Origin of the sequence: Streptomyces sp. NPDC048057, from assembly GCF_040653095.1 — a bacterium.
In the GTDB taxonomy this organism is placed as follows: Bacteria; Actinomycetota; Actinomycetes; order Streptomycetales; family Streptomycetaceae; genus Streptomyces.
In genome coordinates this window covers 1-55552 of the sequence record NZ_JBEZNF010000025.1, presented here as the reverse complement: position 1 = coordinate 55552, position 55552 = coordinate 1, and the positions used below count along the sequence as shown (strand labels likewise).

At 72.9% G+C, this 55552-nt stretch carries 55 protein-coding genes, 1 pseudogene and 1 riboswitch (1 of these 57 cut by a window edge); of the genes and pseudogenes, 25 read left to right on the top strand and 31 right to left on the bottom strand.

Features of this window, described 5'->3' with window-relative positions; translation table 11 throughout:
- Positions 1-440, top strand: the 3' portion of a protein-coding gene (locus tag AB0E05_RS27140; RefSeq protein WP_361968038.1) for a dihydrofolate reductase family protein. 151 nt of this gene lie to the left of the window's left edge; the window shows 440 of its 591 coding nt (coding positions 152-591); the start codon falls outside the window, past its left edge; it ends in the stop codon at positions 438-440.
- A 192-nt stretch (positions 441-632) separates the two neighbouring features.
- Here AB0E05_RS27140 and AB0E05_RS27135 read toward each other — a convergent pair.
- From AB0E05_RS27135 to AB0E05_RS27120, 4 genes and pseudogenes are all read right to left on the bottom strand, one after another.
- Positions 633-1073, bottom strand: a pseudogene (locus AB0E05_RS27135) (transposase); the annotation flags it as partial.
- An 88-nt stretch (positions 1074-1161) separates the two neighbouring features.
- Positions 1162-1578 (bottom strand): STAS domain-containing protein, encoded by a 417-nt coding sequence (locus AB0E05_RS27130; protein WP_361968036.1) that lies wholly within the window; start codon positions 1576-1578, stop codon positions 1162-1164.
- Between the two features lie 90 nt (positions 1579-1668).
- Positions 1669-2085, bottom strand: a complete 417-nt coding sequence (locus AB0E05_RS27125; protein WP_361968114.1) for an ATP-binding protein — start codon at positions 2083-2085, stop codon at positions 1669-1671.
- Between the two features lie 10 nt (positions 2086-2095).
- Complete coding sequence (locus AB0E05_RS27120; protein ID WP_361968034.1) at positions 2096-3823, bottom strand: SulP family inorganic anion transporter; 1728 nt, start codon at positions 3821-3823, stop codon at positions 2096-2098.
- A 411-nt stretch (positions 3824-4234) separates the two neighbouring features.
- On the opposite strand from AB0E05_RS27120, the gene AB0E05_RS27115 reads away from it, so the two are divergent.
- Positions 4235-4585, top strand: coding sequence for a metalloregulator ArsR/SmtB family transcription factor (locus AB0E05_RS27115; protein ID WP_361546779.1), 351 nt, complete (start codon positions 4235-4237; stop codon positions 4583-4585).
- Complete coding sequence (locus AB0E05_RS27110) at positions 4582-4731, top strand: DUF6126 family protein (protein ID WP_361968031.1); 150 nt, start codon at positions 4582-4584, stop codon at positions 4729-4731. The genes AB0E05_RS27115 and AB0E05_RS27110 overlap by 4 nt, the downstream gene beginning before the upstream one ends.
- Positions 4732-4761: 30 nt before the next feature.
- Here the strand turns inward: AB0E05_RS27110 and AB0E05_RS27105 are convergent, their stop codons facing one another.
- Positions 4762-6255 carry a hypothetical protein gene (locus AB0E05_RS27105; RefSeq protein WP_361968029.1) on the bottom strand — a complete coding sequence of 498 codons (1494 nt, stop codon included), beginning with the start codon at positions 6253-6255 and terminating at the stop codon, positions 4762-4764.
- A 67-nt stretch (positions 6256-6322) separates the two neighbouring features.
- Positions 6323-6958 carry a MerR family transcriptional regulator gene (locus AB0E05_RS27100; RefSeq protein ID WP_361968027.1) on the bottom strand — a complete coding sequence of 212 codons (636 nt, stop codon included), beginning with the start codon at positions 6956-6958 and terminating at the stop codon, positions 6323-6325.
- 160 nt (positions 6959-7118) lie between these two features.
- Between AB0E05_RS27100 and AB0E05_RS27095 the strand changes: the two genes are divergently transcribed.
- From AB0E05_RS27095 to AB0E05_RS27075, 5 genes are read left to right on the top strand one after another with little or no spacing between them, the layout of a single operon-like run.
- Entirely contained in the window at positions 7119-8921 is a 1803-nt protein-coding gene (locus tag AB0E05_RS27095; protein WP_361968025.1) for an ABC transporter ATP-binding protein, read from the top strand.
- A complete protein-coding gene (locus tag AB0E05_RS27090) occupies positions 8918-10663 on the top strand; it encodes an ABC transporter ATP-binding protein (protein WP_361968023.1) in 1746 nt (581 codons plus the stop codon). The genes AB0E05_RS27095 and AB0E05_RS27090 overlap by 4 nt, the downstream gene beginning before the upstream one ends.
- Positions 10664-10701: 38 nt before the next feature.
- Positions 10702-11673 carry an ABC transporter substrate-binding protein gene (locus AB0E05_RS27085; protein WP_361968021.1) on the top strand — a complete coding sequence of 324 codons (972 nt, stop codon included), beginning with the start codon at positions 10702-10704 and terminating at the stop codon, positions 11671-11673.
- Positions 11670-12701 (top strand): iron chelate uptake ABC transporter family permease subunit, encoded by a 1032-nt coding sequence (locus AB0E05_RS27080; protein ID WP_361968019.1) that lies wholly within the window; start codon positions 11670-11672, stop codon positions 12699-12701. Before AB0E05_RS27085 ends, AB0E05_RS27080 begins: the two co-directional genes overlap by 4 nt.
- Positions 12698-13783 carry an iron chelate uptake ABC transporter family permease subunit gene (locus AB0E05_RS27075; protein WP_361968017.1) on the top strand — a complete coding sequence of 362 codons (1086 nt, stop codon included), beginning with the start codon at positions 12698-12700 and terminating at the stop codon, positions 13781-13783. The genes AB0E05_RS27080 and AB0E05_RS27075 overlap by 4 nt, the downstream gene beginning before the upstream one ends.
- 288 nt (positions 13784-14071) lie before the next feature.
- On the opposite strand, the gene AB0E05_RS27070 is transcribed toward AB0E05_RS27075, so the two are convergent.
- Positions 14072-15154: a pyridoxal 5'-phosphate synthase gene (locus AB0E05_RS27070; protein ID WP_361968015.1), complete on the bottom strand. Its 1083-nt coding sequence runs from the start codon at positions 15152-15154 to the stop codon at positions 14072-14074.
- Positions 15155-15182: 28 nt separating this feature from the next.
- Positions 15183-16061 carry a winged helix-turn-helix transcriptional regulator gene (locus AB0E05_RS27065; protein ID WP_361968013.1) on the bottom strand — a complete coding sequence of 293 codons (879 nt, stop codon included), beginning with the start codon at positions 16059-16061 and terminating at the stop codon, positions 15183-15185.
- 98 nt (positions 16062-16159) lie between these two features.
- On the opposite strand from AB0E05_RS27065, the gene eno reads away from it, so the two are divergent.
- From eno to map, 4 genes are all read left to right on the top strand, one after another.
- Positions 16160-17476, top strand: coding sequence for a phosphopyruvate hydratase (gene eno / locus AB0E05_RS27060; protein ID WP_361968011.1), 1317 nt, complete (start codon positions 16160-16162; stop codon positions 17474-17476).
- Positions 17477-17628: 152 nt separating this feature from the next.
- Positions 17629-18201, top strand: a complete 573-nt coding sequence (locus AB0E05_RS27055; protein ID WP_361968009.1) for a sigma-70 family RNA polymerase sigma factor — start codon at positions 17629-17631, stop codon at positions 18199-18201.
- Positions 18194-18499, top strand: coding sequence for a hypothetical protein (locus AB0E05_RS27050; RefSeq protein ID WP_361968007.1), 306 nt, complete (start codon positions 18194-18196; stop codon positions 18497-18499). Before AB0E05_RS27055 ends, AB0E05_RS27050 begins: the two co-directional genes overlap by 8 nt.
- 136 nt (positions 18500-18635) lie before the next feature.
- Positions 18636-19403, top strand: a complete 768-nt coding sequence (gene map, locus AB0E05_RS27045) for a type I methionyl aminopeptidase (protein ID WP_361968005.1) — start codon at positions 18636-18638, stop codon at positions 19401-19403.
- A 40-nt stretch (positions 19404-19443) separates the two neighbouring features.
- Here map and AB0E05_RS27040 read toward each other — a convergent pair whose 3' ends face one another.
- Complete coding sequence (locus tag AB0E05_RS27040) at positions 19444-19875, bottom strand: SgcJ/EcaC family oxidoreductase (RefSeq protein WP_361968003.1); 432 nt, start codon at positions 19873-19875, stop codon at positions 19444-19446.
- 213 nt (positions 19876-20088) lie between these two features.
- On the opposite strand from AB0E05_RS27040, the gene AB0E05_RS27035 reads away from it, so the two are divergent.
- Positions 20089-20706: a TOPRIM nucleotidyl transferase/hydrolase domain-containing protein gene (locus AB0E05_RS27035; RefSeq protein WP_361968001.1), complete on the top strand. Its 618-nt coding sequence runs from the start codon at positions 20089-20091 to the stop codon at positions 20704-20706.
- Here AB0E05_RS27035 and AB0E05_RS27030 read toward each other — a convergent pair.
- Positions 20693-21904 (bottom strand): MFS transporter, encoded by a 1212-nt coding sequence (locus tag AB0E05_RS27030; RefSeq protein WP_361967999.1) that lies wholly within the window; start codon positions 21902-21904, stop codon positions 20693-20695. The two genes, AB0E05_RS27035 and AB0E05_RS27030, sit on opposite strands and share 14 nt — an antisense overlap.
- A 194-nt stretch (positions 21905-22098) precedes the next feature.
- Complete coding sequence (locus tag AB0E05_RS27025; protein WP_361967997.1) at positions 22099-22866, bottom strand: MerR family transcriptional regulator; 768 nt, start codon at positions 22864-22866, stop codon at positions 22099-22101.
- A gap of 47 nt (positions 22867-22913) precedes the next feature.
- On the opposite strand from AB0E05_RS27025, the gene AB0E05_RS27020 reads away from it, so the two are divergent.
- Complete coding sequence (locus AB0E05_RS27020; RefSeq protein ID WP_361968112.1) at positions 22914-23381, top strand: DUF6194 family protein; 468 nt, start codon at positions 22914-22916, stop codon at positions 23379-23381.
- A 93-nt stretch (positions 23382-23474) separates the two neighbouring features.
- Here AB0E05_RS27020 and AB0E05_RS27015 read toward each other — a convergent pair whose 3' ends face one another.
- Positions 23475-24377 (bottom strand): MBL fold metallo-hydrolase, encoded by a 903-nt coding sequence (locus AB0E05_RS27015; protein WP_361967995.1) that lies wholly within the window; start codon positions 24375-24377, stop codon positions 23475-23477.
- Between the two features lie 234 nt (positions 24378-24611).
- Here AB0E05_RS27015 and AB0E05_RS27010 point away from each other — a divergent pair, with 234 nt between their 5' ends.
- Both AB0E05_RS27010 and AB0E05_RS27005 read left to right on the top strand, forming a co-directional pair.
- Positions 24612-26750 (top strand): prolyl oligopeptidase family serine peptidase, encoded by a 2139-nt coding sequence (locus AB0E05_RS27010; protein WP_361968110.1) that lies wholly within the window; start codon positions 24612-24614, stop codon positions 26748-26750.
- Positions 26751-26849: 99 nt separating this feature from the next.
- A complete protein-coding gene (locus AB0E05_RS27005; protein WP_361967993.1) occupies positions 26850-27347 on the top strand; it encodes a Rieske (2Fe-2S) protein in 498 nt (165 codons plus the stop codon).
- Here AB0E05_RS27005 and AB0E05_RS27000 read toward each other — a convergent pair.
- Positions 27334-28008, bottom strand: coding sequence for a cysteine hydrolase (locus AB0E05_RS27000; protein ID WP_361967991.1), 675 nt, complete (start codon positions 28006-28008; stop codon positions 27334-27336). The two genes, AB0E05_RS27005 and AB0E05_RS27000, sit on opposite strands and share 14 nt — an antisense overlap.
- Positions 28009-28135: 127 nt before the next feature.
- Here AB0E05_RS27000 and AB0E05_RS26995 point away from each other — a divergent pair, with 127 nt between their 5' ends.
- Positions 28136-28612 carry a pyridoxamine 5'-phosphate oxidase family protein gene (locus AB0E05_RS26995; protein ID WP_361967989.1) on the top strand — a complete coding sequence of 159 codons (477 nt, stop codon included), beginning with the start codon at positions 28136-28138 and terminating at the stop codon, positions 28610-28612.
- 24 nt (positions 28613-28636) lie between these two features.
- On the opposite strand, the gene AB0E05_RS26990 is transcribed toward AB0E05_RS26995, so the two are convergent.
- Entirely contained in the window at positions 28637-29545 is a 909-nt protein-coding gene (locus AB0E05_RS26990) for a LysR family transcriptional regulator (RefSeq protein WP_361967987.1), read from the bottom strand.
- A gap of 74 nt (positions 29546-29619) precedes the next feature.
- On the opposite strand from AB0E05_RS26990, the gene AB0E05_RS26985 reads away from it, so the two are divergent.
- A complete protein-coding gene (locus AB0E05_RS26985; RefSeq protein ID WP_361967985.1) occupies positions 29620-30696 on the top strand; it encodes a DMT family transporter in 1077 nt (358 codons plus the stop codon).
- Here the strand turns inward: AB0E05_RS26985 and AB0E05_RS26980 are convergent.
- Positions 30687-32048: an aminotransferase class I/II-fold pyridoxal phosphate-dependent enzyme gene (locus tag AB0E05_RS26980; RefSeq protein WP_361967983.1), complete on the bottom strand. Its 1362-nt coding sequence runs from the start codon at positions 32046-32048 to the stop codon at positions 30687-30689. The genes AB0E05_RS26985 and AB0E05_RS26980 overlap by 10 nt on opposite strands.
- A gap of 35 nt (positions 32049-32083) precedes the next feature.
- On the opposite strand from AB0E05_RS26980, the gene AB0E05_RS26975 reads away from it, so the two are divergent.
- Positions 32084-32761, top strand: coding sequence for a pyridoxamine 5'-phosphate oxidase family protein (locus AB0E05_RS26975; protein WP_361967981.1), 678 nt, complete (start codon positions 32084-32086; stop codon positions 32759-32761).
- A gap of 378 nt (positions 32762-33139) precedes the next feature.
- Here the strand turns inward: AB0E05_RS26975 and AB0E05_RS26970 are convergent, their stop codons facing one another.
- Complete coding sequence (locus AB0E05_RS26970) at positions 33140-34144, bottom strand: EamA family transporter (RefSeq protein WP_361967979.1); 1005 nt, start codon at positions 34142-34144, stop codon at positions 33140-33142.
- 87 nt (positions 34145-34231) lie between these two features.
- Positions 34232-34801: a Clp protease N-terminal domain-containing protein gene (locus AB0E05_RS26965; protein ID WP_361967977.1), complete on the bottom strand. Its 570-nt coding sequence runs from the start codon at positions 34799-34801 to the stop codon at positions 34232-34234.
- Between the two features lie 234 nt (positions 34802-35035).
- Here AB0E05_RS26965 and AB0E05_RS26960 point away from each other — a divergent pair, with 234 nt between their 5' ends.
- Both AB0E05_RS26960 and AB0E05_RS26955 read left to right on the top strand, forming a co-directional pair.
- Complete coding sequence (locus tag AB0E05_RS26960; protein ID WP_361967975.1) at positions 35036-35230, top strand: hypothetical protein; 195 nt, start codon at positions 35036-35038, stop codon at positions 35228-35230.
- Between the two features lie 79 nt (positions 35231-35309).
- Positions 35310-35738, top strand: a complete 429-nt coding sequence (locus tag AB0E05_RS26955) for an SRPBCC family protein (protein ID WP_361967973.1) — start codon at positions 35310-35312, stop codon at positions 35736-35738.
- Between the two features lie 73 nt (positions 35739-35811).
- On the opposite strand, the gene AB0E05_RS26950 is transcribed toward AB0E05_RS26955, so the two are convergent.
- Positions 35812-36438 carry a PadR family transcriptional regulator gene (locus AB0E05_RS26950; protein ID WP_361967971.1) on the bottom strand — a complete coding sequence of 209 codons (627 nt, stop codon included), beginning with the start codon at positions 36436-36438 and terminating at the stop codon, positions 35812-35814.
- Between the two features lie 131 nt (positions 36439-36569).
- Here AB0E05_RS26950 and AB0E05_RS26945 point away from each other — a divergent pair, with 131 nt between their 5' ends.
- Entirely contained in the window at positions 36570-37397 is an 828-nt protein-coding gene (locus tag AB0E05_RS26945) for a PhzF family phenazine biosynthesis protein (RefSeq protein WP_361967969.1), read from the top strand.
- Positions 37398-37476: 79 nt separating this feature from the next.
- Here the strand turns inward: AB0E05_RS26945 and AB0E05_RS26940 are convergent, their stop codons facing one another.
- Together AB0E05_RS26940 and AB0E05_RS26935 are read right to left on the bottom strand one after the other, a co-directional pair.
- A complete protein-coding gene (locus AB0E05_RS26940) occupies positions 37477-38247 on the bottom strand; it encodes a CPBP family intramembrane glutamic endopeptidase (RefSeq protein WP_361968108.1) in 771 nt (256 codons plus the stop codon).
- Between the two features lie 150 nt (positions 38248-38397).
- Entirely contained in the window at positions 38398-39912 is a 1515-nt protein-coding gene (locus AB0E05_RS26935) for a glutamate--cysteine ligase (protein ID WP_361967967.1), read from the bottom strand.
- Positions 39913-40425: 513 nt separating this feature from the next.
- Here AB0E05_RS26935 and AB0E05_RS26930 point away from each other — a divergent pair.
- Both AB0E05_RS26930 and AB0E05_RS26925 read left to right on the top strand, forming a co-directional pair.
- Positions 40426-41019, top strand: coding sequence for a hypothetical protein (locus tag AB0E05_RS26930; RefSeq protein ID WP_361967965.1), 594 nt, complete (start codon positions 40426-40428; stop codon positions 41017-41019).
- 317 nt (positions 41020-41336) lie between these two features.
- Complete coding sequence (locus tag AB0E05_RS26925) at positions 41337-41534, top strand: DUF5999 family protein (protein WP_361967963.1); 198 nt, start codon at positions 41337-41339, stop codon at positions 41532-41534.
- A gap of 124 nt (positions 41535-41658) precedes the next feature.
- Here the strand turns inward: AB0E05_RS26925 and gcvP are convergent, their stop codons facing one another.
- Complete coding sequence (gcvP, locus tag AB0E05_RS26920) at positions 41659-44541, bottom strand: aminomethyl-transferring glycine dehydrogenase (protein WP_361967961.1); 2883 nt, start codon at positions 44539-44541, stop codon at positions 41659-41661.
- Between the two features lie 182 nt (positions 44542-44723).
- Positions 44724-44820: riboswitch (glycine riboswitch) on the bottom strand.
- A gap of 74 nt (positions 44821-44894) precedes the next feature.
- Here gcvP and AB0E05_RS26915 point away from each other — a divergent pair.
- Positions 44895-45326 (top strand): PRC-barrel domain-containing protein, encoded by a 432-nt coding sequence (locus AB0E05_RS26915; RefSeq protein ID WP_361967959.1) that lies wholly within the window; start codon positions 44895-44897, stop codon positions 45324-45326.
- Here the strand turns inward: AB0E05_RS26915 and AB0E05_RS26910 are convergent.
- The 10 genes from AB0E05_RS26910 to AB0E05_RS26865 form a co-directional block, all read right to left on the bottom strand.
- Positions 45239-46729 (bottom strand): DNA polymerase IV, encoded by a 1491-nt coding sequence (locus tag AB0E05_RS26910; RefSeq protein ID WP_361967957.1) that lies wholly within the window; start codon positions 46727-46729, stop codon positions 45239-45241. The two genes, AB0E05_RS26915 and AB0E05_RS26910, sit on opposite strands and share 88 nt — an antisense overlap.
- Before the next feature lie 74 nt (positions 46730-46803).
- A complete protein-coding gene (locus AB0E05_RS26905; RefSeq protein WP_361967955.1) occupies positions 46804-47349 on the bottom strand; it encodes a MerR family transcriptional regulator in 546 nt (181 codons plus the stop codon).
- A gap of 215 nt (positions 47350-47564) precedes the next feature.
- The gene (locus AB0E05_RS26900) at positions 47565-48038 is read right to left on the bottom strand and encodes a bifunctional nuclease family protein (protein WP_361548248.1); all 474 of its coding nucleotides are present in this window, start codon (positions 48036-48038) and stop codon (positions 47565-47567) included.
- 53 nt (positions 48039-48091) lie between these two features.
- Positions 48092-48835 (bottom strand): MerR family transcriptional regulator, encoded by a 744-nt coding sequence (locus tag AB0E05_RS26895; protein ID WP_361967953.1) that lies wholly within the window; start codon positions 48833-48835, stop codon positions 48092-48094.
- Positions 48836-48872: 37 nt separating this feature from the next.
- On the bottom strand, positions 48873-49853 hold the full coding sequence (locus AB0E05_RS26890; RefSeq protein ID WP_361968106.1) for an FHA domain-containing protein: 981 nt from the start codon (positions 49851-49853) through the stop codon (positions 48873-48875).
- A 61-nt stretch (positions 49854-49914) separates the two neighbouring features.
- The gene (locus AB0E05_RS26885) at positions 49915-50781 is read right to left on the bottom strand and encodes a DUF881 domain-containing protein (protein WP_361968104.1); all 867 of its coding nucleotides are present in this window, start codon (positions 50779-50781) and stop codon (positions 49915-49917) included.
- 5 nt (positions 50782-50786) lie between these two features.
- Positions 50787-51119 carry a small basic family protein gene (locus AB0E05_RS26880; protein WP_003970459.1) on the bottom strand — a complete coding sequence of 111 codons (333 nt, stop codon included), beginning with the start codon at positions 51117-51119 and terminating at the stop codon, positions 50787-50789.
- Positions 51116-52045 carry a DUF881 domain-containing protein gene (locus AB0E05_RS26875; protein ID WP_361967951.1) on the bottom strand — a complete coding sequence of 310 codons (930 nt, stop codon included), beginning with the start codon at positions 52043-52045 and terminating at the stop codon, positions 51116-51118. The genes AB0E05_RS26880 and AB0E05_RS26875 overlap by 4 nt, the downstream gene beginning before the upstream one ends.
- Positions 52046-52153: 108 nt before the next feature.
- Positions 52154-54649, bottom strand: a complete 2496-nt coding sequence (locus tag AB0E05_RS26870) for a mannose-1-phosphate guanyltransferase (protein WP_361967949.1) — start codon at positions 54647-54649, stop codon at positions 52154-52156.
- A gap of 111 nt (positions 54650-54760) precedes the next feature.
- Positions 54761-55369, bottom strand: a complete 609-nt coding sequence (locus AB0E05_RS26865; protein WP_361967947.1) for a CDP-alcohol phosphatidyltransferase family protein — start codon at positions 55367-55369, stop codon at positions 54761-54763.
- Positions 55370-55552 lie beyond the last annotated feature (183 nt).

The following is a 55552-nucleotide window of genomic DNA, read 5'->3' as shown; positions in this document are numbered from 1 at the left end:
CCACCGCCGGCGCCGGTGCGCTGCTCCTGGGCCGGCGGACGTACGAGATCTTCGCCGGCACCTGGCCGTACGCCGACATGGCCGACCCGGCGGTGGCGGCGATGAACGCGATGCCCAAGTACGTCGCCTCCCGCACCCTCAAGGACCTCTCGTGGGCGAACTCCGCCCTCCTCGGCGCCGACCTGGTGGCGGAGGTCGGCCGGATCACGGCGGCGACGGAGTCGGAGACCGTGGTGCTGGGCAGCGGCGACCTGCTGCGGACGCTGATCGAGCACGACCTCGTCGACGAGTACCGCCTGCTGGTCTTCCCGCTCCTCCTGGGCGACGGCAAGAAGCTCTTCGCCGACGGCCGGCCCGCGCGCCGGCTGACCCTGACGGCCACGCGGTCGACTCCGTCGGGCGTCCTGATCAACACCTACCGCCGCGGCTTGGGCGCGTAGGCCCGTCCGCGAGGTCCCGTCGGCTGCGCTGCGCCTCTGGCGGAGCCGCCGTGGCTCTGCGGGAGTGTTGGCCTCCACCGGGCCGCGGGCCATCACCGCACAACCCTCACGGCGGCACCGCGCGCCCAGGGGCCCCGCAGGCAGTAGGCGTCGACGGGCACGGGGGGTGCCTCTGTGTCTTTCAGCAATGGGTTGGCGGGCGAGTCCGAGGAGGGCCTGGGTGTGGGCTTTGCCGCGGGCTCGCTGCCGGTCGTCGTAGGTGCGTGGGGCGAGGTCGGCGTTCATGCAGGCGAAGGCAGAGAGGAACATGGCGCGTTTGAGCTGCCGATTTCCGCCTCGTGGTGCGTTTTCACCGTGGATCGGGGTCAGGACCGGGTGAAGAGGGCGAGCCTCCAACAGGCTGCTGATCTGGGCCTCCAGGGCCCTGCACACGTCGTTGGAGGTGCGGGTGCCCTGGGCCGCGAGGTCCTGGTCGAAGCCGGTCAGGACGGTGAGTTCGGCGGTGATCTCGTCGGTCAGTGCGATGGAGCGCAAGGCGCGGGCCATGGTGCGGGCGGCGTCCGCGATGACCGCTGCGCCCTTCGCGTCGGTCATCGCCTCGCCCGAATGGAGGTCGGCGATCCGCCGCTTCGCGGACGACGGCCACCGGAGGCCAGCAGCCCCGTTGCAGGACCGCGAAAGAGACAACGGGGGCGGGGACGGCGGGTGCCCCGGTGGGGCGTCAGGCTCTGGACGGTCTCGCGTCGGGCCAGTGGTTGGTGCGCCAGGCGCGTTCGCGCTCGGTGGTGGTGGTGAGGGGCTCGGTGGGGTGGACGGCGAGCGCGGTGGGCAGGTCGCCGTGGACGGGAATGCGGGGGCCGCCTTCGTTGGGGACGAGGGAGCCGTCCGCAGGGATGGCGGCGAGGTGCAGGGGGCGCTCGTGGCTGGCGAGCAGCCGGGCGGCGCGGATGATGGCGAGCTGGCCGTCCGAGGACCAGCCGCGCAGATGGGTCAGGTCGAGGATGACCGGGCCGGTGCCGCGTGCTGCGACCCAGTCGATGGCGCCGTGGAAGCGCTTGACGGCGTCCGGGCCGAGGTGGCCGGACAGGGACAGGACGCCCAGACCGGGCCGGGTGGTGTAGCGCCACTCGATCGTCACGGCTCTCCTACCTTCTCGTCTCAGGGCGGTGCTCACAGCGGTGGGGGCGGTGTTCACTGCTCGGGTGCTGCCGGGTGCTGCGGGCGGTGCTCACAGTGGGAGGGTGATCCAGATGGTCTTGCCGTGGCCGTCGCCGTCGGCGCGGACCACCGCGGTGCCGCCGAGGTCCGTGGTGAGTTCGGTGACGGTGGCGAGGCCGCTGCCGGGCGCGGCGGCGTGCAGGGGCGGCTGGTAGGGGTGGCGGTCGTGGACGGCGAAGGCGAAGGTGTCCCGGCCCGCGGCGAACAGCACGGTGAGGTTGTCGCAGGTGACGGCGGCGTGCCGGACGGTGTTGGTGACCAGTTCGGAGACGATCAGGAGGGCCGGGCCCACCGACGGGTGGCCCGGGGAGATTCCCCATTGCGTCACGATCTGCTCGGCCGTCTCCCGGGCCAGGCGCACGGACTTCCCCGTGGCGGGGAGGGCGACGACGAGCCGTCGCGGTAGGTCTTCCAGACCGGAGAACATCATCGGGGCCTCACCGGGTTGCCTTCGGGGTGGATCGCGGGCCGGGCAGCGTGCTGGCGGGGAGGAGTCCGGTCCGTTGCAGGTGTGCGCGGGCGGCGGCGACCGCGTCGGGGGTGGTGGCGTGCACCCGGCCGTCGTGACGCAGCAGGTCGAGCGCGCCGACGGCGTCCAAGGCCCGGTGTTGGGCGGGGCGGACGCCGGAGGCCATGACGACGATGCCGCGGCGGTCGAGTTCGTCGACGGCGTCCTTGAGCGCGAGGGCCCCGGTGGCGTCCACGGTGGTGACGCGGGACATCCGCAGCACCATCACGCGGACGTCGGCCACCTCGGACAGCTCCAGGAGGAAGCGGTGGGCCGCGGCGAAGAAGAGGGGTCCGTCGATGCGGTAGGCGACGATGTGCTCGCTGAGCAGGGCGTGTTCCTCGTCGCTGTGGCCGTCGGGCAGGTCGGGGCGGATGTCGATGCGGTCCAGACGGGCGTGGCGGGCGACGGCCCGCAGGGCGAGCGCCCCGGCCACCGCCAGGCCGATGACGACCGCCCACACCAGGTCGAGGACGAGGGTCGCGACCGCGGTGAGGACCAGGACGAGGGCGTCGGCGCGGGTGACGCGGGCCATCGCCCGCAGGGACCCGAACTCCACCATGCGCACGGCGGTGGCGATGAGGACCCCGGCCAGCGCGGCCAGCGGGATCCGGGAGACGAGCGGGGCGGCGGCCAGGACGATGCCGGCGAGGACGGCGGCGTGCACCAGCGCGGCGAGCCGGGAGGCGGCACCGCTGCGCACGTTGACCGCGGTCCGGGCGATGGCGCCGGTCGCGGGCACCCCGCCGAAGAGGGGCGCGGCGATGTTCGCCACGCCCTGGCCGAACAGCTCCCGGTCGGGGTCGTGCCGCTGGCCGGTCGTCATGCCGTCGGCGACCTGCGCGGACAGCAGCGTCTCCAGCGCGGCGAGGGCCGCGACCGCGAGGGCCGGGGCGAGCAGCGGGCCGAGCTGGCCGAGGTCGAGGAAGCCGAGGGAGGGGGCGGGCAGGCCGGCCGGCAGGGCGCCGATCACGGCCGCCCGGTCGAGGTCGAGGAGCTGGGCGCCCGCGGTGGCGGCGATGACGGCGACGATGGAGAACGGGACGCCGGGTCGCCAGCGCGCCCCGAGCAGCATCACCGCGGCGACGCCGGCGGCGAGGGCGAGGGCGGTCCAGTTCGGCGCGGCGACGAACTCCCCGACGGCGTGCCCGGCGACCGCGAGGACCTTCTCGCCCTCCGCTTCGACGCCGAGGGCGTTGGGGAGTTGTTGCAGGCCGATGACGAGGGCGATGCCCAGGGTGAAGCCCTCCACCACGGAGGCGGGGACGTACGCCATGTACCGGCCGGCCCTCAGGACGGCCAGCGCCAGCAGCATCAGCCCGGCGAGCAGGCCCACGGTGAGGACGCCCGCGGGTCCGTGCTGGGCGACGATGGGCACCAGGACCACGGTCATCGCCCCGGTCGGGCCGGACACCTGGAGGTTCGAGCCGCCGAAGACCGCGGCGAGCGCACCGGCGACCACGGCGGTCGCCAGGCCGGCCTCGGCACCGAGTCCGGAGGAGACGCCGAACCCCAGCGCCAGCGGCAGCGCGACGATCGCCACCGTCAGCCCGGCCAGCAGGTCCCGCTTCGGGTCGCGGACCATCGCCGCCAGGTCCGTGCGGGAAGGCAGGAGTGAACGCGCCCGGGCGATGCCACGGGCCCCCATCGTGCTCAACGGATCGTTTCCTCAGCTTCCCGCGACGGCGCCGACGGCGTCCGCCGCCCGGCTCGCACCGGACCGTTCACTCCCCCGCGGGCGGGCGCGGCAGGACCCGGCCCTCGCTCCGGACAGCGGTATCCGCATCGCCCACGCTCCTCCTCGCCGCCGACCCCGCTCCGGCGCTCGACCGGGGCCGTCAGCCGCCGCTCGCCGCGGACTCCCCCACGGAAGCCCCGGGCCATGATGTAGGGAATTGAAAAACTTTGCAATTCGCCAAGAGTAGCGGCACCGGCCCTGGTCACGACCCCGGACGACGGCACCCGCAGCCACGCGGGGGCGGGGGCCCGTGAAGGGGATTCGCACCGTCGACCGCCCCGGAGGTAAGCTTGAAGAGTTCTTCAATTCCTCAGGCGAGGTGCACTCCCCATGAAGCCCGCGGTTCCGCTGTACCAGGCGAAGGCGGAGTTCTTCCGCATGCTCGGCCACCCCGTCCGCATCCGGGTCCTCGAACTGCTCCAGGACGGCCCGATGCCGGTGCGTGACCTGCTCGCCGACATCGGGATCGAGCCCTCCAGCCTCTCCCAGCAGCTCGCGGTGCTCCGGCGCTCGGGCATCGTGACGGCCACCCGCGAGGGCACCACCGTCGTGTACGCACTGGCTGGCGGCGACGTGGCCGAACTGATGCGGGCGGCCCGCCGGATCCTCACCGAAATGCTCACCGGCCAGAGCGAGTTGCTCGCCGAACTGACCACTGCGGACCAGCGAGGCACCTCATGAGCGAACGTCCCGCCAAGGGCGAGAAGGACCGGGAAGCGTGGCTGGAGAAGGGGGTCGCGCTCCGCGTCTTCTTCTACATCTTCGGCACGCACCTCTTCGCCGGGTTCATCTGGATCCTCTTCTACGTCGGCGAACGCGCCAAGTAGCGGCGGACCGAGCCGAGGAGCGACGGGCTCTCACGTCCGGCGCAGCAGCTCCGCCGCGACGGCCGCCGGCAGGGCCGGATTGGCGGCTGCGGCTTCTGCCACCTGCCAGTCCACGTCGTCCAGCAACTCCACGAGGGCCGACGGCTCAAGCTCCCTGCGGCCGGCCGCGATCGGCCCGGCCCGCTCGTCCGCGAGGCACGCGAGCAAGGCCGCCGCGGTGGCCCCGGGGTGCCGGGCGACTTCGCGCAACGCCTTCCGCACCGGTGGCTCGTGTCGGGCCACCTCCTCCAACAGCGCCGCGGGGGCGTCCGGGTTCGCCGCCACGCGGGCCAGGACGCGGACGCCGTGTCGGTCGACCAACGCACGCAGCTGACGCTCCGACAGGCCCGGATGCGCCGCGATGGACTTGGCCACCTTCGCGTCGGCGTCGCCGACCAGCTGGTCGCGCACCACGGGCGGCAGGTCACCTCGTTGGGCCACCAACATCCGTACGACCGGGTCCGACGCCCCGGCCAACTCGTCGACTTCGGCCGCAGTGGCGGTGGCGATCCGCGGCAGGAGGGTGCTGCCGATGCGGGAGGTACGGGCCAGGTCCATGAGGACGTCGAGCGGCACCCGGGGGTGGTGCGCGAGCCTGCGGCGTACCTCGGGGTCGGGGTCGCGGGCCAGCGTCCGGATGACGGCGTCGTCGATCGCGGGGTTCTCCGCCAGATCGCCCCGCACACCGGGAACGGGGTCGGAGGCGAGTCGCCCGTACGCCTGCGCGGGCAGGTCCGGCCGCTCGGCGAGCGCGCGGCGCAGCGCGGTCGAAGGGTGCTCGCCGCGGGAGGCGAAGGCGACGACCGCTTCGGTGGGGGTGGCGGCGTTGCACAGCGCCGCCACCCGCACACCGTCGACGGCGGACTCGTGGGAGTCGACGCAGTCGAGGAGCGAGAGCTGCGGACGGTGCGGCTCCTGACGGTCGCAGGCCCGACAGCGGCGCGGTGCGCGAAGCCCGTCGCCGGTCAGGAGCGCCGCCAGGACGGCTGGGGGCGTTTGCTCGTTGGTCGCCACCGCGCGGCGGACCTCCACGTGCGGATGATCCGCGAGGGCGACGGCCGTGTCCGGGCCCGCCCACGAGGCGAGTTCGGCGACGACGCGCACGTCCCGGTCCGTCGCGAGCGTCGCCACGACGTCGGCCGGCAGCCCGGGGCATGCCGCCAGCTTCTCCCGACGCTCCGGGTCCGGATCCGCCGCGAAGAGGCGCGCCCAGCCTTCCGGGCCGAGGCCGTGGTCGAGCAGGGCGAGGGCGGCGGCCGGCTGTGCGCGGGGGTCGATGTCGGCGGCGGTGAGCCGGCCTTCGTACGCGAGCCGCACCGCGCCGCTCCCCACGCGTGCCGCCAAGGCGGCGGCCTGGGTGCGGCTCAGGTCGGCCCGGCCGGCGAGGGCCGCGGCGATGTCGTCGTCCGCGACGCCGATCAGCCGGTCGACTGCCTCGGGCGTCAGGGCGGGGTTGGCGGCGAGCCCGCACAGGAGGTGGTGCATCCCCGCATCCTGCCCGCCAACCGATCGGCGAGCGCGGGGTTTTCCGCTGCCCGGCCGGCGGGCGTCCCTACTGGCGCTTCACGTTCCGTCGGTACTGGCGCTGTTGGCACGCGCGCGAGCAGTACGTACGGCGGCGGCCCCGGACTTCGCGGGTGAAGGGGGCCGCGCAGACCGCGCAGCGCCCCTCGGAGGCCGGCTTTTCCTCACGCAGCGGCTTCTTTTCGTCACGCTGTCGCGGGGCCGGGGTACGGCCGGGGATCGAGCGGGCCGCGGCCACCAGACCGTCGGTGGGGACGAGTCCGCGGGGGGTGCGGTTCATCAGTTCCGCGTCGAGTTCGGGGCACTCGTTGACGATGTCGTCGTCCGGGCACTGGAGCAGGTGCAGCAGATAGGCGCGGGCGCTCTGCAACTGCTCGATCTTCTCCTCGACCACCCGGGCGTGCTGCCGCACCGTCCGCTGCCAATCTCCGTTCCTGCTGCCCGAGGTCACCACGGACGCCTCGTCGAGGGGCATGGCCCCGGTGACGCAGCACAGATAGGCGAGGCCGATGCGGCGGAGTTCGGTCTCGGTGTAGACCCGACGGCCCCGCACCCGCGGCGGGGCGGGCAGCACCTGTTGGGACTCCCACCACCGCAGGGCCGACGGGGCGAGGTCGAACAGGGCCGCAGCCTGGCCGATCGAGACGCCTCGGAGATCGCTCATGCGCTCATTTGACATCAAGTCGCCTTGAAGACTCAAGATCTTGGTGAGGTTAGGCATACCTTGCCACACCCGGCCGGGGTTGCGAAGGCGGCTCCGGAGCGTCAGGGGACAGGGGACGAGCCCCGTGGCGGGGACGACGATTCCCGGGAGGAACACACCCATGAGCACGACAGCAGACGCACGTGCGGACGCGGCGGCGCAGCCGCCCGCGGATGCGGATCCGCCGCCCGGACTCGCGAAGGCCGGAGCGCTGGCGCGCCTGCTCGCGCCGGTCCGGGGCCACCTCGTCGTCTGCGCGGTCCTGTCGTCACTGGGCGCGGCGGCGGGCATCGTCCCGTACGTCGCCGTCGCCGAGATCGCGCGGGCCCTGCTCGACGACCCGTCGGGCGCCCGCGCGACCGTGTGGACCTGGGTCGGCATCGGCTCCGCGGGCGCCGGCCTGTGGCTGCTGCTGCTCGTGCAGACCTCGCGCGTCGGGCACTACGCGGACGCGGAGGTCCTGCACGCGTTGCGCGTACGGATCGTGCGGCACCTCGGCGCGCTGCCGCTGGGCTGGTTCCGGGCCTCCGGCTCGGGCGCGGTCAAGCGGGCGATGACGGGCGACCTGGAGGAGATGCACGAGGTCATCGCACACGCCCTGGGCCAACTGACCGGCGCGGTCACGGTGATGGTCGTCGGCACCGGCTATCTGCTCTTCGTGGACGTCCGCATGGCGCTGGTCGCGCTGGGCGTGCTGGCCCTGATGGCGGTCTGCTACCGCGTCTCGATGCGGTCCATGACGACCCACATGAACCGGCTGATCGCCGCCGACGCCAGGATCAGCGCCGCCAGCGTCGAGTACGCCGACGGGATCCAGGTCGTGAAGACCTTCGGCACCGGGGGCCGGGTCCTCGCCCGCTTCGACGACGCCGTCGACGAGCACACCCGGGCCTTCGCCGCGTGGGTGGCCGAGGTGCGCCACAGCTCCGCGGCGTCCCGGCTGTTCGGCTCCGAGATGGCCGTCCTCGCCGCGGTGACGGCCGTCGGGCTGGTCCTCGTCGACCGCGGGTCTTTGGCCGTCGCGGACCTCATGGCGTTCCTCGTCGTCGCGGTCGGGCTGCCGAACTCGATCCTGCCGGCCGTGAGCGCCGCGCAAGGGGTGCGCAAGGGCCGGATGGGGGCGGCCAACATCGAGCGGCTGCTGGCCCGTCCGCCGCTGCCCGAGCCCCTGCGCCCCCGGGTGGCGCACGGCCACGGCGTCGAGTTCCTCGACGTCTCCTTCTCCTACGACGGGGTGACCAACGCGGTCGAGGGCGTCAGCGCCGTCTGCCCGCCGGGGAGGGTGACCGCGGTCGTGGGCCCCTCGGGCGCCGGCAAGACGACGCTCGTGAGCCTGCTGCCGCGCTTCTACGACGTGACCGGCGGGGCGGTCCGGATCGGCGGGGCCGACGTCCGCTCGCTCCCCTCGGCCGAGTTGCTGGCGTCGATGTCGCTGGTGTTCCAGGACGTGACGCTGCTGCGCGACAGCGTGGCGGAGAACATCCGCATCGGCCGGCCCGGGGCGAGCGACGAGGAGGTCCGCCGGGCCGCTGCCGCCGCGTACGTCCACGACGTGATCGAGCTGCTGCCCGACGGGTACGACACCCTGCTCGACGCGGGCGGCGGCAGCCTCTCCGGCGGCGAGCGCCAGCGGTTGACGATCGCCCGGGCCATCCTGTCCGGCGCGCCGATCGTCGTCCTCGACGAGGCGACGGCCGCGCTCGACCCCGACAGCGAAGCCGCGGTCCAGGGCGCGCTGGCCGCCCTGGCGGTCGGCAAGACCGTGATCGTGATCGCCCACCGGCTGCACACCGTCGCCGGCGCCGACCAGATCCTCGTGCTCGACGGCGGACGGCTGGTCGAGCGCGGCAACCATGACGAACTGCTCGCGCACGACGGGCTGTACGCCCGGATGTGGGCCGCGCAGGAAGGGGTCCCCGCATGATCCGCCGCCTGTACCGACTGTGGCCCGAGCCGCAGGTGCTGGCCCGGCTGTGGCTGCTCACCGCGGCCCAGGCCATCCTGCAAGGTCTGCTGCTCGGCCTGCTCGTACCGGTCCTGGACGCCGTCGTACGGCCCGAGCCCGACGTGGCAGCGGCCACCCCGTGGCTGGTCCTCGGCGCCGTCGGCGTCGTCGCGTACGCGGGATTGAGCGTCGTCGCCACCCCGGTCGGCTTCAAGGCGGCGGGCGCCCTCGCGGCGCAGTTGCGCAGACGGTTGATGCGCCATGTCAGCACGCTGCCGCTGGGGTGGTTCTCCGCCGAGCACAAGGCGCGGCTCGCGCGCGGGGTCACCGCGGACGTGGGCGACGCCGCCCATCTGGCGGTCACGGTCGCCGGGCCCGCGATCACCTCCACGCTGTTGCCGGCGACCGTCGTCGCCGTCACCTTCGCCGTCGACTGGCGGATGGCGGCGCTGTTGTGCGCGATCGCGCTGGTCGCCTTCTGGGCGCTGCGGCGCGCCGGGCGGATCTCCGCGACCGCCGAGGTCGAACTGGAGCGGGCGACGGCCGGGGTCGCCAGCCGGGCCATCGAACTCGGCCAGGCGCAGCCGGTGTTGCGGGCCGCCGGCCACGGCCGCGACGGCACGCCCCGGATGCGCGCCGCGCTGGCGGACCACCGCGACACCTACCGGGAGGGCATGCGCCGCGCCCGGCGGCCGTTCTTCGTCTACACCGGTGTGATCACGGGCGGCTTCGTCACGGTGCTCGCGCTCGCCGCCCACTTGGTGCTCAGCGGGCGCGTCGCGGTCGTCGAGGCGATCGCGCTGCTGGTGCTCGCCGCCCGCTTCCTGGAGCCGCTCGGCAACCTCATCGACCTGATCGGGGCGCTGCGTGCGATCACGAACAAGATCACGCGCATCGAGGAGCTGCTGGCCACCGACGCGCTGCCGGTCTCCGCCGACCCGGTGCGCGGCGTCGACGCGCCGAGCGTCGAGCTGACGGACGTCACCTTCGCGTACCCGGGTGCCGACGCGCCCGCGCTGCGCGACGTGTCGCTGTGCTGCCGGCCGGGCACCACCACGGCGCTGGTCGGCCCGTCGGGCTCCGGGAAGACGACGGTGACCCGGCTCGTCGCCCGGTTCTTCGACGTCGACGCGGGCACGGTGCGCATCGGCGGCGTCGACGTGCGCGACCTCGACCCGGGCGTGCTGCTCGACGAGATCGCCATCGTCTTCCAGGACGTGTACCTCTTCGACGACACGATCGAGAACAACCTGCGCCTCGCGCACCCGGACGCGACGTGGGACGAGTTGGGGAAGGCGGCGAGCGCGGCGCGCCTGGACGAGGTGATCGAGCGGCTGCCCGACGGGTGGCAGACCCGGGTGGGCGAGGCCGGCGCGCAGTTGTCGGGCGGGGAGCGCCAGCGCGTCGCCATCGCCCGGGCGATGGTGAAGCGGGCGCGCATCGTCCTCGTCGACGAGGCGAGTTCCGCGCTCGACCCGGAGAACGAGGCGGCGATCACGCAGGCCATCGCCAATCTGGGCGAGGACCCGGACCGCACGGTGATCGTGATCGCGCACCGGCCCGCCACGTTGGCCGCGGCGGACCACGTCGTCGCACTGGACGACGGCCGCGTGGTGGAGTCCGGTACGGCCGCGGAACTGCTGCGCGCGGGTGGCGCGTTCGCCCGTCTGACCCGGAGTTACGAGCAGGCCCGGCACTGGCGCATCGGTCGGCGCGGATGACGGCCGCCGGGACGCCCGTCCGCAGGAAGAGGCGCCTGGTGCCGGCCCTCCTCGCGATGGCCGTGCTGCTCGCCGGCTGCGGCACCGGCGCGCCGTCCGGCGTGCGGCCGTCGGGGCCGACCGTGACCGTCCGCTCCGCCGGCGGGGACGTCACCGTGCCGGTCACCGACAGCGGAATCTGGGCGCTGGACTACCAGACGGCACTCAACCTGCTGGCGCTGGGCGTGGTCCCCGAGCACGCCGGGAAGTACGCGTACACCACTGATCCGTTCGTGTCCGCCGCGTACGCGATCCTGGAGGACGCCGGGGTCGAACTCGTCGAGCCGGGCCGGGCCGAACGCGTCGCCGCCGCCGCGCCGGAGCTGATCGTCGGCATGCCGCGCACCGGCAGCGACGAGATCGTGCCCCAACTCCGGGAGCTGGCACCCGTCGTGCTCCTGCCCGACCTGCCCGTACTGGCGGACGACCTCGCCACCCTCGGCGCCGTCACCGGACACCGGGACGAGGCCGCGGCGGTCGCCGAGCGCGTCGACGCGGCGGTGGGCGACCTGGCGCGGCGCGTGAAGGGCTCCGAGCACGCGGGTTCGGCGGTCTCGGTGCTGTCCGCGTACGGCGAGGACTCCTACTGCATCTACGGCAACGCACGCGGCTTCGGCCCGCTCCTCGCCGAACTGGGCCTGACGCGTCCCCCGGCGCAGGCGGTTGCGGGCAACGAGTGGGGGTACGCCACGGTGTCGCCGGAGAAGCTCGACGAGCAGGGCGCCGACGTCGTCGTCGCGTTCGTCGGCTCGGTCGCCCTGGGGGCGCCGTCCCCGCTGACGGACGAACGGCTCGACACCTCGGGGTCGGTGACCGGGGAGGTCGACTACTCGGCCTGGTTCGGAGTCGGCCCGCTGAACGCCTTCTGGGTGCTGGGCGACCTCCGGGCGATCCTCTTCGACGAGGGCCGCATCGCCGGCGCGTCGGACGGCCCCGCGCTGTGGGACCGCGTCACCGGCGGTACGGCGTGAGCCCGTCGGCCGCGCGCACGGGACCGGCGGGCTCCTGGCCGGCGCGCACGCTGTGGCTGGTCGTGGCGGTCCTCGTGCTGGCGGCCGTGGTGGCGGCGAGCCTCGCCGTGGGCGCCAAGTCGATCGCGGTGTCCACCGTCGTCGAAGCGCTCACCGGCTTCGACGGGTCGGGCGAGCACCTCGTCGTGCGCGACCTGCGGGTGCCCCGGACGCTCGCCGGGCTGCTCGTCGGGGTCGGCCTCGGGGCGTCCGGCGCCCTGATCCAGGCGCTCACCCGCAATCCACTGGCCGATCCGGGGCTCCTCGGGGTCAATGCCGGGGCCGCACTCGCCGTTGCGCTCGGCATCGGCGTGTTCGGGGTCGGCTCGGTCGGCGGCCACCTGTGGTTCGCCTTCGCCGGTGCGCTCGTGGCGACGCTCGTGGTCCACCTCGTCGCAACGGCCGGCAGGGGCGCCGTCGACCCGGTACGGCTCACGCTCGCGGGCGTCGCGACGGGCGCCGTGCTGGTGGGCGTCACCTCGGCGCTGATGCTGCTCCAGCCCCGTACGTTCGACCACATGCGGGGCTGGAACGCGGGCACGCTCGTGGGCCGCGGGACGGACGTGGTGCTGACGCCGCTGCCGTTCGTCGCCGTGGGGCTGGTGCTGGCGCTGGTGGCCGCGCGCTCGTTGAACGGGATCGCCCTCGGCGAGGACGTGGCCGCGTCCCTCGGCGTACGGGTGCACCGCACGCGCGCCGTCGCGGTCCTCGCGGTGACGCTGCTGGCCGGCGCGGCGACGGCGATCGCGGGCCCCGTGGCGTTCGTCGGGTTGATGGTCCCGCACGTCGCACGCCGCGTCGTCGGGCCCGACCAGCGGTGGATCCTCCTGTACGCGATCGTCCTCGCGCCGGTCGTCCTCCTGCTGGCGGACGTCGTCGGCCGGGTCGCGACCTCCCCCGGGGAGGTGCCCGTCGGCATCGTCACCGCGTTCGTGGGCGCGCCTGTACTCATCGCCCTGATGCGTCGGAAGAAGGTGAGCGGGCAGTGACCACGCTGACGTCCGGTGCGCCGAAGCCGCAGGGCAGCCGGAGCGATCCCGGCTGGTCGGTCGCCGTGCTCCGCTGCGGACCTTTCGCCGTGCGCTGGCACCGCAGGTCCGCGGGCGTCGCCCTGGCGCTCCTGCTGCTGTGCTGCGGGGTGCTGCTGTGGTCCCTGACGACGGGTGACCTCGCCCTCGGCGTCCACGAGGTGGTCGCCGCGCTGACCGGGCGCGCGGACGGCGTCACCCGTACCGTCGTCGTCACCTGGCGGCTGCCGCGCGCCGTCGCCGCGCTCGTCTTCGGGGCGGGGTTCGCCGTGGCGGGGGCGGTCTTCCAGTCCCTCACCAGGAATCCGCTGGCGAGCCCGGACGTCATCGGGTTCTCCAGCGGCGCGTACACCGGTGCGCTCGTGGTGCTCACCGGGGTCGGCGGCACGTACCTCGACGTGGCGGCCGGGGCCCTCGTCGGCGGCTCGGCCACGGCGGTGGCGGTCTATCTGCTGGCCTACCGCGGGGGCGTGCAGGGGTTCCGGCTGATCGTCGTCGGGATCGCGGTGTCCGCGATGCTCACGGCGGCCAACACCTGGATGGTGCTGCGCGCCCAGTTGGACGTGGCGATCGCGGCGGCGGTGTGGGGCGCCGGGTCGCTCAACGGCGTCGGCTGGGACCGGGTCGCCCCGGCGTGCACCGTCGTCCTCGTTCTGCTGGTCGTCCTCGCCGGCTGCCAACCGACGCTGCGGGTGATGGAGTTGGGGGACGACGGCGCCCGTGCACTCGGGGTGCGCGTGGAGCGCAGCCGGCTCCTCCTGCTGCTGATCGGGGTGGTGCTGACGGCCGCGGTCACCGCGGCGGCCGGGCCGATCGCCTTCGTCGCGCTGGCCGCCCCGCACATCGCCCGGCGCCTCACGCGCAGCCCCGGTGTCCCCCTGACCGCGTCGGCGCTGACCGGTGCGCTCCTGCTGGCCGTCGCCGACCACGCAGCGCACCACCTGCTGCCGCGGGCCCTCCCGGTCGGCGTCCTCACGGTCGTCGTGGGAGGCGCGTACCTGGTGTGGCTGCTCGCCCGAGAACAGCGCGTCAGGCGACGCTAGGTCGTGTCCGGAAAGTCCCGCGCGCTTACTTGTGCCTCTGAACGGAGCCGCCGTAGCCCTGCGGGAGCATTGGTCTCCACCGGCCGGTGGTGAGCTGTCCGCACAGTTCCCCGCTTCCGCCTCCCACCCGCAGACAAGTGACGGGGGCAGCGAGACAGGGGCGCGGGGAACTGCGCGAACAGCCCCCACCGGGCCGAGGTCGCCACGATCGCTCAGCCAGCCACGGCGAGGCCGCGCCTGCCAACGCAAGGGCACGCGGGATGTTGGCGGACACGCGCAGGGCAGCTTCTAGGGCCACAACACGTGGCGTTCCCAGGCCGCTTCGCGGGCCGGGCGTTCGTAGCGCAGGCGGTCGTGGACGCGGTCCTTGGCCGCCTGCCAGAACTCGATCCGGGTCGGGACGAGGGTGTGGAGCGTCCACGCCGGGTCGACCAGGGCGGGTTCCGCCTCGATCCGGGCGAGGGCCGTACGAAGGGCGCGATCGCGCTCCCCGGGGTCGGTGAGGTGGTCGCTCTGGCGGCCCAGCAGCACTTCGGCGCGGGCGGCGGGCGCCCGCGCCAACAGGTCGGCGGCGCTCTCCTGCGGGGCGGCGCGTTCGACGTCGCCGCGGAGGCGGACCTGGCGCCCGAGGAGCGGCCAGTAGAAAGTGAGGGCCGCGTGCGGCCGGGCGGCGAGTTGGCGGCCCTTGGGGCTGCCGGCGTGCAGGGCGAACTGCCAGCCGGCGCCATCAACGTTCTTCAAGATGAGCACCCGGGCGTCCGGGGCACCGTCCTCCCCGACCGTGGACAGCGTCATGGCGTGCGGGTCGGGCGCGCCCGACCCGACGGCCGCCCGCAGCCAGTCGAGGAAGAGCGCGACGGGGTCGGCCGGGGCGGCGGCCGGGTCGAACTCCGCGAGCGGGCCGGCGAACACCTCAAGGCTCCGCAGCCACTGCCGTACGCCCACCGGCTCGTCACCGCCGCCACCGCCATCACCGCCATCACCGCCGTCACCGCCGTCACCGCCGTCTGCGGGCGCACTGCCCGTACGGTCCAGGTACACCCAGGCGCGGGTGCCCGAGCGCAGGGTGACCTCGACGCGGGCGTAGTCGTCGACCTCGTAGGCGTCGGCCGCGGCGAGCTCGGCGTCGGTGATCGTGAACACCCGTCCTTCGACGGCGTCCCGGGTATCGGGGGAGGCGACGACCATGGGGTGGCGGTCGGTGCCGCTGGCCCGGATGACGTCGGGGTCGGTGATCAGGACGGTGGTCGCGCGGTGGCCGGGCAGCGCGTCCGGCGCGCCGTCGAGGAGCCGGCCGAACTGGGAGAGCTGGACTGCGGGCAGTTGGAGCGTGCCGTACGAGAAGAGGCGGTGGACGGGGCGTTCGACCATCGGGGGTGGCTCCTTCGCGGGTGCGTGGTCAGGGGGTGCGCGTGCACGCGGCGGCCAGGCGCAGGCTCTCGTCGACCGCGTGCGGGATGTCGACGACGGGGAACAGGGCGTGGCGCACGGTCCGTTCGGCGTCGGCGATCAGGACCAGCCGTTTGTGCCGCAGCCGGCCGGCGCCGCGGAAGGTCGGCAGCCGCAGTGCCGCGGCCAGCCGGTGGGCGGCGTCGGAGAGCAGGGCGTACGGCACCTCCTCGGCGCGGGCGAACTCGGCCTGCTCGTGGGCGAACTGGGTGCTGACCCCGCGTACGTCCACGCCGGCCCGCTGGAAGTCGGGCCAGGCGTCCCGGAAGAGCCGGTTCTCCAGGGTGCAGCCGGGGGCGCCGGGGATCGGCGGGTCGCCCCAGTCGACCCCGGTGCCGGGGTAGGTGAACAGCACCGTGGCGCGGGCTTCGGCGGAGACCAGGGGCAGTGCGGCGGACCGGGCGCCCTGGGCGCCGGGCAGTGCGATGCCGTCGGGCAGCCGGGTGCCGACCAGGGCGTGCACGCGGGCGTGCTCCGCGCCGTCCGCCGTGCTCGTCGCGGTCAGGCCGCCGTCACCGAGCACCCAGCGGTCGCCCCAGTCCTGCATGGCGACGAGCAGCGGCAGCAGCGCGCCCCCGGCGTCGGTGAGCAGGTACTCGTAGCGCACCGGGCGCCGCTGGTAGAGGCTGCGGCGCAGCACGCCGCGGGCGACGAGCCGGCCGAGGCGCTCGGTGAGCACGTTCCGCGACAGGCCGATCTCTGCGGCGAGCGCGTCGAAGCGGACGTGGCCGCGGGCGATCTCGCGCAGGACGAGCACGTTCCACCAGTCACCCAGGACGACGGCTGCCTGGGCGATGCCGCAGGTCTCGTCGGCGTTGTGCATCCTCATGGGACCATAGTAGGTTCATTTTCAGGACCCACTTTGTTTCACGTAAAAACTAATCCCGTCGTGAACTGCACGGCGGATCGAACGTGAGGAGTCGCGGCGTGCCCGTCGTCATCAGCCGGATCGTCGGACGCGAGATCATCGACAGCCGGGGCAACCCGACGGTGGAGGTCGACGTCGTCCTGTCGGACGGATCGCTCGGCCGGGCGGCCGTGCCCTCCGGTGCGTCCACCGGGGCGCGCGAGGCGGTGGAGCTGCGCGACGGCGACCCGGCCCGCTTCCACGGCAAGGGCGTGCGGCGCGCGGTCGACGCCGTGAACGACGCGATCTCCGACGCGGTGGTCGGCCTCGGCGCCGACGACCAGGCGACGGTCGACGCGACGCTGATCGACCTGGACGGCACCGCCGACAAGGGCCGACTGGGCGCGAACGCGATCCTCGGCGTCTCCCTGGCGGTCGCCAAGGCAGCCGCGGTCTCCCACCGACTGCCGCTGTACCGCTACGTCGGCGGGGTCGACGCCCGGCTGCTGCCGGTGCCGATGATGAACATCGTCAACGGCGGCGCCCACGCGGACAATCCGCTCGACTTCCAGGAGTTCATGATCGCCCCGATCGGGGCGGCCACCTTCGCCGAGGCGGTCCGGATGGGCTCGGAGGTCTTCCACACCCTGCGGAACAACCTGCTCGCCGCCGGCCACAGCGTGAACGTCGGCGACGAGGGCGGCTTCGCGCCCGATCTGCGCACCGCCGACGAGGCCCTGGACTTCGTCGTGCGCGCCGTCGAGCAGTCCGGGTACGAGCCGGGCACCGACATCGCGCTCACCATGGACCCGGCCGCCTCCGAGTTCTTCCGCGACGGCGCGTACCGGTACGCCGGCGAGGGCGTGCGCCGCTCCCCCGACGAGCACGCCGCGTACCTGGCCTCGCTGGTCGACCGCTACCCCGTCGCCTCCATCGAGGACCCGATGGCCGAGGACGACCACGACGGGTGGCGCACGCTCACCGCCCGGCTCGGCGACCGCTGCCAGCTCACCGGGGACGACGTCTTCTGCACCAACGAGGCGCTGCTCGCGGCCGGCATCCGGGACGGGATCGCCAACTCGATCCTGGTGAAGGTCAACCAGATCGGCACCGTCACCGAGACCCTGGCCACCGTCGCGACCGCGCACCGCGCCGGCTACACCGTCGTGATGTCGCACCGCTCCGGCGAGACCGAGGACACCACGATCGCCGATCTCGCGGTCGCCACCGGCTGCGGCCAGATCAAGACCGGCTCCCTCTCGCGCGCCGACCGCACCGCGAAGTACAACCAACTCGTCCGCATCGAGGAGGAGCTGGGCGCGCAGGCGCGGTACGCGGGGCGGGCGGCGCTGGGCCGCGCAGCCGGGCCCCGAGCCCACGCCGGAGCGGCGTCCTGAATCCTTCCGCCGCCGGGGCGCCTCTCATGGGGGTACGGACGAACGGGCCGTACCCGAACCGGAGGTAGTCATGATCACGGGTGCCGTCATCGGCGGAGCCGTCCTTCTGTGCGCCTGCACCCTCGTCTTCCTGCGTCGCCGCGGGGGTCGTCGTGGGTGACCGCGCCTGGCCCGGGGACCAGTTGATCGCCGCCGCCCGGGACGGCGACGGGGAGGCCGTGGCCGCCCTGGTGTCCGGCTCCCATCCGCACGTACGGCGGTTCGCGCACTCGCTGTGCGCCACCCCGCAGGACGCCGAGGACGCCGCGCAGGAGGCTCTGATCATCCTGTACCGGAAGATCGGGATGCTCCGGGCCTCGGGCGCGCTGGCCTCCTGGATGTTCCGGATCGTCCGCAACGAGTGCCTGCGCCGCGCCAGGCTGATGCTCCGCGGCTCCGAGCCGCTGCCGGAGGCGACCGCCCCCTCGCCGGAGGAGGACGTCCTGCTGCGCCTGGAGGCCGAGTTGGTGGCCCGGGCCATCGACGCCCTCCCCGCCGACCAGCGACGGGTGCTGATCATGCGGGACGTGCAGGGCTACAGCGGCCGGATGACGGCCGACGCCCTCGGCCTGAGCACGGCCGCGATGAAGTCGCGGCTGCACCGGGCCCGGGCCGCGGTCCGCGCGGCGCTGCACCCCGGCCCCGACGCGGACGCACCGCCCCGGGGCGGTGGTGCGGATGCGTGAGCCGGGCGACTTCGCCAGCGCGTCCGTCCCCCGCCACCTGGCGCGCGGCGCCGCCGGGTTCGGCTCGCTGGCCGCCGCGGCCCTCCTGGTCCCGGCCGTCGGGCCGGTGAGCCTGTTGCTCGCCCCGGTGGGGCTGCTGGCGCTGCGCGGCTGCCCCCTGTGCTGGACCGTCGGCCTGGCGCAGACCCTGTCGCGGGGCAGGCTCCGGCGCAGCTGTGAGAACGGCCGCTGCGAGCTGACCGCCGTACGGGGTCCGACGCAGGAGGAGGTACGGGACCGGGAGGCGGGCCGGACCTGAGGCAGCCGGCCGCCCGGCGCGCGCTCCTGCCGCGCCGGGCGGCCCACCTCCCCGACCAGGTGCACTCCACCCCCAAGACCGTGATACTAATACCGGTATAAGTATTGGCCCCCTGGGGAACGAGGAGTACCTGCACATGGTGGAGATCAAGACGGACGCCGCGATGGACGCGATGCGGGAAGCAGGGCGCGTGGTGGCCCGCGCCCTGGCCGCGGTCCGGGAAGCCGCCGACGTGGGGGTGTCCCTCAAGGAACTGGACGAGGCGGCCCGCACGGTCCTGGCCGAGGCCGGCGCCACCTCGCCCTTCCTCGGGTACCAGCCGTCCTTCGCGCCGACGCCCTTCCCCGCGGTGATCTGCACCTCCGTCAACGACGCCGTGAGCCACGGCATCCCGACCGGCTACCGGCTGCGCGACGGCGACCTGGTGAGCGTCGACTGCGGCGCCCTGCTCGACGGCTGGGCCGGTGACGCGGCCGTCAGCTTCACCGTCGGAACGCCGCACCCCGGGGACCTCGACCTGATCGACGCCACCCGGCGCGCCGTCGACGCCGGCATCGCCGCCGCCCGGGTCGGCGGGCGCATCGGCGACATCTCCCACGCGATCGACGCCGTCGCCCGCAAGGCCCGCTGCGGGATGCCCGCCGACTTCGGCGGCCACGGCATCGGCCGCAGCATGCACGAGGACCCCCACGTCCCCAACCGCGGACGCCCCGGTCGCGGCTTCCCCCTCCGACACGGCCTGGTCCTCGCCATCGAGCCCATGCTGATGGCCGGCGGACGGGACAAGTACCGCACCGACGTCGACGGCTGGACCCTGCGCACCACCGACGGCAGCCGGGCCGCCCACTTGGAGCACACCGTCGCCATCACCGAGCAGGGCCCGCGCATCCTCACCCTGCCCTGACGACGGACGCGACGGCACGGCGGGCGGCGGGCCGCCCCCGTCAGGCGGCCTTGGCCGGCACGGCGGTGTTCTGCCCCGCCACGATCTTCCAGCCGTCCGGGCGCTCGGCGACGACGTAGAGCGTTGACCCCCACGGCCCTTCAACGGGTCCGCCACTGGCGTCGGTCGGCGTCTGGACCACGTTCACGGCGATCACCCCCGGGGCGACCTCCAACAGCTTGGTGATGTCGTAACGGGCGAAGGAGTCCCGGAGGAACCACTTCAGCGCGGGCCCGCTGAACTCGGCGATCGCCGCGCGCCCGTCGAGACGCGTGCCCATCGCGTTGGACCAGGACGCGTCGACGGCGAACTGCTCGCCGAGCGCGATCCCGTCCTTGGCGTTGAACGCCTCCTCCAACGCCTTCACCACCCCCGACACCGCCTCCCGGGTCTGCGGCGAGACCGTTCCCACCACGAGGACCTCGTTGCTCATGACCGTTCCTTTCGAACTGGGCTCTCCGGATCGCTTCCGGGGCGACCGCGTCGGCCGCCGCACACCATCCGACAACCTCAACCAAGATCGAGGTCAAGTGCGATCTCGAACACCCCGTTTCCGCCCGCCCAGGGGCCACCGCCTCGCCCGACTGCCCGGACGCCCGGCGGAAATTGGCTACCTCGGCGGCCGGAAAGGGCGCAGACTCGCCCCATGACGGACATGGGGGCGTTCCGGGACGCCGTGACCGCATGGGCCGCCGGTGGGCCCGACGGGGACGCGCGCGCATGGGCCGAAGAGCTCGGGGTGCGGACGGTGGTCCTGCTGGAGGGCCCGAGCGACGTGGCCGCGGTCGACGCGTTGGCCGTGCGGCGCGGTCGGGAGCTGGCCGCCGACGGGGTGTGCGTGCTGTCGATGGGGGGTGCGATGAGCGTCGCGCGGTTCGCCGGGCTCCTCGGGCCGCCCGGGCTGGGGTTGCGTCTGACGGGGCTGTGCGACGAGGCGGAGCGCCGTTACTACGCGCGCGGCTGGGAGCGGGCCCGTGCGGAGCCGCAGGAGTTCTTCGTCTGCGCGGCGGACCTGGAGGACGAGTTGGTCCGTGCGCTCGGCGTGGCGCGGGTCGAGGAACTGGTCCGGGCGGAGGGCGATCTGCGTCCCCTCCAGACCTTCCTGCGGCAGCCGGCGCAGCAGGGCCGCCCCGCGCAGCAGCAGTTGCGGCGGTTCTTCGGTACGAAGAAGGGGCGCAAGATCCATTACGGTCGGGTCCTCGTCGAGGCCCTGGACCTTGACCGGGTCCCCGCCCCGCTGGACGACCTGCTCAGCGCTCTGTGACCGGCCGGCGCAGACGGGTGGCGAGCGCGGCCATGGCGAGCATCAGGGCGGGCAGGACGAGCATCGCGGTGCGCAGGTCCGTCGCTTCGGTGAGGAAGCCGATGACGGGCGGCCCGGCGAGGAAGCCGACGTAGCCGACCGCGGAGACGGCGGCGATGGAGGGGCCGGGGCGTTCGGGGCGCAGGTCGGCGGCGTGGCTGAAGACGACGGGCACGACGGCGGCCATGCCCAGGCCCAACAGGCCGTAGCCGACGAACCCGGCGGGGGCCGTGGGGACGGCGACCGGGACCGCGCCGCCGACCGCGGCCACGGCCGCACAGCCCGCGGTGAAGCGGGCCGTGCCGAAGCGGGAGCGCACCCGGTCGGCGGCCAGCCGGCCGATGACCATCCCGGCGGAGAAGACGGCGAAGCCGACGCCCGCCGCACCCGCGGACGCACCGGTCGCCTCGTGCAGGTAGACCGCGCCCCAGTCGTTCACGACCCCCTCCCCCATCAGCGCGCAGAAGCCGACGAGGCCGGGGATCCACAGCCCGGGCCCGGGCAGGGCGAGCAGCGGGCCGGAGTCCCCTTCGGTCCGCTCCGCCCGCTTCGGCTCGGGTGCCAGCGCGGTCACCGCCGTGCCCGCCACCGCGCACAGCACCACCGCGGCGACGGTGAAGTGCGGCCCGGTGCCGACGCCCGCCCAGGCGACGAGCCCGCCGACGCCCGCGCCGACGATGCCGCCGAGGCTGAACATGGCGTGGAAGCCGCCGAGCACGGGGCGCGCGTAGGCCCGTTCGACCAGCACGCCCTGGGTGTTCATGGCCACGTCGACGGCGGTGTTGCCGCAGGCGAACAGCGCCAGCGTCAACGTGAGGAGCGCGAGCCCCGGTGCGAAGGCCAGCCCGACGAGCGCGGTCAGGTACGTGGCCATGCCCAGGCAGAGCACCGTACGGCTGCCGTGCCGGGCCACCAGGCCGCCCATGAGCGGCAGACAGAGGAACGCCCCGCTGCTCAACCCCACGAGCGCCACGGCGAGTTGCCCGGCGGAGAGGTCGAGCCGGTCCTGCACCGCGGGGACGCGGGAGGCCCAGGTGGCGAAGGCGGCGCCGGTGACGAAGAAGACCGCGCTGACGGCCAGCCGCATCGCTCTCAGGCGCCGCGCCGCTTCGGTGGCGGAGCCGGACGGGACGAATCCGCTTGCCTTCGGCACGGCCATGCCGACGTACTTACCCCACCCGCGCCGGCGCACTCCCGGCGCGGACGTGATGGCGCGGGCGGGTGGTTCCGGTCGCCGTCCACCCGGACGGCGCGTCGTGGCGACCGGCCGGCGGCCTGCCGGCGGAGCCGGTCACCAACCGCCGAGGGGGTGGCCCCTCGCCCGACGGCGGGGGCCACCATGCACTTCCACGGTCAGGGGGCCGCGGGGTCCCGGTCGGAGGTGACGACGGCTGCCAGGTCCGCACCCGCCCGGAGCAGCGCCACGGTCCGTACGGCGATCTGGTCGAGCCGTCCGCGCAGGATGGCGTGCGCCTCCTCCAGGCCGTCGAGGCGGTGCAGGGACGCCGTGACCTCGCGCACCGCGGGGATGCCGTAGCCGGCGCTGCGCAGGGCCGTGACGATCCTGGCCGCCCTGATCGCCGGGAGGCCGTAGCGACGGGCACGCAGCGACGTCACCCGCTCGGGGGCGACGAGCCCCTCCTGCTCCCAGAACCGCAGGGCCGAGGGGCGTACGCCGAGGGCTCCGGCCAGCTCCGTGATCGTCATCGCGTCGTCCTCGTGCTCGCGCTCCCGCCCGGGTTCGAAGCCGGACGTGCCCGCTTCGGCCTCGATCGCCTCCAGCGCCTTCTGGGCGCGCAGCGCCTCGTCCCGCTCCCGTGCGAGCCGGACGTGCGCCTCGTTGATCGCCGAGGCCGCCTCCGCCACCGTCCGCGTACGCAGCTCCGCCAGCACCTGCCGGGCCGTGACGGGCCCCACCGCGCCGGCGAGCCCCCGGTAGGCGCGCAGGGCGTGCAGATGGATCGGCGCGAAGGACCGGTATCCGTTGCCGGAGCGAGCGGCCGGCGGGATGACTCCCAGTCGCTCCAGGTCTCGGACCTGTTGCAGCGAGTACCCGCTCTCGCGCGCCACGTCCGCCGTTCTCAGCGTCGTCCGCCGGGCGCCGCTCACCGGCCCGTCCATCGACCAACCCCACACAAGCACTTGAAGGTCACGCTTGAACCATGAGTATGGACCAGATCATCGCGACCGTGCGCGGTTTCGACGGCGCCCTCGTGCTCGCCCCGGCTCCGGGCGGCGACTACCCCGAGCTCGCGTGGGGCGACGCGTTCTTCTACTACGCCCCCGACGGCGAGGTGCCGCGCCGCGTCCAGCCGTACGGGACGGTCGTCACCAAGGACTACCCCGACGACACCGCGTCCGACCTCGACCCGCCGGGCCGCTGGCGCGTGAACGTCCACGTCGACCGTGCGACGTTCCGGGACCTCACCGGGGAGGAGCCGCGCGGCGCCGACCGCCCCCTCGACCACGCCGCCGTCGACGTGGTGCTGCCGCATCCGGTGTACGGCGCGCTCGGCTGGATCTGCGTCGTCAACCCCGCCCAGCGGACGACGGACACGGTCCTGCGCCTGCTGCGCGACGCCCATGAGGCCGCGCGGTCCCGCTTCGCCCGGCGAGAAGGGCCGGAAGGCCGCTGACGGAGTCGATTGACGGAGTCGATGCGGCGGCGCACGCGGCGCGCCGCCCCGAAGGGGCCCGTACCGGCGCGGCCACCGCGACGGCTCAGTCGGTCACACCCGGGGGAAGGGCCCCCACGCCCGGATGGCGAACCCGGCGCCGTCCCGGACGACCTCGGCGGCCCCGCTGCCGGCCAGGTGCGCCGGTACGACCAGGGCGTTGGTGTCGTTGGCCCGCTCGAACAGCCGGCGCCGGCTGGCCCGCGCCCCGGCCCCGTCCTCGCAGAAGCAGCTGTTCACGTCCGGCGCCACGAACTGGAGCGGCGAGTGCAGCATGTCGCCGACGAACAGCGCCCGGTCGCTCCCGGACTCCAGGACCACCACGGAGGAGCCCGGCGTGTGACCCGGCGCGAGTTCGAGCGCGAGGTTCCCGTCGATGGTGTGGCGGCCGTCCCACAGCAGTGCCTGTCCGGCGTCGACGACGGGCGCGACGCTGTCTTCGAAGACGTTCTCGTTGGCCCGCCCCACCCTCGGGACGTGGCCGTTCGCGGGATCCCAGAAGTCGACGTCGCGCCGCGGCAGCAGATAGGTCGCGTTGGGGAAGGTCGGCACCCACGCCCCGTCGTCCAGCCGGGTGTTCCAGCCGACGTGGTCGATGTGCAGATGCGTGTTGACGACGACGTCCACGTCCTCGGGCCGTACGCCCGCCCGGCCCAGCGCCCCGATGAAGTCGGTGTCCAGCCCGTTCCACACGGCGGAGTGCGGGCGCGACTTGTGGTTGCCGACCCCGGTGTCGACGAGGACAGTCCGACCCTCGCTGCGCAGCACCCAGGTCTGGACGACGAGGACGCACTCCTGCGACGCGGGGTCGACGAAGTCCGGCTCCAGCCACTGCGCGTGCTGCCGCCACGCGTCCGGCGGCGCCTCGGGGAAGAAGGCGGCCGGCGCCAGTTCGATCGTTCCGTGATATTCGACGACCCTGGTGATCGAGACGTCGCCGAGGACGATGCCCTGCATGGCCGATCCCGTCCTGTCGTGGGGGCAGATGTTCCGCCCAGCGTCGGGGTTCGGTGCGGCGGGCACCAGTGCGCCCGGGGCGTGTTGGCACGATTCCCGCCCTGCGGACCAGCGCGAAGGCCCCGCGGATCAGGTGCGAGGCGAGCGGACCGTCACGCTGGGGAGTTGCGGTTCCCCGGTCGGATGTGAGCACTATCTCGCATGACCTCCCCACCCCTTTCAGCCGACTTCGGCATGCCCGAAAACGCCCCCGTCCGCCCCGCCTTCCCCGACTTCCCCCGTCGTTTCGCCCGCACCCGGCGCTTCTCGCTCGGCGTGCCCGCGCACCCGACCGTCTCGCCGGACGGCGCCCGCGTCCTGTTCGTCCGCGGCACCGGCGGCACCGACCCGGTGCGCCGCCTCTGGCTGTACGAGGACGGCGAGGAGCGCGTCCTCGCCGATCCGCTCCTCCTCCGGGGCGGCTCCGGTGACGGTGACGTGCCGGAGGCCGAACGGATCCGTCGGGAGCGGGCCCGGACACTGACGACGGGCGTGGTCTCGTACGCCACCGACGCCGCGGCGCGCCTCGTCGTCTTCGCGCTCGACGGCGCCCTGTGGGCGGTGCGCACGGACGGCGGCGCCCCGTGGCCGGTGGCGACGGCGGGTCCCGCGGTCGATCCGCGCCCCTGTCCCGACGGCTCCTGGATCGCGTACGTCACCGACGGCGCCCTGCGGGCGGTGCGCCCCGACGGCACCGGGGACCGGCTGCTCGCCGCGCCGGAGTCCCCCGAGGTGACGTACGGACTGCCCGACCACACGGCGGCCGAGTCCATCGGACGCGACCGCGGCCACTGGTGGTCCCCGGCCGGGGACGCGGTGCTCGCGGCGCGGGTCGACACCGGCCCCGTCCGCACCTGGTACGTCGCCGACCCGGCTGATCCGCAGAAACCCCCGCGGGCGATGCGCTATCCGGTGGTGGGCACCGCGAACGCCCTCACCTCGCTGCACGTGCTGCGGCTCGACGGCTCCCGCATGCCGGTGCTCCTGCCCGCCGCTGCCGACCCCGAGCACCACGAGCGGGGTGCTTGGACCGACCCGGCCTTCGAGTACGTGACCGCGGCGGGCTGGGACGCCTCGGGGCCGACGGTCGCGGTGCAGAGCAGGGACCAGCGGTCGCTGCACCTGCTCGCCGTCGACCCGGCGACGGGCGCCACCACCGTGCTCCAGCGGGTGCGCGACCGGGTGTGGGTGGACGTGGTGCCGGGCGCCCCGGGGCGCACCGCCGCGGGCACGCCCCTCGCCGTCGTCACCGACGGCGACGTGCCGGGGCTGCGCATCGGCGCCGACGCCACCCCGCCCGGGCTCCACGTCCGTGAGGTCCTCGCCTCGGTCGGCGACCGCGTGTGGTTCACCGCGAACGAGGATCCGACCGAGGTGCACGTGTGGTCGTACGACCCGGGGCGCGGCTTCGCCCGCGTCAGCGCGGAACCGGGCGTGCACACGGCCGCGGTCGGCGGTGACACCGTCGTCCTGGACAGCCTGACGGAGTCCGGGCCTTCGATGACGGTCCTCACGGAGGGCCAGCCCGTCGGCCGGATCCGGGTGCTCGCCGAGGAGCCGCAGGTCACGCCGGCGCCCGTCCTGCTGCGGCTGGGCGAGCGGGAGTTGCGCAGCCAGCTCTATCTGCCGTCCGGTCACGAGCCGGGGACGCGCCGACTGCCGGTGTTGCTGTGCCCGTACGGCGGGGCCGGTCTGCAACTGGTCATCAGGGCCCGCGAGTGGTGGTCGTACGTGGCGCAGTGGTTCGCCGAGCAGGGGTTCGCGGTCCTGGTGACGGACGGCCGGGGCACTCCGGGCCGGGGCCGGGCGTGGGCGAGGGAAGTCCACGGGGACCGGCTCACGCCGGCCGTCCAGGACCAGGTCGACGCGCTGCACGCGGCGGCGGAGCGCTTCCCCGATCTCGACCTCGGCGCGGTCGGGATCCGCGGCTGGTCGTTCGGGGGCTATCTGGCCGCCGCTGCGGTGCTGTGCCGCCCGGACGTCTTCCACGCCGCCGTCGCGGGCGCCGCGTCGGCCGACCGCCGGCTGTACGACACCCATTGGGAGGAGCGCTTCCTCGGCCATCCGGAGGTCTTCCCCGACGCGTACGACCACAACTCGCTGGCGACGCACGCCGACCGGTTGGTGCGTCCGCTGCTGCTGGTGCACGGGGTGGCGGACGACAACGTGCACCTCGCCCACGTGCTGCGACTGTCGTCGGCGCTGCTGGCGGCGGGGCGTGAGCACGCGGTGCTGCCGCTGTCGGGGGCGAGCCACATGGTCACCGACGAGGGGCAGGCGGCCCACCTGATGCGGCAGGAACTCGCCTTCCTGAAGAAGTCCTTGAAAGTTTGAGGTGGTGAACCCTTTGCGCTCCTGACTCGTAAACACCACGACGAACGACGCCGGTCGGACACCCGGCCGGTCAGGGACCGTGAGCCGAAGGAGCAGACCATGACCGCACCCTCTGAGGAGCAGCGCCGCCGCCCCGTCACCCGTAGGTCCGTCGTCGCCGCGGCGGGCGGGGCCGGGCTGACGGTCGCGCTCACCGCGTGCGGCTCGGACGACGACGGCGGTTCGAGCGGTACGGGCAGTACGGGCGACGGGGGCACGACGGGCGGCACCTCCGGTGGCTCCGCCGCGGGCGGCTCGACCGGCGGCAGTGGGGGCGGCCAGGCGGTCGCGAAGGTCGCGGACATTCCCGAGGGCGGCGGCAAGGTCGTCGGCGACGTGGTGATCACCCAGCCGAGCGCCGGGCAGTTCAAGGCGTTCTCGTCGAAGTGTCCCCACCAGGGCTGCGCGGTGCGGGGCGTGGAGAACAACGTGATCACCTGCCCGTGCCACAACAGCACCTTCGACGCGTCCGACGGCAGCGTGAAGGCCGGCCCGGCGAACTCTCCCCTGCCGGCGAAGTCCGTGAAGGTGGAAGGGGACTCGATCATCCTGGCGTAGTCGGGCGCCGCTCCGCCGCGGCGCGGCGCCAGCAGGCCAGGACCTCGTCGCTGGTGGTGACGGTGGCCACCAGGGCGAGAGTGTGGCGAACCATCGCGGGGGTGTAGTCGGCGGGCACCCCCGCGATGGCGTCCCGGGCGACGACCGCGGTGTAGCCGAGGTTCACCGCGTCGAACACCGCGTTGGGGACGGCGACGTTCGCCGAGACCCCGGTGACCAGGAGCGTGCGGCAGCCGAGGTTGCGCAGCAGCGCGTCGAGTCCGGTGCCCGCGAGCGGCGACAGGCCGTGCAGCCGGCGCACCACCAGGTCCTCGTCCGCGACCTCGATGGGCGGGGCGATGCGCACGGCGGGCGTACCGGGGTGCTGTTGCACGGACAGCTTGGCGGCGGCGCGGAACAGCCGGGCGTTGCGGTTGGAGCCGCGTCCGTCGGGGCGGCGTTCGGCGACCGCGTGCACCACTTGGACGCCCGTGCGGTGCGCCCCGGCGACCAGTCGGGCGATCCGGTGGAGCGCGCCCGACGAGCGTGCCTGGGCGGCGAGTTCGGGCAGGGCGGCGGCCCCGTCGCCGACGACGCCCCGTTGGCACTCGACCGTGAGCAGCACGGTGGTGGCCGGGTCGAGGTCGACGTGGAGACGTTCGGTCGGGTCGCTGGACGTCATGCCGTCCCCCTTCATGTACCGGGTGCCGCACGCCCGTTGCGCGGTGCCGCGGATGGACCCATGATTTCTGACGTACTGTCAGTTTCCAAGGGGGCGTGGCACGCGGGGCGCCCGGACGGGAGCAGCCGTGGTCGCCACGCAGCGCCGGGGCCGTCGGGTCATGATGACGCCCGCCGAGCGGGACGCCTTCCTCAGCGAGCAGCGCACCTGTCGAGTGGCCACCGTGTCGGCCGACGGCCGTCCGCACGCGAGCGTGCTGTGGTTCGTCTGGGACGGCGCCTCGCTCTGGCTGTACTCGATCACCCGCAGCCGCCGCTGGACCGACCTGCGCCGCGATCCACGGCTCGCGGTGGTCGTGGACGCCGGCGAGGAGTACGGGGAGCTGCGCGGGGTGGAGCTGTCGGGCACCGCCGTCTTCGTCGGGGAGGCCCCGCGCACCGGTGCGCCGTGCCCCGAACTGGTCGAGCCGGAGCGCCTGTTCGCCCGCAAGAACTTCGACCTGGACGCCATGCCGCACGACGGACGGCACGCCTGGCTGCGACTCACCCCCGACGCCGTCGCCTCCTGGGACTTCGGAAAGCTCGCGGCCGAGCAGGGCGGCTGACGCCGGACGTCGTACGGGAAGGCGTCACGCCTCCTTCAGCGCCCGGGCCGCACCGGTCAGCGCCGCCACGGTCGCCCGGATCGAGGGGCGGCGGTCGGCGTCGGTGCGCCAGACCGCGTACACGTGCCGCCGCATGCCGCGGCGCACCGGGACGAGCGCGACGCCATCGGGCACCGACCCCCGCCCCAGCCGCGGCGCGACGCACACCCCGCAGCCGGCCGCGATCAGCGCCAGCTGGGTGTGGTGCTCGGCCGCGAGGTGCGGAACGCGGGGCTCGATCCCCCGCGAGCGCAGGGTGAACGTCAACCACTCGTAACAGAACTCGCCCTCGGGCCAGGACACCCAGTCGTCGGCTGCGAACTCCTCCAGGTCCACCTCGTCACGGCGGGCGAGGGGGTGGTCGACCGGCATGGCGACGTCCGCCGCGTCGTCGAGCAGGTGCGCCTGGGCGAGTCCGGCGGGCACGGGCAGCCGCTTGTTGGTCCAGTCCAGGACCACGGCGAGGTCGCAGTCGCCCCGGATGACCCCGTGGATGCCCTGCTCGGGCTCCAGCTCCTGGGTGCGCACGCGCAGTTCGGGGTGGCCGGTGCGCAGCGCCTGCACCATCCCCGGGAAGAGGCCGCGCGCGGCCGTGGGGAACGCCCCGACCCGGACCTCGCCGACCACCTGCCCCCGCTGCGCCTCGATGTCCGCCTGCGCCAGCTCGACGTGCGACAGGATGCGCGCCGCGTGGTCGGCGAGCAGCTGGCCGGCGTCGGTGAGGCGCACGCCGCGCCCGCTCTTGGTGAGCAGTTGCTGTCCGACTTCGCGCTCCAGCTTCGCCAGTTGCTGGGAGACGGCCGACGAGGTCACGTGCAGCCCGTCGGCGGCCCTGCTGACGGAGCCGTGCCGGGCGAGGGCGTCGAGGGTCCGCAGGCGCTCCAGATTCAACATGTAAGCAATGCTAAGCGAACAAGAGAAGTTTTTCTCGCTTGTGCTACGAGGTCGCGCGGGTGACAGTGGGCGTCATGACCAGCGCCAGGCGCCCCCTCACCGCGGCCTCGACCGCCACCCCCGCCGGGGCCCCTGCCCGGCCCCGCCCGTGGACCTTGAGGGGCTCCGGCGGTTCCCGACTGGACTGGCGCCTGCGGTTCGCCTTCCTCTCCACGGTGTGGGGCTTCAGCTTCCTGATGACCAAGGTCGGCACCCAGGGGTACGCACCCTTCCAGGTCACCCTGGGCCGGCTGGTCTTCGGCACCGCGGTGCTCGCCGCCGTCCTCGCGGTGCGCCGCGAGGGGCTGCCGCGCGGCGCCCGCACCTGGGGCCATCTGACGGTGTCGGCGTTCTTCCTCAACGCCCTGCCGTTCTCGCTCTTCGCCTACTCGCAGGAGACGATCCCCTCGGCGCTCGCCGCCATCTGCAACGCCACGTCACCGCTGTGGGGCATGGTCCTGTCGCTGGTCGCGCTCCCCGAGGACCGCCCCACCCGGCGGCGGGTGGCCGGTCTCGGCCTCGGCTTCCTCGGGGTGCTGACCGTGCTCGGCGCCTGGCAGGGCTTCGCCGGGATCGCCCCGACCGGCACCGCGCTGGCGCTGCTCGCCTCGCTCAGCTATCCGGTCGGCTGGATCTACGTCCGTCGCAACCTCGCGGGCAGCACGCACTCGAACCTCTCGCTGACCACCGCGCAGCTCCTGCTCGGCACGGTCCAACTGGCCGTCGTCACCCCGCTGTTCACGACCTTCCCGACCTCCTTCCCGATGGTGCCGCTGCTCGCCGTGGTGGGCCTGGGCGCCCTGGCCACCGGCATCGCGATGCTCGTCCAGTACGGGTTGGTGGCCGAGGTGGGGCCGACGACCGCGCAGATGGTCACGTACTTCACCCCCGTCATCGCCACGGTCGCCGGGGTGTGGGTGCTCGGCGAACGGCTGAGCTGGAGCGCGCCGGTGGGGGCGCTGATCATCATCGCGGGGGCGGCCCTGACCCAGTCCCGACCGAAGGGCACGGGCGACAGCCGGACCGTCGCCAGGGCGGGGGTCACCACCGCCGATGCCGTCGCGGCTCCGGTGCCCGCCCCGGCCTGCGGCGCCGCGCCCCGTCAGCCGTAACTCCGCGCCCGCGGCGGCCCGACCGCCGCCGCGACGGCATCGGCGAGCCGGGCGATGTCGCCACCGACCTCGCCGCCGGGGCCCAAGCCGCTGAGCCCCGAGACGGTGAGCCGCACCCCGGCGGGGGCCGCGACCCGGAAGCGGGCGCCGGGCGCGACCGCCCACCCGGCTTGGAGCAGCCGGGCCACCGCGCCCGTCTCGTCGGCCACGGGCACCCACACGTTCATCCCCGTCCGCCCGAAGGCCGGCACGCCCCGCTCGGCCAGCGCCGCGACCAGGGCGTCCCGGCGCCGCCCGTACGCCCGCGCCACCGCGCGCGGATCGACGGCGCCCGTCCGCCACAACTCCACCACGGTGCGCTGGAGCAGTCGACTGACCCAGCCGGGGCCGACGAACTGCCGTCCGGTCACCCGGTCGACGGTGACCGCGTCCCCGGTGACCACCGCGACGCGCAGATCGGGCCCGTACGCCTTGGCGACGGAGCGCACCAGGGCCCAGGCGTCCGTGGTCCCGGCCAGGGGGTGCAGGGGGACGTCGACGATTCCGTGACCGTGGTCGTCCTCGATGAGGAGGGTCTGCGGGAAGCGCCGCAGCACGGCCCGCAGCGCTTCGGCGCGCTCGGCGCCGACGGCCGCGCCGGTCGGGTTCTGCGCGCGGTCGGTGACGACGACGGCCCGGGCGCCGGCCGTCAGCGCCCGCTCGACGGCCGGGGGCAGCGGCCCGTCGTCGTCGACGGGCAGGGGCACGGGCGTCAGCCCGAGCGCGGGGATGAGGTCGAGCAGGCTGCCCCACCCCGGGTCCTCGACGGCGACCGCGTCACCGGGCCGCAGATGGGCGGCGAGGATCCGCTCCACGGCGTCCAGCGAACCCGACGTCACGGCGATCGGCCCGGCCGGCACGCCGTCGGCGTCCAGCGCCGCGCGGGCGAGGCGGGCCAGCTCCGGATCGACGGTGGGCCCGCCGTACAGGCCGTAGTCGGGAGCCTCGCGATTGTGCCGCGCCGCCGCGAGGAGGGCATCGTCCAGCAGCGGCAGCAGGGCGGGGTCCGGCTCGCCCCCGCCCACGTCGCGCACGCCGGGCGGCGCCTCGACCCGGATGGCGCCGCGGGACGTACTGACCGGTCTGGCGCGCACCCGGCTGCCGCGACGCCCCGCCGTCTCGATGATCCCGCGCTCACGCAGCACGCGGTACGCGGCGGCGACCGTGTTCGGATTCACCTCCAGCCGCGTGGCCAACTCCCGCATCGGCGGAAGCAGTTGCCCAGGCTCCAGCCCACCGGTGGCCACCCCGCGCTCGACGCTGGCGGCGATCTCCGATGCGCGGTGACCTTCAATCCGATACTCTCCTAGCACAAAAGACATTATGCACTAGTGCAATGGAGTTCGCCATGGCAGACCGGACAGAACTGACGGACCCGGGTTACGAGCCGACCGAGCGCACCGTCCCGTCCCGCTCGCGCGAGCGCGCTGCGTACGACCGGGCGACGGTGCACGCGATACTCGACGCGGACTACCTGTGCCACCTCGGCTTCGTCCGCGACGGAGCGCCCGTCGTGCTGCCGACGCTCTACGCCCGGGTCGGCGAGTGCGTGTACGTCCACGGCTCCACCGGCTCGCGCCCGCTACGGATGGCCGGCGAGCCGGACCCCGGCCTCCCGGTCTGCCTGACGGTCACCCACCTCGACGGGCTGGTGCTGGCGCGCTCCGCGTTCCACCACTCGATCAACTACCGCTCGGTCCTGGTCCACGGCGTGGCCCACCCGGTCACCGACCCGCAGGAGAAGGCGCGGGCGCTCGACGCCCTCGTGGAGGCCGTGGTGCCCGGGCGCGCGGCGGACTCCCGTCCGGCGACCGCCAAGGAGAGCGCGGCGACGGCCGTCCTGCGGCTGGACCTCGCCGAGGTCTCCGCGAAGATCCGCACGGGCGACCCCAACGACGAGCCGACGGACATGGACCTGCCGCACTGGGCGGGCGTCGTTCCGGTGACCCGTACGTACGGTTCACCGATCCCCGCGCAAGACCTCTCAACCCCGACCCCCCTCCCCGACTACCTGACCCACCGCTGACCACCTCCCCCACGCGGGCGCTCCGCCCCAGATCGCGTCCCGCGTGGCCCTTCCGACGGCACTTGTTGCCTCGACAGGCTCGATGCCGCCGTAACGGCTGCGCATTGAGGGCGCCTGCGGCCCGTCTGGGGCTTGTCGCGCAGTTTCCCGCGTCCCTCAACGCCTCCGCCCGCAGCCCGCAGGTGAATGACGGGGCGGAGCTGCGCGAGCAACCACGACGTACCCGCGGAGGCGAACGCACCTGCAAGGAAACGGCGGGTGCGCCAACCGGGCGCTGGGAGTCGAACAGCCCAACACCCCGCCGCAGAGACCAACGCTCCCGCAGAGATTCGGCAGCTCCGTCCAGGGCCACAACGGACAGGACTTTACGGACGCGCTCTAGCCGCCCGCACGGCCGGCGGGGAGCGGCCCCTCGGCCGCTGGCGGCACCGCGGCACCCGCGGCGGACCCCGGCCCCGAAGCAACCGGCCCCGACGGCGCCTTCGGCGCCTGCGACTGGGCGATGAACGCCCCCACCAGTACCAGCCCCCCGCCCAGGATCTGCGGCAGCGACAGGTGCTCCTGCAACAGCACCCACGCCAACACCGTGGCCACCACGGCCTCCAGACAGGCCACCACCCCGGCGACCTGCGGCGACAGCTTGCGCACTGATACCACCCCGGTGACGTACGCGAGCACCGTCGCGAGCAGCACGACCCAGGCGAGCAGCAGCCACGCCTCGACGGAGGTGCCGCCCATGTCGACCCGTCCGCCCAGCAGCGAGGCGTCCATGCTCCACGGCCGGGCGATCACCGTCAGCACGAGCGCGCCGATGAGGAGCCCGTACGCGATGACGCCGAGCGGGTCCGCCCGGTCCTCCCCCGCGCTCCCGTGGTCCGACAGGATGAAGTAGCACGCCTGGCAGCAGGCCGCGCCGAGCGCCAGGAGCAGCCCGAGGACGTCGAAGCTCAGCCCGGCCCAGACTTCGACGACGCAGGCGAGGCCGGTGACGGCGATCACGACGCCCACCGCGGCGGCCCGGGTGACCGGCCGGCGCTGGACGAAGCGGATCCAGCCGAGCACCAGGGCCGGCCCCAGGTACTCGACGAGGAGCGCGACGCCGACGGGGATCCGGGAGATCGCGGCGAAGTAGAACGCCTGCACGCCCGCGACGGCGAGCAGGCCGAAGCCCAGGAGCAGCACGGGCCTGCGGCGCACCAGGTCGCGATGGCGCCAGGCGAGCGGCAGCATGACGACGGCGGCACCGGCCACCCTCAGCCAGACGACGTGCAGCGGATCGAGCCCGGCCTCGATCAACGGCTTGGCCGCCACGCCCGAACCACCGAACGCGAGCGCCGACACCAGGGCTATGCCCAGGCCGGCGCCCTTCCCCGAAGAGTGCATCGGCACATCATGTCAGCGCGCGTCAGGACCGTCGACCCCAAGACGCATGTCGAGACGGGGCCCGGCGAGCCCGTGACGCGTGGAGAATCAGCCGGGCGACGGGCGCGTGCCCTCGCCGTCCCCGCCCCGTTCGACGCGCTCCGCCAGTCGCGTCGCGTCGACCCCGGCGCGGCGCAGCACTTCCATGGCCCGGCACTCAGGGTCGGCCGCCAGGCTGGCGAGGACGTCGACCCCGGTGGCGCGGGCGGCACCCCGCAGCCCCGCCCGCCGGACCGCGCCCTCCAGGGCGTCGACCGCGGAGGGGGACCAGGCACCGGCGCCCCCGACGGAGCGGGGTCCGGGGACCCGTACCACCGGCACCGCCCCCGAGTCCTCCACCGACCCCTGCCACCGCAGGCCGTAGCCGATGGAGCGCTGGACGAGATAGCCGAGGACGCGGGCGACCTGCGACCCCGGGCCGAGCGCCGCGCGCACGGTGGGGTCCGCTTCGAGGAGGGAGTGCAGCAGATGCGCGGTGTCGATCTGGCGACCGCCGTCCCGCAGGGCCCGTCGGCGCGCGCCCGTGACCACCGAAGCCAGCTCCGGGGCGAGTCGGGCATCGGTCTCCGTACGGGGCACGGCGAGCTGCCGGGGCAGTCGAGGGGTAGGGCGCGGCACGTCTCCTACCTCATCAGACCAGGACGGGACAAGCATCCCCGTCCGGGGCCATCTGCCCATCCCACGGAAGTTGGGCACGCGCGGCTCATTCCTCCTCCTCACGGATGAGATCGCGACAACCCGCACACCTGCCGCGCGCGCCGCCTTGCCCCCGTGCGCCCCGTGGAATCCGAATGCCCCACACAGATGCCTCGGGCAAGCAACCGGACGGGAAACGAAAGCGTCCCCCGGGACATGTTCTGGTTGGTCGCGCTGCTCGGAACGGACGGGCGGGAGTACGTCTACCGGGTGTACGCCCCGGCCACTGCGCTGCGCGCCGACGTGTTCTGGGCCGCCTTCCACTGCCACGACGAGGGGCCGCACCCCCGCGCCTCCGACTGCTTCGACTCCGCCGAGATCTGGCTCCACCAGCTGGTCGAACAAATCTGACTGCCCGTCAGTCTTGAGTGTTCCGGGCGATCCGGCTACGTTCCGCCCACCGCGACCCGACACGAAGGGGTGGTCTCGCATGGCCGAAGTCAGCGCCGAGGCCCGCATCGGGGCACCGACCGAGAAGGTCTGGGCCCAGCTGACGGACTTCAGCAGCTACGACCGGTGGAACGCCACGCACACCGGCTTCCCCCAGGGCGCCCCCGCCGCCCTGGAGCTGGGCACCGCCTACGTGGAGAACATGAAGCTCATGGGCTTCCCCGCCGAAGTCTCCTGGACGGTGGTGGAGTTCGAGGCGGGCCGGCTCCTCGGCATCAAGGGAGCGGGCCCGATGGGGGTGAGCGTCGGCAACCGCTACCGTCTCACGCCCGAGGGGGACGCGACGCTCGTCCGCATCGAGGGGGAGTTCACCGGTGCCGCGGTGTCCTTGATGGCCGGCCGGCTCAGGGACTCGGCGACGGCCGCCCTCGACGAGTCCCTGCACAAGCTCGCGGGCCTGGTGACCTGACGCCCCGACCCACCGCAAGCGTCGACCCCGCACGGACTGCGTGCGGGGTCGACGCTTGCGTGCCGCCGTCACCTCAGTCTTCGTCGGCGAGGATCAGGTAGAGCTTCTTGCGGGTCTCGTTGATCGCGTCGAGGGCCTTCTGACGCTGCTCGGGGCTACCGGTCTTCCAGACCTGCCCGAAGGCCTCCATCAGCCCCCAGCCCGCCTGGCGGATCTCGTTGACGGTGTCCCAGTCGACACCGCGACCGGCCTCCTCCCACGGGGCGTCCGGCCCCGCCTCGGACTCGGCCCGCCCGGATTCGGTGAGCGTGAAGAGCTTCTTGCCACCCTCGCTCGCGCTCGCGATCAGCCCTTCGTCCTCCAGCATCTGGAGGGTCGGGTAGACCGAGCCGGGGCTGGGCTTCCACGCCCCGCCGCTGCGCTCGCCGATCTCCTGGATCATCTCGTACCCGTGCATCGGCCGGTCCTTCAGCAGCGCGAGGATCGAGGCCCGCACGTCACCGCGCCGAGCCCGGCCCCGGCCGCCGCCCCGCCCCCGGCCACCGGGGAACGGGCCGCCGAAGGGCCCGCCGAACGGCGGACCGAACTGCCCGAACGCCCGACGGCGCCCTTCGAATCCGCTCCATCCCTGATGTCCGGGCCCGCACGACCCGGGCCCACCCTCGTGTCCGTATCCGTGTCCATGCCCTGGGGAACGCATCTCGTGCTCCTTCCATCGTCGATCTTTCACGATACCTCAACGATATATCGGAACAGTTCGTTCGGCAAGAGGGGCCAACCGCTTCGCATTGGCCTTGGCGACCCGCTCCCCGCGCCGCCTACGGTCGCCCCATGCGCATCCGAATCGTCGACGCCTTCGCCGCCCGCCCCTTCTCCGGCAACCCCGCGGGCGTCGTCCTGCTCCCCGGGGCCGACCGCTTCCCCGACGACGGCTGGCTCCAGCGGGTCGCCGCCGAGGTGAACCTCTCCGAGACCGCCTACGCCCACCCCCTGACCGACACCGCGGACCCCGCGGAGTGGGCGCTGCGCTGGTTCACCCCCACCACCGAGGTCGCCATGTGCGGCCACGCCACCCTCGCCACCGCGCACGTCCTGCACACCACGGGCGCCGCGACCGGCACCGTCCGCTTCACCGCCCCGTGCGGAACGCTGGTGACGACGGCGCACGAGGACGGCACGATCACCCTGGACTTCCCCACCGCGCCGCTCACCGAGGTCGCCCCGCCGAACGGCCTCGAAGCCGCCCTCGGCGCACCGGCGCTCACCGTCCGCGACACCGGACCGCACGTCGGCGACCTGGTCGTGGAGGTCGCCGACGAGAAGACCGTCCGTGGCCTCGCGCCCGACCTGGCTGCCGTCGCGGGGCTGCCGCAGCGCGGCGTCATCGTCACCGCCGCCGCGGACGACCCCTCGCAGGGCCACGACTTCGTCTCGCGCTGCTTCTTCCCCCAGGTCGGCATCGCCGAGGACCCGGTGACGGGCAGCGCCCACACCGCACTCGCACCGTTCTGGTCCGAGCGCCTCGGGCGGGCGCGGCTCACCGGTCTCCAGGCGTCCGCCCGCTCCGGGCTGGTGCGCACCGAGGTGCGCGGCGAGCGGACCCTGCTGACCGGCCGCGCGGTCACCGTCATCGACGGCGAACTGCTCACCGCGCCCTGACCGGCACCATGCAAAAGGGGCGTACGGATCGATCCGTACGCCCCCATCCCGCGCGGCGCGCCCTGTGCGGCCGGTCGCCTCACGCCGTGGGCAGCCACCCCACCTTGCCGGCGAGCAGCGCGTATCCGACGAAGGCCACGATGTCGAGCAGGGCGTGCGCGACCACCAGCGGCCCGACCCGCCCCCAGCGCCGGTACAGCAGCACGAACACCACGCCCATGACCAGGTTCCCGATGAAGCCGCCGATGCCCTGGTAGAGGTGGTACGACCCGCGCAGCACCGAGCTCGCCACCAGCGCCGCCATCGGGGACCAGCCCAACTGCGCGAGCCTGCGCAGCAGATAGCCCACCACGATCACTTCCTCCACCACGGAGTTCTGGATCGCGGAGAGGATCAGGACCGGGAACTTCCACCACACGTCCGGCAGGGACTCGGGCACGACGGTCAGATTGAACCCGCTCGCCCGCGCGCCGAGGTAGAAGGCGAGTCCGGCGCTGCCGATCCCCGCCGCCACCAGGGCGCCCCGCCCCAGGTCGGGCCAGGGCTTGGTGCGGTCGAAGCCCATCGACCGCAGCCCGCCCGCCCCCTCCCGCGTCAACAGGTGCGCCACCAGCACCACGGGCACCAGCGCGGTCGCGATGCCGAAGAGCTGCCACGCGAGGTCGAGCCAGGGCCGACCGGGGGCGTACGAGCCGTTCAGCGTGGCCGCCTGCTCCTTCAGCCCGCCCGGCTTCGTGAGCGATCCGACGAAGCTGATGAGCGCGGACACCGCGCTCGCGCCCAGGGAGAGCGCCAGCACCAGCAGCAGCTCGGACCGAAGGGTCCGGTGCGTCAGCGCCTCCCGGTCCAGGGGAAGGGCGTCGTCAGCCGCGCGTCCCGCCTCCGTGTGCACACGTGCCTCCCGGTTCAAATGCCTCCGCTCATCCCATCACAGCGGGCCGGGCACGGCGCACACCGCGGAAGCGGACGAGCGGCGGAAGGCACGCCGCCGGGAGGGTCCTCAGGCGCCGGGGCCGGGGAACCCCGTCGGCCAGGTGTGCACCGGCTCCCCGCGGTGCATCAGTTCGCGGTAGCGCCGGGTGGTGGCGGCCAGGGCCGCGTCCCGGCCGAGCCCCGCGTCCAGCGCCCGGTGGAAGGTCTCGGCCTGCCAGGTCGCGCCGTTGGTCCGGCGCCGGCAGCGCTGCTCGATGACCCCGAGGTAGCGGTCGCGGTCGGCCGCGGAGACGTTCCACGCGTCCAGCCCCGCGGCGGCCAGCGGCAGCAGCTCGTCCCGGACGAGCTTGGTGACGGGGACCGTCGTGACGCCGCCGGCCCGGCCGGGCCGGGGCCAGCGCAACTCGGCGTCGATCCCGTCGCGGCACGCGGTGTCGAAGTTCTCCGCGGCCACCTCGAACGGCAGCCGGTTCCACACCGGTCGCGGCTCGTCCGCGAGCGCGCGCACCAGCCCGTAGTAGAAGGCGGCGTTCGCGACGACGTCCGTGACGGTGGGGCCGGCCGGCAGCACCCGGTTCTCCACCCGCAGGTGCGGGACGCCGTCCGCGACCCCGTACACCGGGCGGTTCCAGCGGTACACCGTGCCGTTGTGCAGGACGAGTTCATGCAACCGGGGCACCCCGCCGTCGTCGATGACCCGCAGCGGGTCCTCCTCCTCGTCGCAGATCGGCAGCAGCGGGGGGAAGAAGCGCAGGTTCTCCTCGAAGAGGTCGTACGCGGACGTCACCCAGCGCTCGCCGAACCAGGTGCGCGGTCTGACACCCTGTGCCTGGAGCTCGGGCGGCCGGGTGTCGGTGGCCTGCTGGAACAGGGGCGGCCGGGACTCCCGCCACAATTCCTTGCCGAACAGGAAAGGCGCATTGGCCCCCACCGCGACCTGGACGCACGCCACGGCCTGCGCCGCGTTCCACACGTCCGCGAACCGCGCCGGCGTCACCTGGAGGTGCAGTTGTACGGAGGTGCAGGCGGCCTCCGGCGCGATGGAGGCCGACGTACAGCTCAGCTGCTCCACCCCCGCGATGTCCAGGGCGAACTCCTCGCCCCGCGCCGCCACGATCTGCTCGTTCAGCATCGTGTAGCGGTCGTCGGCGGAGAGGTTGCCGCTGACCAGATCGGCCTGGGAGAGGGTCGGCAGAATACCGATCATCAGGATCCCGGCGCCGACTTCACTGGCTTTGCGATCGGCATATCCCAGACCGGCCCTCAGCTCTTCGGCCAGCTGGTCGAGAACGTGCCCGCCGAGCCGGTGCGGCACGATGTTCACTTCCAGGTTGAACATTCCGAGTTCGGTCTGGAAATCGCGACTCGCGATGCGTTCCAACACTTCTGCATTCATCATGCGGGGCTGACCGTCGGCGCCCACGAGATTCAGCTCGATCTCCAGGCCCATCAGATTCTTCGGCCGGTCGAAGCGCTTCTCGTCCAGCAGTCGCGCCAGGCCCGCGAGGCACTGCTGCAACTTCCGCCGGTACCGCTGGCGATCGGACAGCTCGAAACCGTCGGTGACGACCTTGTCCCCCATCGAAGCGTCCTTCCTCGGGTGGGCGGCACACGGCGTCGGCCGCTCGGCTCAGGGACGATAATGCCCAGACTGACTGATCCATAACGCAGCGCGGACGGCCCGGGACCGTTAGTGTGGCGGCTACGATCCCGCGGTCGACCAGCCGTGCGCCAGGAGCACCTACCCCCACCCAGGTGCAATGGACACCCACTCCGCGGCAACTGTGGTGAAAAACTCCGACAGGTTTCGGCCTACCAGGGTTCGGGCAAAATACCTGGCCGTTGTGTGACGTACATCAGAAATCCGACACAACACCCTTCGCACAAAGACCTGAACCAGCCTTGCCGTGAATGGCACAGGACGCTAGCGGAAACACCGCGCGAACACGTGTCGTATAAACTCCGCTACTGAGGCATACGGTTGGCGCCCGGCGGCCCTTCCAGTCCCCTTGGCCCCCGCGTGCCGACAACGCCGTCCGCACTGGCGCCCTTTTCACCGATACACCGTGTCTCCCCGAGTGAGAGGCGACCCACCATGCCGCTGCATGTCCTCCAGGCCCCCGCGCCTGCTGTCCGCAGCGTTCTCGCGGCACTCAGTTCCCCTACCGCCGTCCGTGAGGACCGCACCCCGGCACTCAGGTCCGTCCAGGGACCCGTGAGCCCCGAATCACCGCTGCCCCTCCACGTGCTGGACCAGGTCGTCACCGACGACACCGGGCCCCGCACCCGCACCCGTCCCATGGGCTGGCGCTTCCTGCTCCGCGGCGACGACCGGTACGTCGCCGCGGCGGAGACGCTGCTGTCGCCCGACGGATGGGCCTTCTCGCACTTCTTCGAAGGCCCCTACCTCAGCTCGACCGAACTGGCCCTACGACAGGCGGAGTCGTTCGCGACCCCGTTCCAGCCGCGCCTGCTCTCCGTACCCGCGCTCTACATGCTCACCCTCTGGCTGCACGGCGACCCGGAGGCCGACGCCTCCTCCACCGTCCTCGCGCCCACGGACGTCCTGATGCCCCTGGCGCCGGCGCCGCCGGGCATCACGGCCCACCGGCCGTACCGGGTCGCGGAACTCCTCCCGGTGATGACCCTGCGGCTCACCCCGGCGCCGCTCCTCGGCTCCCCCGCCTGACGGGGGTGGCCCGAGCGGCTTGAACCGCACCCCGCGCCGTGCGCCCCGCGACTGTTCGCCAGTTGCGGGGCGCACGGCGCTCCGGACCGGACTAGCCCGTTCCGACCATCGCGAACCACCCGAAAGGACAGTCGAGTTGGGCTGAACCATCCAGGTGGGTGATGCGTCCCTGACGAGTGAGACGAGCTGTCGCGAAATCCCTGCGGATCGGCGCCCGTGGGGCAACACTGGGAAGAGAACGACAGATACGGGGGACGGCCATGACGGCACCTTCTAGCCGCAGGACACACATCACACCAGAGCGAGAGATCCCAGCCATGTGCCAGCACCAGCCACCCTGCCCGACGTCAAACTCCGCCGACAGGGACGCCGCACGTCTCCTGGCGCATCACCCCGAGCAGGGCTGGAGCCTCCTGTGCAACGGAGTGCTCCTGTTCGAGGACACCGGCGAGCTGCTGCCGGACGGCCAGGTCATCGCTCCGCACCGACCGCTCCAGACCACCACCGCCGCCTAGGCAGCGCACACCACCCGGTGCAGCAGCGGTCACGACGCACGACCGGACAGGACGAAAAAGGGGCCGGACGGGACCACGAGTGGTCTCCGTGCCGGCCCCGACGCATGCCGTGGGCGGCGGTGCGTCAGTTCTCGTACTCGTCCAGCGGCGGGCAGGAGCAGACCAGGTTCCGGTCGCCGAACGCGCCGTCGATGCGCCGCACCGGCGGCCAGTACTTGTCCGCGCTCGCCCCGGCGGGGAAGACGGCCTCGTCACGCCCGTAGGCGTGCTCCCACTCCCCGCCCAGCGCAGCAGCGGTGTGCGGCGCGTTCCGCAGCGGGTTGTCGTCCGCGGGCCACTCGCCCGACGCGACCTTCTCGATCTCCGCCCGGATCGCGATCATCGCGTCGCAGAACCGGTCGAGCTCGGTCAGGTCCTCGCTCTCGGTGGGCTCGATCATCAGCGTCCCGGCGACCGGGAAGGACATCGTCGGCGCGTGGAAGCCGTAGTCGATCAGCCGCTTGGCGATGTCGTCGACGCTGACGCCGGTCGCCTTCGACAACGGCCGCAGGTCCACGATGCACTCGTGCGCGACCAGCCCGGCCGGGCCCGTGTACAGCACCGGGTAGTGCGGCTCCAGCCGCTTGGCGACGTAGTTGGCCGCGAGCACCGCGACCTGGGTGGCGCGCTTCAGGCCCTCGCCGCCCATCAGCCGCACGTACGCCCAGGAGATGGGCAGGATGCCCGCCGAGCCCCAGGGCGCGGCCGAGATCGGGCCCACGCCCGTCTCGGGGCCCGCCGCGGGCTGGAGCGGGTGGTTCGGCAGGAACGGGGCGAGGTGCGCCCGGACCGCCACCGGGCCGACGCCCGGACCGCCGCCGCCGTGCGGGATGCAGAAGGTCTTGTGCAGGTTCAGGTGCGAGACGTCGCCGCCGAAGACGCCCGGCTTCGCCAGCCCCACCAGCGCGTTGAGGTTGGCACCGTCGACGTACACCTGACCGCCGGCCTCGTGGACCTGGGCGCAGATGTCGGCGACGTGCTCCTCGAACACCCCGTGGGTCGACGGATAGGTGATCATCAGCACCGCCAGCTCGTCGCGGTGCTTCTCGATCTTGGCGGTGAGGTCGTCGACGTCCACCTCGCCGTCGTCGGCGGTCCTGACGACGACGACCTTCATGCCGGCCATCACCGCGCTCGCGGCGTTGGTGCCGTGCGCGGAGGACGGAATCAGACAGACCGTGCGCTGCTCGTCGCCGTTGGCGCGGTGGTACGCACGGACCGCGAGGAGCCCGGCGAGCTCGCCCTGGGAGCCCGCGTTCGGCTGGAGGGAGACCTTGTCGTACCCCGTGACCTCGGCGAGTCGCTCCTCCAGCTCCCGGATCAGGGTGAGGTAGCCATCGGCCTGGTCGACCGGGGCGAAGGGGTGGATCTGGCCGAATTCGGGCCAGGTCACCGGCTCCATCTCGGTGGTCGCGTTGAGCTTCATCGTGCAGGAGCCGAGCGGGATCATGCCGCGGTCCAGCGCGTAGTCCCGGTCGGCGAGTCGGCGCAGGTAGCGCAGCATCGCGGTCTCGGAACGGTACTGGTGGAAGACCGGGTGGGTCAGGTAGTCGTCGGTCCGCAGCAGGCCCTCGGGCAGCGCGTCCGGGGCGGTGGCGTCCAGCGCGTCGAGGTCGGCCTCGACGCCGAACGCGACCCAGACGGCGGCCACGGCGGTGCGCGAGGTGGTCTCGTCGCAGGCGACGGAGACGTGGGAGTCGTCCACGAGGCGGAGATTGACCCCGCCCTCGCGCGCGGCGGCGACCACGTCGGCCGCACGGCCCGGTACGCGCAGCGTCAGGGTGTCGAAGTACGCGCCGTGGACCACCTCGACCCCGCCGGCCGTCAGACCCGCGGCGAGCAGTGCGGCGTAGCGGTGGGTGCGCTCGGCGATGGAGCGCAGCCCCTGCGGGCCGTGGTACACGGCGTACATTCCGGCCATCACCGCCAGCAGCACCTGCGCGGTGCAGATGTTGCTGGTGGCCTTCTCGCGCCGGATGTGCTGTTCCCGGGTCTGGAGGGCGAGGCGGTACGCCCTGTTCCCGTCGGCGTCCACGGAGACGCCGACGAGCCGTCCGGGCAGGCTGCGGGCGAACGTCTCGCGCACCGCCATGTAGCCGGCGTGGGGTCCGCCGAAGCCCATGGGGACGCCGAAGCGCTGCGTGGTGCCGACGGTGATGTCCGCGCCCAGTTCCCCGGGGGAGGTGAGCAGGGTCAGGGCGAGCAGGTCGGCGGCGACGGTGACGACGGCACCGAGGCCGTGGGCCTGCTCGATGACGGGCTTGATGTCCCGTACGGCCCCGGAGGCGCCCGGGTACTGCACGAGGACGCCGAAGACGCCGCGCTCGGCGATCTCGGCCGGGATGCCGTCGCTCAGGTCGGCGGTGACGACCTCGACGCCGGTCGGCTCGGCACGGGTGCGGATCACGGCGACGGTCTGCGGCAGCGCGTCGGCGTCGACGAGGAAGACGCCGTCCTTCACCTTGCCGACGCGGCGGGCGAGCGACATGGCCTCGGCGGCGGCCGTGGCCTCGTCGAGGAGGGAGGCGCCGGAGGTCGGCAGGCCGGTCAGGTCGGCGACCACCGTCTGGAAGTTCAGCAGGGCCTCCAGTCGGCCCTGGGAGATCTCCGGCTGGTACGGCGTGTAGGCGGTGTACCAGGAGGGGTTCTCCATGACGTTGCGCAGGATGACCGGCGGCGTGAAGGTGCCGTGGTAGCCGAGGCCGATCATGGACGTCAGGACGGTGTTCCGGTCGGCGAGGCCGCGCAGTTCGGCGAGGACGTCCGCCTCGGTGCGCGCCTGCGGGAGGCCGAGGGCCTCGGCGCTCTTGATGACGTCGGGGACCGCGGCTGCGGTCAGCTCGTCCAGCGAGCCGTACCCCACCTGCGCCAACATCTTGGCCTGGGCCTCGGCGTCGGGCCCTATGTGGCGCTGCTCGAACGGAATGCCTCGCTCCAGCTGCGTGAGCGGGGTGCGGTTGGCGGTCATGTAGGCGGCCTCCTGGTCTGATGCGACCTTCGAGGGGCACCACGGCGCGGATGCCCTGGACGGCCTCCCCCTCTGTCATCTCAACCTGAGAGCTTCACCGGTCCGCCCGCAGCGGGCGCACCGGCTTTCACCGTCGGTGAGAGCGGATGCCGTCCGACGCCCGCCCTACTTTCCAGAGTGACCTCGTCCATGCGGTACAGGTGCCTGAGAGATTCCGGGGAGGATTTGCTCCTTCGGCGCCACCGGCGGCCTGCCGGTGGACTCTCCCGCACGGGGTCAGCAGCCGCTGCCAGCCTACCAGCGCACCCCCTCCCGGCTCGATCATGTGATCGCCCGAGTGGCCGACGCCCGCGATGTGCCCTTTCGTAAGCCTTAGGCAGCAGTTGCGACCCCCTGGAGGGACCGTGCAGACCGACATCGATCCGCGCAGCCTGATCGGGCGCAAGGCTTTCGACCGCGACGGCGTGAAGATAGGGACGGTCGACGAGGTGTACCTGGACGACGCCACGGGGTCACCCGAATGGGCCGCCGTCCGGACGGGGCTGTTCAGCCGGGACGCCTTCGTCCCCCTCGAACCGAGCACCGTCGTGGATGACGCCCTCCGCGTCCCCTACGAGCGCGCCCTGATCAAGGGCGCACCGGACTTCGGCGTCGGCCGCCACCTCTCCCCCGAGCAGGAACTCCAGCTCTACCACCACTACGGACTCGACCTCTCCCTCCCCCCGGAAGCCTCCCCCTCCTCTCGCCCCTCCGCCCCCGGCGAGCCCGCCGGCGACGGCGGCTGATCCACCAGCGGCAGCGGCTGTGACGGCACGAGGTCCGGGTCGTCCACGCGGAACGTCCGCACCCGTCCCGGCGGGCCCTGCGGCACCTCGAAGCGCACGGTGACACGGCCGACCCCACTCCCCTGCACCCACCCCGCCCCGTACAGGGCGTGCCGCACGTCCTGCCCGGCGGGCCACCGGCGTACGGACGCCTCCGCTTCGGCCAGCCCGCCTCCGAAGTGGCCGTCGCCCACCACCCCACCCGCGCCCGCCGGCTGCAAGGCCGCGGACCCTGCCCCTTCCTCCTGCGACTGACCCGCACCCTCCGCATCGACCCCGGCCGCCCGGGCGCTGGCGGCCTGCGCGAACAGGTCCTCCTGCGTGTAGTCCGCCAGCCCCGACACCCCCACGCCGAGGAGCCGAACCCCACCCGTGGTGTCCACCGCCTCCAACAGCCGCGCCGCCGCCTCCCGCACCACCGCGGGGTCGTCCGTGGGCCCCCGCAGGGTCTCGGAGCGGGTCAGCGTGGAGAAGTCGTACCGCCGCACCTTCAAGACGATGGTGCGGCCCGAGTGCCCGGACGCCCGCAGCCGCTGCACGCACCGGTCCGCCAGCCGCTCCACCTCGACGCGGATCCGCACCCGGTCGTGCAGGTCCACGTCGAAGGTGTCCTCCACCGACACCGACTTCGTGTCGCGCTCGGCGACCACCGGCCGGTCGTCGTGCCCGAGGGCCATCCGGTACAGCCCGGTGCCGTGGGCCCTGCCCACCAGCCGCACCAGCTCGTCCTCCCCCGCCTCCACCAACTCGGCGCAGGTCGTGATCCCGCCGCGGCGCAGGTGCTCACCGGTGGCGGGCCCCACGCCGGGCAGGATCCGCACCGAGAGCGGCCCCAGCAGCGCGCGCTCGGTGCCCGGCTCGATGAGGACGAGACCGTCCGGCTTGGCCTGTTCGGAAGCGATCTTGGCGAGCATCTTCGACCCGGCCAGCCCCACGGAGCCGGTCAGCCCCGTGACCGCCAGGATGTCCGCGCGCAGCCGCTCACCGGCCGCCCGTGCCGACGCCGCGTCCCGGGCCGCACCCGCCGCCTCCAGGTCCACGAACGCCTCGTCCAGGCTCAGCGGCTCCACCAGCGGGGAGAGTTCGCCGAGCAACCGCATGACCTGCTCGCTGATCGCACGGTAGAAGGCGAACCGCGGGACCAGATACGCCGCGTTCGGCGCCAGGCGACGGGCCTGCGCCATCGGCATCGCCGAGTGCACCCCGAAGCGCCGCGCCTCGTACGACGCCGTGGCCACCACCCCGCGCGGTCCCAGCCCCCCGACGATCACCGGCTTCCCGCGCAGACTCGGCTTCGCCGCCTGCTCGGCGGCGGCGAAGAAGGCGTCCATGTCGAGATGCAGGATCGTCGGAGCGGCTCTCACGCCTCCGATGCTGCCTCATGCCACTGACAGCGCCCGGCAGGGCGGTCGTGCCGCGCCCGGCGGGCCGATCGGGGTCAGCCGGCCCGATCGCGCCGACGACGGGCCAGCTCGTCCGCGGGGTTGTTGCCGATCAGCGTCTCGCCGGTGTCGATGCGCTCGCCGTGCAGCTGACCCAGCGCGACCTCGACGTCCCGCCACACCACCCCCACCGCGATGCCGAAGACGCCCTGCCCGCCCTGGAGCAGATCGACGACCTCGTCCGGCGAGGTGCACTCGTACACCGTCGCCCCGTCGCTCATCAGCGTCATCCGCTCAAGATCGGCGAAACCCCGCTCCCGCAGGTGCTGCACGGTGGCGCGGATGTTCTGGAGCGCGACACCGGTGTCGAGGAAGCGCTTGACGATCTTCAACACGACGACGTCGCGGAAGCTGTACAGCCGCTGGGTGCCCGAACCGTACGCCGGGCGGACACTGGGCTCCACCAGACCGGTGCGCGCCCAGTAGTCGAGCTGTCGATAGGTGATCCCGGCCGCCGCACAGGCCGTGGGCCCCCGGTACCCCACCACCTCCGGCGCCTCTTCGACCGCACCCCGCTGGAGCGGATACGGTCCGCCTTCCACCGGACTCCGTCCGGGGACGCCCCCAACCGCACCGTCGCCGCTGCTTCTCACGCCGACCCTCCGTCCTTGACCTGCCCACCCGACGGTAGGCAGTCACCAGGGGTGCGTCAACGATCGCCACACTCGCCACGCCGAGTGATAATCACCCTAAGAGTGGTTTCACGTGCCTCAAATCGGGGAAGGGGTACGTGATTGGGCTAAAGCGGCTCCATCAGTCACTGACTGCTCGTCCCGAAGTCCTCGGGAGAGATCTGGTCGAGGAACTCACGGAACTTCTCCACCTCGTCCTCCTGCTCGTCCGGGATCGCGATCCCCGCGTCGTCGAGCACCCCGTCACTGCCGTAGATCGGCGTTCCGGTGCGCAGTGCGAGGGCTATGGCGTCGGAAGGACGCGCGCTCACCTCGACCCCGCTGGCGAAGACCAGCTCCGCGTAGAAGACGCCGTCGCGCAGGTCGGTGATGCGGACCTCGGTCAGCTCCTGGCCGACCGCGTCCAGCACGTCCTTGAAGAGGTCGTGCGTCAGCGGTCTGCTGGGCGCCATGCCCTGCTGGGCGAAGGCGATCGCGGTCGCCTCCCCGGGGCCGATCCAAATGGGGAGGTACCGATCGCCTCCCACTTCACGCAGGAGCACGATCGGTTGGTTGGAGGGCATTTCCACCCGGACACCCACAACGTCGAGCTCGTTCACACAGCAACCCTAGGCCGTGCGCGGCCCCTTTGGGTAGTCGGGCACGGCCATGATCACTGGAGGCGGACCCCCAGGGCGGTCTGCACCAGGGCCGCGTGGAGCCGTACGGACAGGGTCGCCAGCTCTTTGGCGGTGGCTTCCGCATGTGCCCGGGTCTGTGGGTTCCGATGCCGCCGCAAGGGTGCCACGACCTGCTCGACCAGCCCGACCTCGCGGTCCGCGCCGGCCTTGACCGCCCGCAGATGGCGCGGCTCCAGCCCGAACCGGCCCAGCTCGGCCACCAGCCGGGCCACGGTCACCGCCTCGGCGTCGTACGAACCGTCCTCACCGGCTGTGAGCAGTCCGTACGACTCCCATTCGGTCAGCTGCTCCTCGGCCACCCCGGCCCCGGCGAGCAGCTCCGCCCGGCCCACCCGCGCCACCGTGGGCGCCTCGGGAACGTCCTGGGCGGCGCCGGCGGCCAGCTCGCGCCGCCCGCCCTGCGCCGGCAGCTGCGGCTGCTCACCGCGCTCGACCGCGTCCAGGTGCTCGCGGATGACCTTCAGCGGGAGGTAGTGGTCCCGCTGCATCCGCAGCACCTGCGCCAGTCGCTGCACGTCCGCCGGGCTGAACTTGCGGTAGCCGGACGGCGTGCGCCGGGGCTCGACCAGCCCCTCGGCCTCCAAGAAACGGATCTTGGAGATGGTGATCTCGGGGAACTCGTCGTGGAGCTGGGTGAGCACCGTGCCGATGCTCATCAGCCTCTCGCCCTTGGTGGCGGTGCCGTGGCTGGCACCGCCCGTCGGTGTTCGCAGCATGTGCCTCCCCAGACGGGTCACAGGCGGTTACCGGCGATCACATGCCCCGCTGGCTCGCGTGGCTCGCGTGGAAGACCAGCCGGTACTTGCCGATCTGGACCTCGTCGCCGTTGGCCAGATAGACCGCGTCGATGCGCTCGCGGTTCACATAGGTGCCGTTCAGACTGCCGACGTCGGCGACGCTGAAGCTGCCGTCGGGCTGCCTGCGGAACTCCACGTGGCGCCGGGACACCGTCACGTCGTCGAGGAAGATGTCGCTCTGCGGGTGGCGGCCCGCCGTCGTCAGCTCGCCGTCCAACAGGAAGCGGCTGCCCGCGTTCGGACCGCGCCGCACGATCAGCAGGGCCGAACCGAGCGGCAGTGCCTCCACGGCGGCCTGCGCCTCGGGCGACAGCGACGGGAGCTGGGTCTGCCCCGTGGTCTCCGAGTCGTACGCCTCCAGGCCGGAGATGGAGATCGTGGAGGTGGTCTCCGAGGCTCGCTCGGGGGTCACGCCGCTGCGCAGCGGCGCACCGCAGTTGGAGCAGAACCGACCGGACTCGGGGTTGCGGTAACCGCACCTGGTACACACCGTCACACCAGCCATGGACGGATCCTCCTGCCGCGGCTGTCCCCCGTGGGGGTTGGTCGCGTACGGGTCGGAGGGGAACCCTCCACCCCTACTTGACGTCGATGGTTCCCCGAAACCTATGCGGCCGGCACCGGCAGGGTCAACAGACGACGCGCCCGGTCCGCCGGGAATGTCACCGCCCGGACCAGCGAGCTCGTCGCGGAAGAGGGGGCGCTGGCCGCTCTGCTCCTCCTGCTGACCCTGGCGCTTGGCGCGGTGCTTGGCGTTGCCGCCGTCCTCGCGGGCGCTCTTGCCGAACAACTTCGCAAACAACTTCACGGGCGATTCCCCTTGACCGAAATAGACCCGCCCGTGGGGCAGGACGAACTCCTGATGATCACGCCTGCTGACCCGGACACCCTCACAACGTCCGTACCCGCCAGACAGTTTCCACCACGGGGAGGGCAGTTCATCCGCCGACCCCCCGCAACTTCATGCCCCGATGCGCAAAGCCCCATCCTCCCCCGCCTCACTGGGTCGACGACCGAGCGTAGTCAGGCTGCTTCGCAGGTCGCAAGGCGTCCACGACGATCTTCTCCGATCGCTCCACGGTGGCCGTGGCCTGCTCCTTCTCCAGTGTCTGCACCACTCCCCCGGGGATGTTCAGGGCCGGCTCCAGGTCCTGCGGCTTTCCGATCACCTTGAAACGGTACGGCGCGCTGATCGTCTTCCCGTCCACTTCCACGTTGCCGGCCGCGCCGGTGAAGTACGTGTCGGCGACGACGCGGTTGCCGTTGACCTGGATCGCCTCCGCCCCGGCCGCCCGCAGCTCCTGGATGGCGTCCAGCAGCATGTCGGGCTCGACCGCTCCGGCCGCGTCCTCGATCGTCAGCGCGATGCCCGGCCCCTGTGCCGCGACGGTACCCGCCAGGATCCCGAGCTGCTGCTCCTTCTGCTGCGTCTGGCGGCGTGCTTCCTCCGCCTGGTCCGAGCTGCTCTCCAGCTCCGCGCGCTGCCCCTCCAGGGTGCGCTTCTCGTCCTCCAACCGCTCGGTGCGGCTGTCCAACTCGTCGAGGATGCGGACCAGATCCTCCTGGCGGGCACCGCGCAGCGCGCTGTTGTCGCTGGTGGAACGCACCTGGATGGCGAGGCCCAGACCGAGCACGAAGAGCAGCAGGGCGACGGTGAGTTGGGCGCGGGTGACCCTCGGGGGCCACAACCCGGCCAGCAGGCGCTGGCGGCCCGTGGACTGGCTGCGGACCCGGTCCGCGGCGGCCGGCTCGGCGGCGGCCCGGGGGCCCGGGGGCCGCTCGGGCGGCAGGGACCCGTCGGGCTTGGTGAGGTCGACGCGGTCCGTGGGTTCCGTCGACGCTTCGGGGCGCTGGTCGCGGTGCACCGGCGTCACGCCCGGAAGACGTGTCGGCGGATCGCGGCGGCGTTGGAGAAGATCCGGATGCCCAGCACGACGACCACGCCGGTGGACAACTGCGCGCCGACGCCCAGCTTGTCACCGAGGAACACGATCAGCGCGGCCACCACCACGTTCGACAGGAAGGAGACGACGAAGACCTTGTCGACGAAGATCCCGTCCAACATGGCCCGCAACCCGCCGAACACGGCGTCCAGCGCCGCGACGACGGCGATGGGCAGATAGGGCTCGACCACCGCCGGAACCTCGGGGCGGACCAACAGGCCGACCACGACTCCCACGACGAGGCCCAGTACGGCGATCACGATGTGCCTTTCCCTGTCTCGGCCGCACCCTGCCCGCTCCCCTTCGGGGCTTGCGGGGTACCCGGCTCCGCTGTACGTACGATCAGGCTCGGGGCAGCCGGAAGACGCACCTTGTCCTCAGTAGAGATGCTGAAACGGATGCCGAAGTTCTCCCGCAGCGCGTGCAAATAATGTCCGTCGGCGCTGTCCTGGAACGTCGTGCTCAACTTCTTCCCGTCCCCCACCGCGAGCACCGTGTACGGCGGCACCAGCGGCTTGTTGTCGACCAGTATGGCGTCTCCCGCCGCACGGATCGCGGACAGGGCGGTCAGCCGCTGCCCGTTGATGGCCACGGACTCCGCGCCCGACTCCCACAACCCGTTGACGACGCGCTGCATGTCACGGTCCCTCACCCGGCCCGTGTCGCTGAAGCCACTGCTCTCCCGCGGCCCGCCGCCGGTGCCGCCGGTGCCCTTCGCGTCGTCGACGACCAACTTCACCCCCGGGCCCTCGACGTCGGTCGCCCCCGCGATCAGTGCCACCGTCGGCCCGCGGTCGTCGCCGTCCGAGTTCAGGGCCTTGCGCTGGCGCTCGCCGACCTCCTTGCGCAGCGCGTCGACGCCGCGCGCCAACGCGTCCGCTTCGGCGGTCTCCGCGTCGATCCGGTCGATCAGCTCCTCGCGCTCCTTGGCCACGACCGGTGCCGATATCCGCGCCTCCGCAGCGCCCACGGTGACGATCCCGGCGGCCAGCAACAGCCCCACGCCCAGCCACAACTTGGCGCGCAACGTACGGGGAAGGCCCCCGCCCTCGGCCCGTCGCCGCGCCGCTGCCTCGGCGTACCCGTCGTCGAGGCTGTGCTCCATCACGTTCGTCAGCAGCGACATGGACGCATCGGGGCGGGCGGGCGGAGAACCAGTGCTCCGATGGGGGTGCTGCTGCGGCATGCCGCACATCGTCGCACGTCGCGACCCGTACCGCCGAATGGCCCCACCGGTGGGCGGCGAGTCCTGTGACGAGCCTTCGCGCAGGGCTCGCCGCCCCTGGTTCACACGTCAGTGACCTGCGCTGTCGACGACCTCGGCCCACTCGTTCAACAGTGCCTGGGCCGACGCGTCATCGGGCCCTTCGGCCCACAAATGAGTGACTGCCTCCGCTGGGTCGGGCAGCACCATCACCCAACGCCCGTCGGTCTCCACGACCCGTACCCCGTCCGTGGTGTCCACGTGCCGTTCGCCGGCCGCCTCGACGACCCGGCGCATCACCAGGCCCTTCACTGCCCACGGGGTCGCCAGGTCCCGCTTGAGGACGTGTGCCCGCGGGATGCGGGCGTCGATCTGGCTGAGGGTGAGCTGGGTGCGGGCCACCAGCCCCACCAGCCGCACCAGCGCCGCCGTGCCGTCGAAGACGCTGCTGAACTCGGGCACGATGAAGCCGCCGCGCCCGTCGCCGCCGAAGATCGTGGTGTCCTCGCGCCCCACCCGCGTCAGGTCGTCTGGCGACGTCGTCGTCCACTCCACCTGGGTGCCGTGGTACGCGGCCACCTGCTCGGCGATGCGCGTCGTGGTCACCGGCAGCGCCACCCGTCCGCTGCGCCGCTCCGCTGCCACCAGGTCGAGCAGCACCAGCAGCGCCCGGTCGTCCTCGATGATCCGGCCCCGCTCGTCGACCAGGGACAGCCGCTCGCCGACGGGGTCGAACCGGACGCCGAAGGCGGCCCGCGCGGACGCCACGATCTCGCCCAGCCGCACCAGCCCGGCCCGCCGCGTCTCGGCGGACTCGGTCGGACGGGCTTCGTCGAGCCCCGGGTTGATCGTCAGCGCGTCCACCCCGAGCCGGCCGAGAAGGCTCGGCAGCACCAGTCCGGCGCTGCCGTTGGACGCGTCCACGACGAGCTTCAGTCCGGACTCGGCGACCCCCGTGGTGTCCACGTTGCGCAGCAGGGACCCGGTGTACGAGTCGAAGACGCTGGCCGGGAAGTGCAGGTCGCCGATCTCGCCGGGGAAGGCGCGCCGGTACTCCTGGCGTGCGTAGACCCGGTCCAGCTTCCGCTGTCCGGCTTGCGAGAGGTCGGCGCCGCGCTCGTCGAAGAACATGATGTCGACGGAGTCCGGTACGCCGGGGGACGTACGGATCATGATGCCGCCGGCACTTCCGCGCGCCGTCTGCTGGCGGGCGACCGGCAGCGGCACGTTCTCCAGGTCGCGCACGTCGATGGCGCTGGCCTGGAGCGCGGAGATCACGGCCCGCTTGAGCGCCCGCGCGCCGCGGGAGTGGTCGCGGGCGGTGGTGACCGTCGCGCCCTTCTTCAGCGTCGTCGCGTACGCACCCGAGAGCCGCACGGCCAGCTCGGGGGTGATCTCCACGTTGAGGATCCCGGATACTCCGCGCGCACCGAAGAGGTGCGCCTGGCCGCGCGACTCCCAGATGACGGAGGTGTTGACGAACGCCCCCGCCTCGATCGTCTTGAACGGGTAGACGCGGACGTTGCCCTGGACGATGGACTCCTCGCCGACGAGGCACTCGTCGCCGATCACCGCGCCGTCCTCGATACGGGCGGACCGCATGACGTCGGTGTTCTTGCCGATGACGCAGCCGCGGAGGTTCGAGTGCTCGCCGATGTAGACGTTGTCGTGGATGACGGCCTTGTGGAGGAAGGCGCCGCTCTTCACGACCACGTTGGATCCGACGACCGTGTGTTCGCGGATCTCCACGTCGGCTTCGACCTTGGCGTAGTCACCGATGTAGAGCGGTCCGCGCAGGACCGCGTCCGGGTGCACCTCGGCGCCTTCGGCAACCCAGACGCCCGGTGAGATCTCGAATCCGTCGATGTCGACGTCGACCTTGCCTTCGAGGACGTCCGCCTGGGCCTTCACATAGCTCTCGTGGGTGCCGACGTCCTCCCAGTAGCCTTCGGCGACATAGCCGTAGATCGGCTTGCCTTCCTTCATCAGCTGCGGGAACACGTCGCCGGACCAGTCCACGGGCACATCGGCTTCGACGTAGTCGAAGACCTCCGGCTGCATGACGTAGATGCCGGTGTTCACGGTGTCCGAGAAGACCTGGCCCCAGGTCGGCTTTTCCAGGAAGCGCTCGACCTTCCCCGCCTCGTCGACGATCGTGATCCCGAATTCGAGTGGATTGGGGACCCGGGTCAGACAGACGGTGACCATCGCGCCCTTCTCCTTGTGGAAGGAGATGAGGTCGGTGAGGTCGAAATCGGTCAGGGCGTCACCGGAAATGACGAGGAACGCGTCGTCCTTCAGCGCTTCCTCTGCGTTCTTCACGCTGCCCGCGGTGCCGAGCGGTTTCTCTTCGTTGGCGTAGGTGAGCTCCATTCCGAGCTCTTCGCCGTCACCGAAATAGTTCTTCACGAGCGAGGCGAGAAACTGCACGGTCACGACGGTCTCATTGAGACCGTGTCGCTTGAGCAGCCGCAGCACGTGCTCCATAATCGGCCGGTTGGCGACTGGCAGGAGCGGCTTGGGCATGCTGGAAGTCATGGGGCGAAGTCTGGTTCCTTCGCCACCAGCCATCACGACGGCCTTCATGTCGGAAGCGTCCTCCTTGAGAGACGACGGCCCAGCCGACTTCGCTCGCCCCGAGAAGCCCTCTTGGCGTCATGCGCGAACGGCCACACTGCACGGCGCGCACCAACGAGGTCAATCGGCCGCTGTATCCGCCTTGACGAGACGGCGGACCTGGACCACGTACAGGATCCCTGCCCACCAATACAGAGTTGTACCCCATCCCGCGAAGGCCCATCCGAAAATGGCGGCAAGTGACGCAAGCCACCCTGACCCGTCACTCAGGAGCAGCAACGGGAAGGCGTACATCAGGTTGAAGGTGGCGGCCTTGCCGAGGAAGTTCACCTGCGGTGGCGGATAACCGTGTCGACGGAGGATTCCCACCAACACCAGCAACATCAGTTCCCGGGCCAAAAGGACCGCGGTGAGCCAGAGGGGCAGGATCTCGCGCCACGTCAGGCCGACCAATGTGGACAGGATGTACAACCTGTCGGCCGCTGGGTCCAGGAGCCGCCCGAGGCTGCTGATCTGGTTCCACTTGCGGGCGAGCTTCCCGTCGAGGTAGTCGCTCACCCCGCTGAGCATCAACACCAGCAGGGCCCAGCCGTCGCTCTTCGGACCTCCGAACTCGGGGCGGAGGATCAGCCACAGGAAGAGCGGGACGCCGGCCAGGCGGGCCATGCTGAGGATGTTGGGGATGGTGAGCACCCGGTCCGTCTGGACGCGGGTCTCCTGGACCTCCACCCGGAGCCTCCCGTGGGGAACGTGCCTACGATGCCCCCTGACCTTACCGTCACAAACGGTGCTGCTCGGCACGGGGGTGGTTCTGCCGTGCGGTCCGAAAAAGTCTCCGGAAATGCGAAAAGGGCCCCACACCGAAGTGTGGGGCCCTCTCCTCAAATATTGTTCGGCGGCGTCCTACTCTCC

Excerpts from the sequence above, each read along its gene's own strand:
- AB0E05_RS27125 (WP_361968114.1), bottom strand. The coding sequence starts at position 2,085 with ATGTTCTCCGGTCTGGAAGACCTACCGCGACGGCTCGTCGTCGCCCTC.
- AB0E05_RS27115 (WP_361546779.1), top strand. The coding sequence starts at position 4,235 with ATGAAGCCCGCGGTTCCGCTGTACCAGGCGAAGGCGGAGTTCTTCCGC.
- AB0E05_RS27110 (WP_361968031.1), top strand. The coding sequence starts at position 4,582 with ATGAGCGAACGTCCCGCCAAGGGCGAGAAGGACCGGGAAGCGTGGCTG.
- AB0E05_RS27105 (WP_361968029.1), bottom strand. The coding sequence starts at position 6,255 with ATGCACCACCTCCTGTGCGGGCTCGCCGCCAACCCCGCCCTGACGCCC.
- AB0E05_RS27100 (WP_361968027.1), bottom strand. The coding sequence starts at position 6,958 with ATGAGCGATCTCCGAGGCGTCTCGATCGGCCAGGCTGCGGCCCTGTTC.
- AB0E05_RS27095 (WP_361968025.1), top strand. The coding sequence starts at position 7,119 with ATGAGCACGACAGCAGACGCACGTGCGGACGCGGCGGCGCAGCCGCCC.
- AB0E05_RS27090 (WP_361968023.1), top strand. The coding sequence starts at position 8,918 with ATGATCCGCCGCCTGTACCGACTGTGGCCCGAGCCGCAGGTGCTGGCC.
- AB0E05_RS27070 (WP_361968015.1), bottom strand. The coding sequence starts at position 15,154 with ATGGTCGAACGCCCCGTCCACCGCCTCTTCTCGTACGGCACGCTCCAA.
- AB0E05_RS27065 (WP_361968013.1), bottom strand. The coding sequence starts at position 16,061 with ATGAGGATGCACAACGCCGACGAGACCTGCGGCATCGCCCAGGCAGCC.
- AB0E05_RS27050 (WP_361968007.1), top strand. The coding sequence starts at position 18,194 with ATGCGTGAGCCGGGCGACTTCGCCAGCGCGTCCGTCCCCCGCCACCTG.
- map (WP_361968005.1), top strand. The coding sequence starts at position 18,636 with ATGGTGGAGATCAAGACGGACGCCGCGATGGACGCGATGCGGGAAGCA.
- AB0E05_RS27040 (WP_361968003.1), bottom strand. The coding sequence starts at position 19,875 with ATGAGCAACGAGGTCCTCGTGGTGGGAACGGTCTCGCCGCAGACCCGG.
- AB0E05_RS27035 (WP_361968001.1), top strand. The coding sequence starts at position 20,089 with ATGACGGACATGGGGGCGTTCCGGGACGCCGTGACCGCATGGGCCGCC.
- AB0E05_RS27030 (WP_361967999.1), bottom strand. The coding sequence starts at position 21,904 with ATGGCCGTGCCGAAGGCAAGCGGATTCGTCCCGTCCGGCTCCGCCACC.
- AB0E05_RS27025 (WP_361967997.1), bottom strand. The coding sequence starts at position 22,866 with ATGGACGGGCCGGTGAGCGGCGCCCGGCGGACGACGCTGAGAACGGCG.
- AB0E05_RS27020 (WP_361968112.1), top strand. The coding sequence starts at position 22,914 with ATGGACCAGATCATCGCGACCGTGCGCGGTTTCGACGGCGCCCTCGTG.
- AB0E05_RS27015 (WP_361967995.1), bottom strand. The coding sequence starts at position 24,377 with ATGCAGGGCATCGTCCTCGGCGACGTCTCGATCACCAGGGTCGTCGAA.
- AB0E05_RS27010 (WP_361968110.1), top strand. The coding sequence starts at position 24,612 with ATGCCCGAAAACGCCCCCGTCCGCCCCGCCTTCCCCGACTTCCCCCGT.
- AB0E05_RS27005 (WP_361967993.1), top strand. The coding sequence starts at position 26,850 with ATGACCGCACCCTCTGAGGAGCAGCGCCGCCGCCCCGTCACCCGTAGG.
- AB0E05_RS27000 (WP_361967991.1), bottom strand. The coding sequence starts at position 28,008 with ATGACGTCCAGCGACCCGACCGAACGTCTCCACGTCGACCTCGACCCG.
- AB0E05_RS26990 (WP_361967987.1), bottom strand. The coding sequence starts at position 29,545 with ATGTTGAATCTGGAGCGCCTGCGGACCCTCGACGCCCTCGCCCGGCAC.
- AB0E05_RS26985 (WP_361967985.1), top strand. The coding sequence starts at position 29,620 with ATGACCAGCGCCAGGCGCCCCCTCACCGCGGCCTCGACCGCCACCCCC.
- AB0E05_RS26975 (WP_361967981.1), top strand. The coding sequence starts at position 32,084 with ATGGCAGACCGGACAGAACTGACGGACCCGGGTTACGAGCCGACCGAG.
- AB0E05_RS26970 (WP_361967979.1), bottom strand. The coding sequence starts at position 34,144 with ATGCACTCTTCGGGGAAGGGCGCCGGCCTGGGCATAGCCCTGGTGTCG.
- AB0E05_RS26960 (WP_361967975.1), top strand. The coding sequence starts at position 35,036 with ATGTTCTGGTTGGTCGCGCTGCTCGGAACGGACGGGCGGGAGTACGTC.
- AB0E05_RS26955 (WP_361967973.1), top strand. The coding sequence starts at position 35,310 with ATGGCCGAAGTCAGCGCCGAGGCCCGCATCGGGGCACCGACCGAGAAG.
- AB0E05_RS26950 (WP_361967971.1), bottom strand. The coding sequence starts at position 36,438 with ATGCGTTCCCCAGGGCATGGACACGGATACGGACACGAGGGTGGGCCC.
- AB0E05_RS26945 (WP_361967969.1), top strand. The coding sequence starts at position 36,570 with ATGCGCATCCGAATCGTCGACGCCTTCGCCGCCCGCCCCTTCTCCGGC.
- AB0E05_RS26935 (WP_361967967.1), bottom strand. The coding sequence starts at position 39,912 with ATGGGGGACAAGGTCGTCACCGACGGTTTCGAGCTGTCCGATCGCCAG.
- AB0E05_RS26930 (WP_361967965.1), top strand. The coding sequence starts at position 40,426 with ATGCCGCTGCATGTCCTCCAGGCCCCCGCGCCTGCTGTCCGCAGCGTT.
- AB0E05_RS26925 (WP_361967963.1), top strand. The coding sequence starts at position 41,337 with ATGTGCCAGCACCAGCCACCCTGCCCGACGTCAAACTCCGCCGACAGG.
- gcvP (WP_361967961.1), bottom strand. The coding sequence starts at position 44,541 with ATGACCGCCAACCGCACCCCGCTCACGCAGCTGGAGCGAGGCATTCCG.
- AB0E05_RS26915 (WP_361967959.1), top strand. The coding sequence starts at position 44,895 with ATGTGCCCTTTCGTAAGCCTTAGGCAGCAGTTGCGACCCCCTGGAGGG.
- AB0E05_RS26895 (WP_361967953.1), bottom strand. The coding sequence starts at position 48,835 with ATGCTGCGAACACCGACGGGCGGTGCCAGCCACGGCACCGCCACCAAG.
- AB0E05_RS26875 (WP_361967951.1), bottom strand. The coding sequence starts at position 52,045 with ATGCCGCAGCAGCACCCCCATCGGAGCACTGGTTCTCCGCCCGCCCGC.
- AB0E05_RS26870 (WP_361967949.1), bottom strand. The coding sequence starts at position 54,649 with ATGAAGGCCGTCGTGATGGCTGGTGGCGAAGGAACCAGACTTCGCCCC.